We start from the raw sequence: 57671 nt of genomic DNA on the forward strand, positions 1-57671 counted from the left end.
TTCGATGTTAATCGTGACCGTTTAGGGTGGGAGTCATGGAAAACGGCAGTCTTTTTCCAACATGTCGAGTCGATCCTATCGATTTATTAATAAGCAGAGCCTTACGACGCAGTTTATGGATATTATTGCAAATATTTTTTTGAAAAACCTTGTCCTTACAATTATATGATATGGAGGTCGAAAAGATGAAAATGAAAGCCCCACGTGGCACAGTTGACTTGTTGCCAGAACAGACAAGAAAATGGCAATATATAGAAATGGTATTACGGGATATATGTAAGTCATTTAATTACGAAGAAGTTCGAACACCTGTATTTGAACATACAGAAGTGTTCCAACGTGGTGTTGGAGAAACAACAGACATCGTTCAAAAAGAGATGTATACATTTAAAGACAGAGGTGGCCGAAGTATAACTTTACGACCAGAAGGCACGGCAGGAATTGTGAGAGCATACGTCGAACACAAAATGTATGGATCACCGATTCAGCCAACAAAATTATTCTACTTTTACCAATTGTTTCGGTATGAACGTCCCCAACACGGCAGAATGAGACAACTGAATCAGTTTGGTGTAGAAGTGCTAGGTAGTGCTGATCCAAGTGTTGACGCTGAAGTTATTGCTCTAGCAATGACTGCCTATAAAAAATTGGGTCTTCGTTCAATTAAACTTATTATTAATAGTCTAGGCGATACAGAAAGTAGAAAAGCACATCGTCAGGCACTAATCAAGCACTTTACTCCTCATATTGATGAGCTTTGTTCAGACTGTAAAAGCCGTTTAATGAAAAACCCGTTACGGATCTTGGATTGTAAAGCTGATCATGAACATCCATCAATGAAAAATGCCCCATCTGTGATGGATTACTTGAATGATGAATCAAAAGAATATTTTAATAAAGTAAAGACTTATTTGGACATTATGGAGATACCTTATGAAGTTGATCCAACGCTTGTCAGGGGGCTGGATTATTATAACCATACTGCTTTTGAAATTATGAGTGAGGCAGAAGGATTCGGAGCAATTACTACTTTATTAGGAGGCGGCCGATATAATGGACTTGTTGAACAACTAGGCGGACCAAGTACCCCAGGCATAGGTTTCGGCATGGGATTAGAACGATTGCTTCTAGCACTTGAGGCAGAAAGAGTTACATTACCTATTGAAAATGAATTAGATATTTTCTTTATTTCTATTGGAGAAAAAGTTCAAGAACAAACAGCACGCTTGCTTCAAGAATTAAGGCTGGCAGGACTTACAGTAGATAAAGATTATCAAGGCAGAAAAATAAAAGCTCAGTTTAAAGCTGCGGATCGTTTACATGCGAAACATGTCATTATTTTAGGAGAAGAAGAACTGGATAACAATGTTGTTAAAGTTAGAGAAATGGATACTGGAGAAGAATTAGAAGTGTCTATTGAGAACTTAGTAGAAATGATGAAAGAAAAATGTGGAGGTAACAAATAAATGAAGGATCGAATAAAAGTAGGAACATTACGAACTGATCATGTAGGTGAAACTGTCACTTTAAAAGGTTGGGTACACCGCAGACGAGATCTTGGAGAACTAATCTTTATTGATTTACGTGATCAATCAGGAATTGTCCAGATCGTTTTTAACCCAGATTATTCTAAACAAGCTTTACAAATAGCGGAAACGTTAAGAAGTGAATTTGTTATTGAGGTAAAAGGAAAAGTAATTAAGCGAGATTCGGAAACGGTTAATCCTAATTTAAAAACTGGGGAAATTGAAGTGACAGTTTCTGAAGTTTCCATTTTAAATAAGTCAAAAAACTTACCATTTTTGATTCATGAAGCGCAAGATGTTTCAGAAGATCTGCGGTTAAAATATCGATATATAGATTTAAGAAGAGAAGATATGCAACGGACATTTAAGATTCGTCATCAAATAACACAATCCGTTCGTAATTTTTTAAATGAAAATGAATTTTTAGAAATGGAAACACCGATTTTAACAAAAAGTACCCCAGAAGGTGCACGTGATTATTTGGTACCAAGCCGTGTACATCCTGGTGAGTTTTATGCACTGCCACAATCCCCACAATTATTTAAACAACTTCTTATGATGAGTGGGTTTGAGCGGTACTATCAAATTGCCCGTTGCTTCCGTGATGAAGATTTACGAGCAGATAGACAACCTGAGTTTACACAAATCGATATAGAAACAGCTTTTTCAACAAGCGAAGATATTATTCGATTAATCGAAGAAATGATGAAGCGATTAATGAAAGATGTGTTAGATAAAGATATTACGACACCATTTGAGCGGATAAGCTATGAAGATGCCTTGGCTCGTTTTGGTTCCGATAAACCTGATACTAGATTTGGCATGGAGTTAGTCCATGTTACAGACATAGTAGAAAAAAGTGATTTTAAAGTGTTTAGTGGGCCGGCAAATAGTGGTGGAAAAGTTTGTTTATTAAACGTAAAAGGTGCCTCAAATCAGTTTACACGAAAAGATATTGACAGTGGCTTAACTGAATTTGTGAAGACATATGGTGCTAAAGGATTAGCATGGGTAAAAGTTGCCGATGGAGAGATGACGGGTCCGATTGCGAAGTTTTTCTCTAAAGAAGAAAAAACACAGATTTTCGAACGTGCGAATGTTGAAGATGGAGATTTATTATTATTTGGTGCAGATAAGGCAAAGATTGTTTACGATAGCTTGGGTGCTCTCCGCTTAAAACTAGGAAAAGATTTAAACTTGATTGATGATTCATTGTTTAATTTCTTGTGGGTAGTTGACTGGCCATTGCTTGAATATGATGAGGATGCAAAACGATATGTTGCGGCACATCATCCCTTTACATCTCCTGTAGCTGAAGACATTGATAAATTAAAGACAGAACCAGAAAATGTTCGAGCTAACGCCTATGATATAGTGTTGAATGGATATGAATTAGGTGGTGGATCAATCCGAATTAATCAAAGCGAGATGCAAGATACGATGTTCGAAGTGCTTGGATTCACACAAGAGTCCGCACGTGAGCAATTTGGTTTCTTACTCGATGCTTTAGAATATGGCGCACCTCCGCATGGTGGAGTGGCTCTTGGTTTAGACCGAATGGTTATGCTCTTAGCAAACAAAACAAGTATTAGAGATACAATTCTGTTTCCAAAAACAGCATCGGCTTCTGATCTGTTAACAGATGCACCAGGAGAAATTAGTGAAGCTCAATTAGCAGAATTAAATATTAAAGTAATGAAAGAGGAAGAGTAAATTACTTGTGCAAGGTGTTCACGTATCATCCTACTTTAGGGAAATGGGAGTGAGAAGAGCTCTGTGGCAGCTCTTCAACACCCCTGTTAAAAGTAAAAAGTTCCTTTCGATTATCAAGTAAGAACCTCTAAGAACAGGGCTATTCTAATTTATTTACCGCTAAATCGAAGGAACGTTCTAATTTATTATCCATTTTAATATAACTATTTGTTGATTAAAACGCTTTCATATGATAGGATATAATTAGATTAAACATTAGTCCTAATATGTTCGTTGGATAAATCATTTTGACCTAACAGACGGATACAGGGAGTTTGATTGTTTCTATATGGTTGTTAGCATCCTTCGAATCTGAAAAATGATTTGCTCGTGATGATAATAAGTATAGAATAGAACACCCACCTGCATTTAGCGGGATCAAAATCGATGTTGGACGGCATCATTGGGATTAATGTTGTAAATTTAAAATTAAAGTGTTTAGTAAAAAAATTATCTTCTCCATCTATGGAGAAGATAATTTAATTTGAAGATCCTTGGGCAAATTGTTCAAGGTTCCCGTTTTTGTCCATTTTAAAAGCAGGAGACTTTATTGAGCCTTGATCATCTAAAACAGCCATTTTTCGAGCCCGATCCATAATCTGAATAAATGTCTTATAGTCTTCTTCTACAGTGGTCAATTTTTTCTTTGTAATCGATAGTTCTCTTTCTAATGAAGCTATTTCTTCGTGTAGATCAGCATTCTCTTTTTGCAAATGCTCCGCTTTTTTCAATGATTGATTCGAAGCATAATAGTCTTGTTGCATAGATTGTAAAAAATGAATCACGTGATCTAATGTTAGTTCTGACGTTTCAGGTGGTTCCATTACTAATGAAGTTCTTGGTTCTACATGCTTTGTATAAGTGTGTTGCCGGTCTTTTTTCAAGTGAGCAGCTTGGGCACGTTTTCTCTCTTTTCGTTGTCTTTTTGCAAGTTCAATAGCATCAATGTATTTATTCCGTACCTCCGCATTCCAGCGAAATCCACATGCTGCAGAAGTCCGATTAAGCTCATCACCAACTTCTTCAAACGCATTTAATTGTGTACTACCTTCTCTAATATGGCGTAAAACAGTTTCAGCTAACAGCAAATCGTCCTCATGGGACCATGCATCTTGTCTGACTTTTGCCATCTTTTTCATCTCCTTTTAATAAACAGTCCTATATTATTATCTAAATCTAATAATATTGCTATATGTAAATTAGATAGTGTCGGTTTCTATCTGAACTTACATCAGTTTAAAAGCTCCACTGTAAGTAGCTTTTTATCAACTTATCTTTATTATGACCTTTAGAAAAAGGAAATATACTTATTCAATATTTTTTATTTATTAGGAAATTATATTTTAGCATGACTGTGGGTATGTTACTTGTTTGAAAGTATTTGCGTCTAGCCCCAGCGCTAAAGCGTAGTGCAACTTCCCTCACTTCACGACGCGATAAAGAAGATTTGCCAATTGCTTAAGACATGAGGCTAAGTACTCACTTATACCGTTGTGGTAAAAGTCAACATCACCTCAACTATACGACTAAAACTAGGCTTTATGCCCAACTAACGTCTCCCCCTATGAAGGCGTGTTTCCTTTAGCCCCTACGTAAGGAATGTTCGATTAAGTTCTGCACTTTGTATGTTTTCATCGATCTACCCATGTTGCTTGGACTAAAGGAAGTACGTCACTATGATGCACAGGACGTTCTAGTGTAAATCTTGATTGTGGGTTGAACATTTAGCGCAGTCCTAGGCGTTGCAATAAATCTTTACGGTTGGCGAACGAAAAGTGAAGTCCTAGGACGTTGTACTCTTATTTTGTAAGGGCGCTTCCGTCTATGTCCTGAATTGTTAACTGATTTTAACGTTTTTTTTGTATGTTTTCATAAACTGTTTTTAGCGCTCGTTCAAATTTACTATTATCATTTGGCTTAAAGTATTCTTTATCTTTTATCTCATTAGGTAAGTATTGTTGTGAAATCCAGTTTCCATCATAGTTGTGAGGGTATTTGTAATCAATGCCTCTTCCCAATTTTGCTGCACCTTTATAATGGGAATCTTTAAGGTGGATAGGCACCTCACCAGTTGGACGAGTTCTTATATCAGCTAAAGCTTCATCCAACGCTTTATAAGCAGTATTTGATTTTGGTGATAAAGCTAACTCGGAAACGGCTACACTGAGTGGAATGCGTGCTTCGGGAAAGCCCAATCTCTCGGCGGCCTCTACTGCAGCTACAGCTCTTGGACCAGCCTGAGGATTTGCTAGACCAATATCTTCATAGGCAATAACAATTAATCTTCTTGCGATACTATCTAAGTCACCAGCTTCGATTAGTCGACCTAAATAATGTAGGGAAGCATTCACATCACTTCCTCGAATTGATTTTTGAAAAGCGGATAATACATCATAATGAGCATCTCCACCTTTATCGTGTGAAAAGCTTTTCTTTTGCATACATTCTTCTGCGATGTTTAAATCAATATAAATAATTCCATTATTATCTTCAGGGGTGGAACTTATTGCTAATTCAAGTCCGTTTAAAACAGCACGTAAATCTCCGTTTGAACTTTTTGCAAAATGGTTTAAAGCATCATCAGTTATCGAAATATTTTCTGCCCCGTAACCATTTTCATGATCTTTTAATGTATGTTTAATTGCAACCATTACTTGGTCAATTGTTAAAGGGTGTAATTCAAATAGATGACAACGGCTACGGATAGCTGGGTTAATAGAATGATACGGGTTACTAGTTGTACATCCAATCATTGTGATTAAATTGACTTCTAAATGAGGTAATAAAAAATCTTGCTTTGCTTTATCTAAACGATGAACTTCATCTAGAATTAATACGATTCGTCCTGACATTTTAGCTTCTTCAACAACAATCTCCATATCTTTCTTTTTGTCTACTACGGCATTTAATTTTCTAACTGGAAGGGACAAACTTTGAGCGATTGCATATGCCATAGAGGTTTTTCCAGTTCCTGGAGGGCCAAATAATATCATGGAAGCAATACTGTTGGCCTCTACCATTCTCCGGATTACTTTCCCATCTCCAACTAAGTGTTCTTGTCCGATTATTTTATCAATATGATTTGGTCTCATTCTAACTGCTAATGGTTTTTTATTCATCATAATTCGTCCTTTATAAATAGATTAGTTTTTATAATTGTTTATTCATCATCTTTGTATTTAAGAGGTTGTTCAAAAAGTCCGGTGAAAATGACACTTCGCATTTCTTCGTTGGCTTGCTTTTCCGCTCCTTGAAAAGGGAAAGCACTTTTTCTGCGTGCTAGATGCGTTTCCTTGGAAAAGAAGATCACTTTTCCTGCGTGCCAGTTCTTTGCTCACGTATTAACTGCATACGTTCCGTTGCCGGGAGCTACGCCGCCTCGAACTGCTCGATCTTTTCCATTCTCCTTTTTGAACACGCACTTTAAGCGTATGCATAAAAGCGATAAAATGCAAGAACAACATTTTTCATGGTATAATTGTTCCAGTATGGTTAATTAAAATTAATGAATGTAATAATAACTGAAAATAATAATTGTATTAAATGTAAAAAATGAGGTGCTATAATTGAAAATATCAACGAAAGGTCGTTACGGTTTAACCGTTATGATTGAATTAGCGAGAAAGTATGGAGAAGGTCCAATTTCTTTAAAGTCGATTGCTGACGATAAAAATTTATCAGCACATTATTTAGAACAACTTGCAGCTCCGTTAAGAAATGCAGGATTGATTCGTAGTGTTAGAGGAGCATATGGTGGTTATATACTTGCAAAGGAACCAGAAAATATTACTGCTGGAGATGTTATTCGTGTTTTAGAAGGACCGATTACTCCGGTTGAAGGAATTGAAGAAGAGGAGCCCGCCCAACAGGCGCTATGGATGCGTATTCGAGATGTTGTGAAAGACGTATTAGACACAACGACGCTAAAAGATTTAATCGTACATGATGATACAAAACCACAAAAAGAGTATATGTTTTATATTTAAGATGGAAGGAAGATGGAATTGATCTATCTCGATCATGCGGCAACTACTCCAGTTCATCCTAAAGTGTTAGAACAAATGTATGAATTAGAGAAAGAAGTTTTTGGTAACCCTTCTAGCATTCATGCATTTGGACGGAAAGCCAAATATTATTTGGATGAATCACGGAGATATTTGGCAGATAGCATTTGTGCAAATGATAAAGAAATTATTTTTACAAGTGGAGGAACTGAAGCTAATAATTTAGCGGTCATTGGTACTGCACTTGAAAATGAATATAATGGGAATCATATTATCACTACAGCACAAGAACACCATGCCATTATTCATATTATGCAATATCTACAAAAACTAGGTTTCCATGTAACTTATCTACCGGTGAATGAGCGTGGGCAAGTTAGTGTGGCAGATGTTGAACGTTCATTAACAGATCAAACGATTTTAGTTTCAGTAATGACAGCCAATAATGAAACTGGCATTATCCAGCCCATTGATGAAATAGCTGCTTTACTAAAGGAGCATCAAGCTTATTTCCATACAGATGCAGTACAAGCATACAGCATGTTAGATATTGATGTGAAAAAATCGGGAATTGATTTATTAACAACATCAGGACATAAATTAAATGGACCAAAAGGAATTGGTTTTCTATATGTTGCCGATCATGTTCCATTAAAACAACTTCAATATGGTGGATTGCAAGAAAAAACAAAACGGCCAGGAACAGAAAATTTAATCGGAGCGGTCGGTTACTACACCGCGGCAAAACTAGCAATGGAAAACAAACAAAATAATTTTGACAAATATCGTTCTTATAAACGTATTTTTTTAGATACTTTAAGAGAAGCTGAGATAGAATTTGAAGTAAACGGAGATACTGACATAGCACTACCAACGATTGTAAATGTCAGCTTTCCCGGAACAAAAGTAGATGTACTTTTAACAAACTTTGATTTAGAAGGGATAGCGGCATCGAGTGGTAGTGCTTGTACAGCTGGTTCCCTTGAGCCTTCTCATGTTTTAAAAGCAATGTTCGGTAGCCGAAGTGACCGTATGTATAATTCAGTTCGTTTTAGTTTTGGATCGGCAAATACAATGGAAAATGTAAAAGAAGCGGCAATTAATATCGCAAAAGTAGTAAGAAGACTAACTGAATAGGGAAAGAGGATTAGTATGACAGAAAAAACACGGGTTGTCATTGGAATGAGTGGTGGAGTTGATTCTTCTGTAGCAGCCCTTTTATTAAAAGAACAAGGATATGAAGTGATCGGTGTATTTATGAAAAATTGGGATGACACTGATGAATTTGGTGTATGTACTGCGACACAAGATTATGAAGACGTGATTAGAGTTTGTAACCAGATTGATATCCCTTATTACTCTGTGAATTTCGAAAAAGAATATTGGGATAAAGTATTTACCTATTTTCTTGATGAATACCGTTCTGGAAGAACTCCAAATCCGGATGTGATGTGCAACAAGGAAATAAAATTTAAAGCGTTTATGGACTATGCACTTTCTATTGGAGCAGATTACGTAGCTACTGGTCATTACGCTCGAGTACGGACAGTGAATGGAAAGATTGAATTATTACGTGGTGTAGACACAAATAAAGACCAAACGTACTTTCTAAATCAATTATCAGCAGATGTTTTAGCAAAAGTGTTATTCCCACTCGGTCATTTAGAGAAAAAAGCAGTAAGAAAAATTGCCGAAAAACATAATCTCGCGACTGCAACGAAAAAAGACAGTACAGGTATTTGTTTTATTGGAGAACGTAATTTCAAAGAATTTTTAAGTGAATATTTACCTGCACAACCTGGAGAAATGAAAACATTACGTGGTGAAGTAAAAGGAAAACATGACGGCTTGATGTACTATACAATTGGTCAACGCCACGGACTTGGTATTGGTGGAGAAGGTGAACCTTGGTTTGTAGTTGGTAAAAATATAAAGGAAAATATTTTATATGTTGAACAAGGCGATTCTAATGAATATTTATATTCGGATGCGCTTATTGCTTCAGACGTAAATTGGATTAATGAGGTAGAAAGCTCATTTTCTTGTACTGCTAAATTTAGATATCGACAAAAAGACAGTCAAGTTTATGTTACAATACTTGAAAAAGACCGTGCACTTGTTGAGTTTGAACATGATGAAAGAGCTGTTACACCGGGGCAAGCTGTTGTGTTTTATCAAGATGAAGTATGTCTAGGTGGCGGTACGATTGAGCAAGTTTTTAAAAATGAAAAACAATTACAGTATGTTGGCTAAAGACTATGTTAAGGCTTCGCTTAAGATAGTCTTTTAGCATATAAGAGTCAGGAGTATAGATGTTGAATAAACAAAAGCAAGCAATTAACTTAATGAAAGAAAATAAATTGGAGGAAGCAGCTAAATTATTTATTCAAATAATTGACGAAAATCCAGAAGATCCAATTGGTTATATCAATTTTGGTAACGTCTTAGAATTAATGCAACAACTTGATAAGGCAGAAAGATTTTATTTAAAAGCAATCGAACTAGACGAAAAGTCCGCAACTGCATTTGTCTGTCTTGGTAAGCTTTATTATGATCTAAATATGTTAACTGAATCGGAAAAAATGTTCCAACATTCTTTAAGGCTTGGAATCGAGGATAGTGAAGTTTTTTATTTACTTGGTATGATTCATGTAAAGAGAAAAGATTTAATACTCGCCACGCCTTTTTTACAAAGAGCTGCCGAATTAAGTACAGATGCAGAAATTAAATTTCAATATGGCTTAGTCTTAGCGCAAACGAATTATCTTAAGGAAGCTAAAACAATCTTAGATGAAGTAATTACATTAGATAACACACATGCGGACGCTTTATACAACTTAGGAATCATTGCAGTACAACAAAACGAACATGACGTTGCTTTATCGTATATGAATAAAGCGTTAGATTTGGAGCCAAATCACTTACTTGCAATGAAGGCAAAGCGAACTCTTTTGGAAAAGACAGATAGATAGCGGGGTCTTAGTGAATGGAAACAGATCAAATGAATGAGCGCGGCTATATAAAAGGAGAAATTATGTTTACAATTTTCGAAAATCCAGAAGAACATTTCTCCATTGCAAAGATAAAAATCCACGATACAAACGAAACGTATACCGAAAAAGACATTGTTGGTAAAGGATACTTTAGTAATTTGCAACCAGGAGTTGTATATCAGTTTTTCGGGAAGCTTGATACACATCCGAAGTTTGGGGTGCAATATAATATTACTGCATATCAGACCTTCGTTCCAGAAACGAAAGAAGCTGTTGTCGCTTATTTGTCTAGCGATTTATTTTACGGGATAGGGAAACGAACCGCAGAATCCATTGTAGAAAAATTAGGGGAGAATGCCATACAAAAAATATTAGAAGACCCGAATGTATTATCATCTATTCCAAATATGAAAAAGAAGACGATAGAAACGGTAATAAGTACACTGCAAGATAATCAAGGGTTTGAGCAAATTGCCGTACAGTTAACTCGATATGGTATCAGTCTTAAAATGTCGCAAACATTATACAAAATGTATAAAGAAGAAACGCTTGAATTACTAAAAGAAAATCCGTATCAATTTGTCTTTGATATTGAAGGGTTCGGCTTTATTACGGCTGATAAAATTGCAAGCATAAATGGAATTTCTAAGAAAGATGAAAATAGAATTCGTGCGAGTTGTATCTATGCTCTTCAAATGAGTATCTTGGATGGACATGTATATTTGCCTATAAAAGAATGCGTAAAGAGTATGCAAAATATATTAAAAGTCAATGAATTGACAGATGAAAAGTTGTTGCAATTACTTGATGTTCTTGAAACAGAGAAAAAAATTATTATGAAAGATAATCAGGTTTACTTACCTAGCCTTTTTTATGCTGAGGAACAATTTAGTTCACATATTAAAAGGATTATGGAAAAAGAGATTGAAATGAAAACGACGGACGCTGAACTGATGAAGTTGATCGGTGAAATAGAAGAAGAGGAGTCTTTAAGTTACGGAGAAGAACAATTTTCGGCAATAAAACAAGCCATTCATTCGAAGTTAATGATCTTAACTGGTGGACCAGGTACAGGTAAAACAACTGTTATTAAAGGAATTTTAAAAGTGTATGCTGATATCTATGATTTATCTTTAAATCGTCATGATTATGATAAATCTGCAGACTATCCTTTTATTTTAACTGCCCCTACCGGTCGGGCTGCTAAACGACTAGAGGAATCTACTGGAATAAAAGCATTGACGATCCACCGGCTTTTAGGTTGGGATGGGCATAATAATTTTGAAAAAAATGAATATGAAAAATTAACGGGGAAATTTTTGATCATTGATGAATTTTCGATGGTAGATACTTGGCTTTCCAATCATTTATTTAAAGCTATTCCCGATGATATGCAAGTGTTATTAGTTGGCGATGAAGATCAGCTGCCATCTGTAGGACCTGGACAAGTATTGGCTGATCTGTTAAGCAGTGAACGAATACCATTAATTAAACTAAATGAAGTCTACCGTCAAAAGGAAGGGTCAAAAATTATTCAGTTGGCACATTTAATTAAGAACGATAATTGTACACCAGCGGATTTAGTAAAAGACAAAGATTTTAGTTTTATTCCATGTAGAATGCATCAAATAATCGAGGTTGTTACAAAAGTATTTAAACGTGCTATTGATAAAGGGATATCTGTAAACGATATTCAAATTCTTGCACCAATGTATCGTACGGAAGCGGGAATCGATGCGATTAATAAACAAATTCAGTCGTTAGTGAATCCAAAATCGAAGAATAAAAGAGAACGATTCATTAATGATGCAACGTACCGAGTTGGTGATCGAGTAATTCAGTTAGTAAATCAGCCGGAAGAAGGGGTATATAACGGAGATATTGGTGAAATTAAGCAAATATTTACTGCGAAAGAAAATGCAGAAAAGCAAGAGCAAATTTTAATTGCCTTTGAAGACAATGAAGTGTTATATACACGTGCGAATTATTTAAATTTTATGCACGCTTATTGTATTTCAATACATAAATCGCAAGGAAGTGAATTTCCTATCGTCATTTTGCCGGTTGTTTCTACGTATCGTAGAATGCTTCGGAAAAACTTGCTTTATACTGCAATTACTAGAAGTAAGCAATCTTTAATAATGTGTGGCGAAATAAATGCATTTATCCAAGGTATTGAAACATTAGATACCAATAAACGCTACACAACATTGAAAGAGCAATTGCAGCAAAAATTGGCCGGTTTTTCTGAAAGTGAACAAGAAAAAACACTGTCAGATACAGAAGAAACTGATAGTTTATCTCCTTATGATTTTATGTAATTGCTGTATATAACCTCCCTCGTTACAAACAATAAAGAAGTACGAGGGAGGAAGGGCAATGAATTTGAAGAAAATAATCTACATTTGCGTTTCCATCATATTGATTGTTTTGGTAATTTATCTTCTAATAAAACTCTATCCTGTTTATAAAACTCTTTTTGTTGTTATAGGTAAAATTTTAACACCATTTATTATCGCTGCATTTATAAGTTATTTACTACATCCTGTTGTCTTAAAATTAAATCAATTTAATATTAGTAAAGGATTTGCTGTTATTATTATTTATTTACTTTTCTTTTCATTAATGACCATCCTTTTTTATAAAAGCTTTCCTGTTTTCGTGCAGCAATTACAAGATTTAAGTGAGCAGCTTCCGGATTCAATGATTTTATATGAAAATATTATTTATTCGATTTATGATTCGACCTCTTTTTTGCCAGAAATCGTTCATGATAAAATGGATGAACTAATTTCCCGAATCGAATTATCTGTTGAAAAACAAATAGAAAATATATTAGATCGTGCAGCAAATCTGTTTGATTTTATCATTACGATAACGATTATTCCTGTCCTTGTGTTTTATTTTTTGAAAGATTTTACTCAAATGAAAAATTCCCTGTATAATTTTGTACAGGAAAAACATTACCAAAGATTTGAGACGATTTTAAAAGCAATGGATGAAAGTTTAGGAGGGTATATCCGAGGGCAATTAATCATTTCTTCGGCAATAATGTTCGTCACATATGTAATTTATCATACGTTTCAATTGAAATATGCGCTGGTTCTTGCGGTGATTATGGGATTAATGAATGTGATTCCATATTTTGGTCCGATAATCGGTACCGTCCCTGCAGTTGCAGTTGCGATGACATCTTCTTGGAAGCTTGTTATCGTAGTTCTTGTCACTACTTTAATCGTTCAAACATTGGAAAACAGTTTTTTATCACCTTATATAATGGGAAAAAGTGTCCAAATTCACCCTGTTTTCATTATTTTAACATTACTAATAGGAGCAGAAATTGGTGGAATCATTGGAATGATTGTCGCAGTACCTTTAATAACAATGGGAAAAGCGATAATTGTACAAATTTATATAAATAAACAACATTGCAATTGACATTTGTGCACCAGTTTCTTATACTAGTTTTTAACTTACATATGATTCTTTAAATAATAATAAAATGTTGAAGGTAAAGAGTACATGATCTCTCATGTTAAAGAGAGGAATTTAATTTGCTGAAATAAATTCCAACATGATATTATGGAAAGCTAGACTGGAGTGCGGCTAATCCCCGTCGGTATCAAACCGTTAACATGATCAAGCGATGAATTGTTTTTAATTCATAATTAGGGTGGTACCGCGAATGTAATCTCGTCCCTGCATATGCAGAGAGGAGTTTTTTTATTGTTTAGCTTACTATTATAAACAACACTCATTAGTTGAGGGTAATTTAGCGTTTCCATAAACTGCGACGTAAAAGTCTATATGAACAACTCCGTATCTCAGGAAAAGGCATATAATGCGAAACGACTCCTCATGTTCTGAATCGACTCGACATCTTGGAAAATGACTCGACATGTTTGCAATCGACTCGACGTCTTGGAAAACGACTCGACATGTTCGCAATCGACTCGACGTCTTGGAAAACGACTCGACATGTTCGCAATCGACTCGACATCTTGGAAAATGACTCGACATGTTTGCAATCGACTCGACATCTTGGAGATCGAGTCATTCTTTTCTAGTGGTGATTAAATAGTAACGTCGCAGTTTACTTCAACTGTTTAAGTGTTCTTTTTTATATTTTAGTTTAAAGAAATGATATTGAAAATGGAGGTATAATAATATGAAGAAATTATCTTCATCAGAAGTTAGACAATTATTTTTACAATTTTTTAAAGAAAAAGGACATCAGATTGAAAAAAGTGTTTCACTTGTTCCAAAGGATGATCCAAGTTTATTATGGATCAATAGTGGAGTTGCAACATTAAAAAAATATTTCGATGGTTCAATTACCCCTGAAAATCCAAAAATTGCTAATGTACAAAAGGCAATACGGACTAACGATATTGAAAATGTTGGTTTTACAGCAAGACACCATACATTTTTTGAAATGTTAGGTAATTTTTCGATCGGTGATTATTTTAAAAAAGAAGCCATTATTTGGGCGTGGGAATTTTTAACAAGCGATAAATGGATTGGTTTCGATGGGGAATTATTATCTGTAACTGTTCACCCTGAAGATGATGAGGCGTATAATATTTGGGTAAATGAAATAAAATTACCTGAATCGCAGATCATTCGCTTAGAGGAAAATTTTTGGGATATTGGAGAAGGGCCATGTGGCCCTAACTCCGAAATATTTTTTGATCGGGGAGAAAGTTATGGGAATGATCCAAATGACCCTGAACTGTACCCTGGGGGAGAAAATGAACGTTATTTAGAAGTTTGGAATCTTGTATTTTCACAATTTAATCATAATCCAGATGACACATATACACCACTTCCTAACAAAAATATTGATACCGGAATGGGACTAGAACGGTTAGTGTCCATTTTACAAAATGCTAAAACTAACTTTGATACAGACCTGTTTATTCCAATCATCAAAAAAACGGAAGAGTTTACCTCAGTAAAATATGGTGAAAATGAAGAACTAGATACTGCTTTTAAAATCATTGCAGATCATATTCGTACCGTAACTTTTGCGGTTGGCGATCATGCACTTCCTTCAAATGAAGGAAGAGGATATATTTTACGTCGATTAATTAGACGTGCGGTTCGTTATGCAAAAAATTTAGGGATAGAAAAACCATTTATGTATAAACTAGTCCCCACGGTCGGACGAATAATGAATTCTTATTATCCAGAAGTGGCAGAACAACAGGAATATATTGCAAATATTATTCAAATTGAAGAAGAAAGATTCAATGAAACGCTTCACGAGGGGATTGAACGTTTACATGAAATCATTGAAAAAGAAAAATCTCAGGGTAAACAAGTCATTCCTGGTGAAGAAGTTTTTAAACTTTATGACACATACGGATTTCCAAAAGAGCTTACAGAAGAATATGTAGAGGAATATGGCTTTACAATTGATAACGAGGGCTTTGATCAACAGATGGAGAAACAACGGACAAGAGCAAGAGAAGCGAGAGACCAAACAGCTTCTATGCATGTTCAAGATGATTTATTAACACAAATTAAAGCAGAAAGCACCTTTATCGGTTATGACAAACAAAAGGTATCGACTGAGGTTATTTATATTATTGGTAAAAATGATATAATAGAACGAGCAAAAGAAGGGGATAATGTTTCGCTTATTTTAAAGGAAACGCCATTTTATGCTGAGAGCGGTGGCCAAATTGCAGATACTGGTTGGATTTATACAGATTCAGCAAAAGCGAAAGTAACGGATGTTCAAAAAGCGCCAAATGGGCAACATATTCATTATGTCGAAATAATCGAAGGAACACTTGAAAATAAGGAAACAGTGACAGCTATAATTGATGAAGCTTTACGAAAACAAATTATTAAAAACCATACTGCTACTCATTTAGTCCATCAAGCTTTACGTGATGTTTTGGGAGAACATATTCACCAGGCAGGTTCGTTGGTAACTCCAGATCGGTTACGTTTTGACTACACCCATTTTGAAGCAACTAAAAAATCTGACTTAAAGAAAATTGAAAAAATTGTTAACGAAAAGGTTTGGTCAGGTCTACCTGTAATCATTGAGAATACTGAAATCAACAAAGCAAAAGAAATGGGTGCCATGGCGCTATTTGGTGAAAAATATGGTGATATCGTACGAGTTGTTAAAATTGGTGATTATAGTACAGAATTATGTGGAGGGTGCCATGTAAGTAATAGTGCTGAGATTGGTCTATTTAAGATTGTTTCTGAAAGTGGAATAGGTGCAGGTGTGAGAAGAATTGAAGCAATCACGAGTGAGCAAGCATTTAATTGGATGGAAAACAAACTTCATACATTAAATGATGCAGCAGCATTGTTAAAAACTAACGAAGATAAACTTATTCCTAAAATTGAATTTGTCCTGGAAGAATTAAAAACGATTCAAAAAGAGAATGAATCTTTACAAACAAAAATGTCTAACCAAGAAACAGAGGAGTTATTAACAAAAGTTAAATCAATCAAGGGTATTAAAGTTTTAACAGAAAAAGTGTCAGTAAAAGATATGAATCAACTTAGAAGCATGCTGGATTTTCTAAAACAAAAGATAAAATCAGGTGTAATTTTGTTAGCGGCTGAAAATAACGGAAAAGTGCTTTTAATATCTGGTGTAACAAATGATTTAATTAGTAGAAATATGCATGCAGGTAAATTAATTAGCCAAGCTGCAGCTGTATGTGGAGGCGGTGGAGGTGGTCGTCCAGATATGGCACAAGCTGGCGGTAAAGATGTAACTAAAATTCCAGAAGCGTTCGATACAGTTTATTGCTATATTGAGGAACAACTCAATTAAATTCATTTCTAAACAAAAGTATTATGCTTCCTTACAATAAAAAATGGAAAAAGGTATTAGAAATGAATTAAACATGGTAAAATGTAGACAAGCTATTATGGGATGGGGTGCAAGTAATGAGTTCAATTGATAAAACCATGAAATTTAACTTTCCTGAAGAGTCATTTGATAAAGATATTAAAGAAACATTATTAACGATTCATGAAGCTTTAAAAGAAAAAGGGTATAATCCAATTAATCAAATCGTTGGTTATTTAATCTCTGGTGATCCCGCCTATATACCGAGATATAAAGACGCAAGAAACTTGATCCGAAAAATTGAACGGGATGAAGTAATTGAAGAATTGGTTAAATTCTATTTAAATGAATTAAAAAAGGAAAATAAATGAGGGTATTAGGTTTAGACGTTGGTTCCAAGACAATAGGCATTGCGGTTAGTGATGCATTGAAACTAACGGCCCAAGGGGTAAAAACGATTAGCTGGACTGAACATGATATGTCATCTGCCGATCAAGAACTTGCTTCCATTATAGCAGAATATGACATTCATGAAATTGTGATTGGATTGCCCAAACATATGAATGGTACGATTGGAGAGCGGGGAGAGTTTTCAAAAACATATGGAAAACGTTTGGAACGAAAATTCCAGCTACCAGTTCATTTTGTTGATGAAAGACTTACAACTGTAGCTGCTGAACGAGCATTGCTAGAAGCAGATGTAAGCAGAAAAAAAAGAAGTAAAGTAATCGATAAAATGGCTGCTGTTATAATTTTACAAAGTTTTTTAAATCAGCATCAATAGGAGGAGATCTCATGAGTAAAGAAGAACAAGAAAGAATTATTATTCCCGATGAAAATGGAGAAGAGCATCTTTTTGAAGTATTGTTTAAATTTGATGTTGATGAAACAGGATATTCTTATATTACGCTCACTCCAGTCGAACAAGCTGATGAGGAAGAAGTGGAAGTATATGCATTTCGTTATGAAGAGGATGAGGAGGAGACTGAAGAAAGTGATTTCAAACTCTTTCCGATTGAATCTGATGAAGAATGGGATATTGTTGAAGAAATGCTTTATACGCTAACAGAAGAAAACGATAATTAATACGTTATTTTATCTGTATAACAAACAGATAAAGGAGACATCCGTTATGACAAAAGATAAAGAGCCAACTGATCATGGATCTGCACTTGAAGTAAAAGCGAATGATGCAAAAATAGTCCGAAAAATTGTGTTGATAACATTAAGTTCTTTCACACTTATATTCACTATCGGAATAATTTCAGGATACTTTTATATTAAATCAGCTTTGGAACCTGTGGATCCTGGGAGTAAGGAGAAAGTAGAAATAGAAATTCCATTAGGATCGTCGACAACTGAAATCGCAGGCATATTGGAAAAAAATGGGGTAATTAAAAATAGTGGGATTTTTCGTTTTTACATTAAATTTAAAAACTATTCAGACTTTCAAGCTGGCGAATATACATTAACACCTTCTTTGACGTTAAAAGAAATTGTAACTGAGCTTCAAAGTGGAAAAATTATGGAAGAGCCACTTTACCGCATTACAATCCCTGAAGGTAAAACAATTGAGCAAATTGCTGGGATTTTTGCTAAAAAGCTCTCATTTTCCGAAGAAGATTTTATTGAAGTCGCTAATGATGAAACATTTATTAAAGAACTAATGGAAAAATACCCAAGTCTACTCTCCGAAGAAATATTAGATAAAGAGCTTTACATGCCTTTGGAAGGATATTTATTTGCGGGTACGTATGATATTTTTGAAGAAGAACCATCCCCTCGTCAGCTCATTGAAACAATGGTTGAACGGACAGATGAAATTTTAAAATCTAGACACGAACAGGTGGCGGCGAGTGGACTAACAATTCATGAAATTTTAACGTTAGCTTCTGTTATTGAAAGGGAGTCCAAGTTTTCTGAAGATCGTCCAAAAGTGGCACAAGTGTATTTTAATCGAATCGATAATAATATGAAACTACAAAGTGATATTACCGCATTTTACGGATTAAAAAATCTTAAACATAAAGCAGTAGTTACATATGATGACATAGAAGTTGATACACCTTATAATACTTACGTTGTAGATGGATTACCAATAGGGCCGATTGACTCCCCAGGCGAGGAAGCAATTGATGGTGTACTCGATCCAGAAGGAGAGGACTTTACGAAACTTTATTATTTTTCTAGACCGAATGGTGAAACTTTTTACTCAGATACAATAGAAGAACATAATCGGATCAAGGAAGAATATCGTCATGAATGGTATGATTTAGAAAACGAAGAAAGTGATTCTGATAAATGATAATATATTATGGAGATTGAACATATGGATAGTGTAACAGATTACTTACGACAAACTGTACCCAAGCATAAAAAGTGGATGGCTGAATTGGAATCTTATGCACACGAACATCAAATTCCAGTCATGGAGCCTGTTAGCTTACATTTTTTAACTCAGATAGTTCGTATGAAAAAACCGAAGACGATTTTAGAGATTGGTACTGCAATTGGATATTCAGCACTTTGTATGCATAATGCGTATCCGACATCCAAAATAACAACAATTGAAAAGAATGAATCAATGTATCAACTTGCTCTTAAGAATATAAAGAAACAAGAAAAAGAATCTAAAATTGACATTATTTTTGGCGATGCTTTAGAAGAAGTTAATGTACTAGCATTAAATAATATAGCATTTGACATAATTTTTATTGATGCTGCAAAAGGGCAATACAAACGATTTTTTGAGCTTGTACAACCATTACTGAAAAAGGATGGAATAATCATTTGTGATAATATATTATTTAGAGGATATGTAGTGAATGACTCGACAGTGAATAATAAACGGCTACAAAACTTAGCAAAAAAAATTCGTGATTTCAACGAATGGCTAACAAGAAATGAAGATTATCATACATCAATTATCCCTATAGGGGATGGGGTATCTGTTAGTATTAAAAAAAATAATATTTGAATTACAGAAAGACGTACTCATATTTTGGAGAGTGTGTCATTTTTATATGAATTTACATTGTTTAAGGAGTGTTTAAGATGACAGAAGAAAAAAGTTATTATATGACAGAAGAAGGTAAAGAAAAATTAGAACAAGAGCTACACGTGTTGAAAACTGAAAAAAGAAAAGAAGTAGTTGAAAGAATTAAAATTGCTCGCGATTTTGGAGATTTATCTGAGAACTCTGAGTATGATTCCGCTAAAGAAGAGCAAGCATTTGTTGAAACGAGAATTGCTCAATTAGAAAAGATGATCCGTAATGCTGTTATTATTGAAAATGATGAAAATAATGTTGACGTTGTAAGTTTAGGTAAAAAGGTAACATTCATTGAATTGCCAGATGGGGAGGAAGAAACATATACCATTGTTGGTAGTGCAGAAGCCGATCCTTTTGAAGGGAAAATATCGAATGACTCTCCAATGGCAAAAAGCTTATTAGGTCAACAAAAAGGAACAGAAGTAATGGTGCCAACACCAGGCGGAGAAATTAAAGTGAAAATAGTTGACGTACATTAATATCAGATAAAGAAATGAGTGTATACTCGTTTCTTTTTTAAGCGAATCCATATAATTATCTAGCAGTCAATTAGTTAAAGGGTTAGGCGTTTTATGAATAAAGCTTTGTAAGAGTGAGCCAAGTTATTAAAACAAATAGTTTATTACATTAACCGTACTGAGGAGGGAAACAACTTGATTAAAAATAGAACGTTATCTCGTACAACCAGACACCAAAAACGCCGTAACAATAAGCGTAAGTTAATATTTTTTTCATTGCTAGGGATTGTCTTTATTATTGTGCTGTTTTCATTAATTGTCTTTGGAAATAAGGATCAAAATGAAAGTGATATAGCTAAAGAAATTCAGGAGGAAACAGCGGAAAAACCTCTTAATAACGATGAAAATGATGGAAAAAATGAAGATGACTCAGAAGGTATCGATGAAGATTACGATTTAGAAAGTGATATAGATGTTCAAGAAGTTGACTCCACGGACGATAATGTAATTGTTGCATATACTGGGAATTGGGATCCAATCGGGACGACGCAAACAGGGACTACTCATTCAACAGACTATAGCGATGGATCTGCCGATAGAGTTGAAATAAAACGAGCTGTTTCTGCGGTAACAGGAATAAGTGAAGATGATATGACTGAACATTGGGTAGGCAATGATGGGGAACAGAAAGTTATTGCTACTGTTTCTAGCAAATCCGGTGAAGAAATTTATCGAGTATACTTATCTTGGATAGATAATGAAGGTTGGCAAGTAACGAAAGTCGAACGAATTAAAAATCTTGAGGAACAATAGGGCTCGGAGGTTGAATCATGAAGCTTGGAATAATTGGTGCAATGGATGAAGAAATAGAACTATTAAAGGAAAAAATGACTGATAAACAGAAATTCGAGATTGCTTCCGTACTTTTTGTGGAAGGAAAAATAAATGGCAATGACATTGTTTTATTAAAATCAGGTATAGGAAAAGTAAATGCAGCGATGGCGACAACTATTCTCTTGGAAAGATTCCAACCAACCCATGTTATAAATACAGGGTCTGCTGGTGGATTTTCAAATAAATTAAAGGTTGGAGATGTCGTAATAGGAAAAGAAGTAGTTCATCATGACGTTGATGCTACTGCTTTTAACTACAAATATGGTCAAGTTCCTAAAATGCCAGCAACCTTCCAAGCTGATAAAGCCTTAATCGATAAAACAAAACAGGTTTTGGATGAATTATCAATAGCAAGTGAAATAGGTTTAATTGCAACTGGTGATTCATTTATGAGTGATCCAGAACGGGTAAAATTGGTAAAAGAAAAGTTTCCCAACATGTTAGCAGCGGAGATGGAAGGTGCATCCATTGCTCAAGTATGTTATCAATATCAAACCCCGTTTGTTATCATACGGGCTTTATCTGATATTGCTGGTGAGGAATCTTCTGCTACTTTCAATGAGTTTCTAGAGCTTGCCGCTCATAATGCAGCGAAAATTATTACCCAAATTACAAAAAGTAAGGAAGAAGTTTAAATTAAATTAATAAGAGCTGGCTATTTAAAGAGAGTGATCCAGCTCTTGTTTTTTTTAAGATTATTTATCAAATCCATTTTTTTGCAGTACTTGTTTGTTAATTAAATGAGGTGTTTTGCTTTTCTTTATTATAATATGCACGGAAAACTTTCATTAAGGCCCGTTTCTCTATCCTTGAGACGTAACTGCGTGATATGTTTAATAATTTAGCAATTTCTTTTTGAGTCAATTCTTTATTATTACTTAAACCGTAACGGTATATTAAAACGGTTTTTTCCCTTTCATCCAAGACCTCAAAATGTTCTTTTAACTTACTTATCTCCATATTTAATTGAATATATTCTAAAATATTTTCTGACTCGGCTTCGATTACATCTAGCAAACTAATCTCATTGCCTTCTTGATCTTGACCGATTGGACTATGTAATGATACATCTTTACGGGATTTTTTTAATGTTCTTAAATACATTAATATTTCATTTTCAATACATCTTGCAGCATATGTCGCTAATTTTGTACCTTTTCCAACTTTAAAACTCTCTACTCCTTTAATTAACCCGATTGTTCCGATTGAAATAAGATCCTCCGTATATTCCCCAGTGTTATCAAATTTTTTTACGATATGTGCTACAAGACGTAAGTTATGCTCAATTAGTTTATTTCTAGCATCCTGGTCTCCCTCTTGCATTAGTGTGAGGAATTTTTCTTCTTCTTCTTTGGAAAGAGGTTGTGGGAAAGTATTATTTTTTACATAAGAAACAAAAAATAACGTTTCCTTAATAAGTAACGTTAAAATTGATAAAAACGTTGACACGTTTTTCACCTCCATGCTCCATGCATTATTAGCTATATATCATTCTTATGAAGTATTGGAGTAAAACGTGTCTGTCCCTAGTAATTATTTACCTTTATATTTACCAAAATTAAAAGACAAACTGTGAAGTATGAACTTACACAGCTTGTCTTTTATAACATCATTACTTATCCAAGTCTATGGTGTTTAGCAGGTCTATATTTACACCATTCATCATATCGTGAAAGCTACAATGACAAAAAAGATAGCCATTGTGACTAAGCCTACTGGAACTGCGAAACGAGCATATTCCAAGCTAGTAATTTTAAGTTTCCCGGCAGCTATAATATTTGGGATATTTCCCGGGATTAACATTCCACCACTAATACAAAGACCAAGTAAAATGGCTTCAATTGTCGTACTATCCATTTGTGGACTAATCTCCGCAGCAGCTAAGGTCGCATTATCTAAAATAGCTGAAATAATATTAATCCAATAAAGTACTAATGGATGTAAATCAAGTAAAAATCTTTCGATAAACGGTTGAAATCCTGCTCCTAGAAAAGTTAAAGCCATTACAAATAGGTATATTTTTAAACTACGAATGATGATTTCACCATATGACTCTTTCTCAGATACTGTTTCATTATTTTGCTTTAATTTATTTTGTTTTTCCGTTCTCGGTGAAATCATAAATGCAGACAGGATTCCAAAAGCAATTACTCCCGGAATGATATATAATCCAAGTAATTTTAATAAGTAAAAGAAGTCCTCATTTAATTTACTAATAACAATTGTAGAAAGCGGTTCCCCTAAAGGTGTTAAAACTGCACCTAACCCAATCGCATAACATGCTAGAATTACGAGGCGAACTTCTGATTTTCTATCCATTCGTAATACGGATATAACAGCAACTAAAATAATTGCAGCCACAATTGCTGTAATTATACTGGAGACAAGTCCAAGAATAATTACGAATATTGCGATAAACACTCGATAAGGGATAGCGTAACTTAAACTAAGTATTCCCGTTTCAATAGGCTTTTGGAACCAACGGAACAAAAGGCCGGCAGCAAAGACTGCTAAAGTAATATTGATTGGAGAGATCAACGCTTCTTTAATAAGATCCCATTCCCATACCTGACTAACAAATACAGAAGCAACTCCCATAATAAATAAAAATACTTCTAAATTTCTTTCCACAAGTTTTGTGAAAGGTAAAAAAAGAACAAGTAATAAAATGATAATCAAACCAACAATCATAAATCTAGCCACTCCTTTTGAATTTAATTAAGTATGTCCTCTTTAATGGGGGATTTGACCTGCATGGAATCGCTACCACATTAAAGAAAATGAATCCTTATGTATTAACACATAACCACAATAAATACAAAAGGTCTGTCATAAAAGGGCATACTTATCCCTTAGTGACAGACTCCTCCAAAAAATTAAAGCTATTTAGAATAATAAGCGCCTCTTGCTATATAATGTATTCTAACATATATGAACAAAGATATACAAGACTTATCTAAAGATTTTTTCGATTATAGTTTGAATCATGAAATATGTGTCGTTGGCAATCATTCTAGATATATACTTTAATCGTAAACAAGTCATCGTAAAGCCGGTCTATCATGGATAAAATTGATATGTAAAAAAGTATAAGGTAAGGTTTTAGATATGTGTATTCGCTACCAAAATATGTAGAAAGTTTTAGATAAATTGTTATAGTTAAAAAATAAAACGTTGATGCCTTTTATTTTCATCTATTAATCGATGGTGATGTGATATACTCATTGGGGCTAAACACGCAAGGTCATTACCGGAAGATCTATTTTTAAAATTAATTTATTAGTAAATAAGTATAAAACTAGTCCATAAAAAAAGAATTAATGTTTTTTATTATAGGATAGCTCTGCTCTACGCTCTATTTCTTCTTTTATCATCTTAATAAAGTCTTTATTTAAATTTAACTCTATCGCTTTTTGATAAGCTTCCAATAATAATGAATCTGATAAACACTCCATAAAAATACTCCTTTTCTGATAATATAAGCTTAATTTACCATGAAATGAAGGGTCGAACAAGGTATAACTTATTCACAAAAGGTTGTAGGTAACTTGTTAGTTACTTGAATTTTTTCATAAATAACATTGATTAATCAACATCTACCATGTTGGTAACGTTATCCACAGGCGTGAGGAAAGTTGAAATTTGTCGAACGCTTTATACTTTATACACATAATAGACATAGATATACAAATTATGAGAATATATTATAATAGATAACAATGGAAGTTGTAGTAATTTAGTTATTATAGAGGTGAGCTTTTGTTAAATTTATTTTTGCCCAAGAAACATGTAGAAAGTGTTTTTGACATCGAACCAGAATTTTTACTAGCTCAAGGCAAAAAAGGAATCATTATTGACCTTGATAATACGCTTGTTCCATGGAATGTTGGCCATGCAACTGATAAGGTTATAAAGTGGTTAAAAAAAATGGGGGATGCGAATATTAAAGTTACGATATTCTCTAATAACAATAAAGAAAGAGTGACTGTATTTGCTGAACCGTTAGGCACTCCTTTTATTTATAAAGCCCGAAAACCACTACAAAAAGCTTTTAAACGGGCTAAAGATCAAATGCAGCTAAGAAAAGATGAAATAGTCGTCATTGGGGATCAATTATTAACTGATATTCTTGGAGGAAATCGTGCCGGATTTTATACGATTTTAGTCGTTCCAATCGTTCAGTCTGATGCTCCAATTACAAAATTCAACCGAAATCTAGAAAGATGGATCTTAAATTATTTTTATCGCAAAGGTAAATTAACGAGGAGAATGACAGATGGACAATAACGTAATATGCGAAGGTTGTGGATCTATTCTTCAAACGGAAGATGAAAAAGAAATTGGTTATATTCCAAAATCCTCCCTTCAAAAAAAGAACTTACTTTGCAAACGATGTTTTCAATTGCGACATTATAATAAGCATGAAACTGTCTCACTAGATAGTGACGACTTTTTAGATCTAGTAAGTACAATTCGGGATACAGATAGCTTAATTATTCATTTAATTGATATTTTTGATGTGGATGGAACATTATTAAAAAGTTTACCAAGAATTGTTGGCACGAACCCGATTATTTTGGTTGGAAATAAGGTTGACCTATTACCAAAGTCAACGAATCAAAGAAAAGTACGAAATTGGCTTTTCAATCAGGCAAAAGAAGCGGGAATGAACGTTTTAGATGTTTTTTTAATATCTTCTATGAAGTCTTACAATATCGAAGAATTAGCAATGGAAATGGAAACTAGACGTGAAAATAAAGATATTTATGTAGTTGGCGTCACAAATGTTGGAAAATCAACATTTATTAATCATTTTATTAAACGATCTACTGGAATTAAAGAGGCGATTACTACATCTTACTTTCCTGGAACAACACTCGGTTTTATCGAAATACCGTTAGATCGAAATAGTGCACTTATTGATACCCCAGGGATTGTGAACCGACACCAGATGGCTCATTATGTGTCAAAAAATGATTTAAAAATAATTACACCTAAAAAAGAGATTAAACCAAGAAATTATCAGTTACATCGAGGTCAGACCTTATTTATTGGGGGACTAGCGCGCCTTGATTTTATTAAAGGTGCAAAACAAACCTTTGTCTGTTTTTTTTCTAATGAAGTGCCAATTCATCGAACAAAATTAGAAAATGCAGATGCTTTATACGAAAGACAAGTGAGTGAACTACTTAGTCCACCAGATCAAGAGACATTGAGTATTCTACCTCCTCTAGTTAAGCGTGCATATCGTCTTAACGAACCGTATACAGATGTTGTATTTCCGGGACTTGGTTGGGTTACGATTTTGGACAGTGATGTTACTGTTGAAGCATACAGTCCAAAAGGGGTTAACATATCAATTCGTAAATCATTTAATTAGAAAGTGGGGGTATAAATGAGTTATACGTTAGGATTAATTGGTTATCCAATTAAACATTCTCTTTCACCATGGATCCATACACAATTTTTTGAACGTACAAATATTGACGGATCTTATTCGATTATGGAGATACGTACTGAAAAAAACTTTTTGGAAGAAATTAAAAAATTAAAAGCACAGGAATTGAATGGATTTAACGTAACAGTTCCTTATAAGGAAAAAATTCTAGCATATTTAGATGAACTTGATGACCAAGCAAAAAAAATTGGAGCAGTAAATACTGTTTTATGTAAAAGTGGTAAGTGGATTGGTTATAATACGGATGGTATTGGCTATTTAAGATCACTTCTTAGTAAGTTTCCAGAACTAGCAAATGATAAAGAAAAAAGAATATTAATCTTAGGTGCAGGTGGTGCAGCAAAAGGGATTTATCATGCACTTATCCATCATGGATTTCATGATATTATGATTGCAAACAGATCAATAGAAAAAGCCAAAAATATATTGAATACAAATGAACGTATTATGACATTACAAGAAGCAGAAGGTCAATTAGAAGCATTTGATGTAATTATCCAAACCACTTCAGTTGGAATGAAGCCTAATCACGATAAATCGATTATTTCACTTCATCGTTTGAAAGAAAAAGCAGTTGTTAGTGACATTGTCTATCAGCCGCTTATGACTTCATTTTTACAGCAAGCAAAATCATTACATAGATCCATTCACTTTGGCCATACAATGTTACTATATCAAGCGCAATATGCCTTCGAAATATGGACAGGTGAACAACCAAATATGAAAAATATGGATGAGGCATTACAAAAAATTTTGGAAGGTTGAGTTATGATGTTATCTGGCAAACAAAAGAGATTTTTACGAGCAAAAGCTCATCATTTGAAAGCCATTTTTCAAGTAGGAAAAAGTGGAGTAACGAATAATATGATTGAGCAATTAAAAGATGTTTTAGAAAAAAGAGAATTAATTAAGATAAGTATTTTACAAAACTGTTTGGAAGACAAAGAGGTTGTTGCAGAACAAATTGCAACAGATGCCGATGCAGAAATTGTGCAAATCATCGGTAATAATATTATTTTATATAAAGAATCTGAAGAAAATAAAATGATTGTTTTACCTGAATAGGTTAAGGAGTAAATATGAAACAAATAGGTATTTTAGGTGGAACTTTTGATCCTCCACATATCGGGCACTTTATTATTGCAGATGAAGTAAAACATCAGTTGCAGCTTGATGAAATTTGGTTTATTCCTACGAATGAACCTCCACATAAAAAGAAGGCAATGATGGCTAAGCATCATCGGGTTAATATGCTAAATGCTGTAATTGAAAAAATTAACTATTTTAAGGTAAATACTATTGAATGTAATCGAATCGGTAAATCGTATACTATTGATACAATCAATACATTGAAAGAAATACATCGTGATGTGAATTTTTATTTTATTATTGGTGCTGATATGGTCGAGTATTTACCATATTGGAAAGATATCGAGAAATTAGAAAAAAAGATTCAATTTGTCGGCGTTAAACGTCCTGGGTTTAAAATGGATACTGCTTATTCTGTAATGGAGGTTAAGGTTCCATTGATTGATATTTCTTCGACAGAGGTGAAACATCGAATAGAAAAAGGTTTACCGGTCCAATTTTTTTTACCAAATGCAGTACTAACATACATAAAGGAGCATCGATTGTATGAATCTGAATGAAGCTCAGAATGTGGTGAAACAAAGATTAACAAAATCAAGATATGAACATACTTTGAGAGTCGCAAAAACAGCGGAACAATTAGCGAGAAAATATAATGAATCGATTGAACGAACTAAATTGGCAGCACTTTTGCATGATTATGCAAAATGTGATCAAGAGGAAGAGTTGAAAAGGCAAATAATACAGTATAACCTTCCAAGAGAGTTACTAAATTATAATAAGGAATTATGGCATGGACCGGTTGGTGCGAAGGTAGCTAAGGAAAAGTTCGAAATTTTGGATGAAGACGTATTGCATGCAATTTATTATCATACAACTGCTAGAGCAAATATGACCAAGTTAGAAATGATTATATTTGTTGCAGATTATATTGAACCTGGAAGGAATTTTCCAGGTGTGGAAGAAGTCAGAAATTTAGTGAAAGTAGATTTAGAGAAAGCAGCTTTAAAAGTATTAGGGAATACCATTATGCATTTAGTAAGAAAAGGGATAACCATTTTTCCTGATACATTTTATGCTTATAATCAGTTAACAAAAAAATGGGAGGGGTAATAATAGGATGAACGTAAAACAAATTCTACAAACTGTTATAGAAGCATGTGAAGATAGAAAGGCCGAAAACTGTATAGCATTAAATATGGAGAATCTAACACCTGTTGCCGATTATTTCGTTATCTGCCACGGAAATAATGAAAGGCAAGTTCAGGCAATTGCTCATTTCATCAAAGAATCTTTAGAAGAAAAAGGGCTTCATGTTAAAAGAATAGAAGGCTTTGAACATGCTAGGTGGATTTTGATTGATGTTGGTGATATAATTTGCCATATATTCCACAGAGATGAACGTGCTTACTATAATTTAGAACGCTTATGGGGAGATGCTGTAGAGGTATCCTTGGGAGAGCAAAAAGACTAATATGACGACTTACAACCGTTTTGCCTACGTATATGATAAATTAATGGAACATGCTCCTTATAAAGCATGGACGAATTTTACATTACAACAAATAAGTATTCATAATAAAGAAGTCCAAAATATTGTTGATCTCGGTTGTGGAACTGGAGTAATCACTGTTAATTTAGCAAAGTTAGGATTTGATGTAATAGGAATTGACTTTTCATCCGACATGTTAACGGCTGCTGCCGATAGAGCGTTGAAAGCAAATGTTGATGTAAGCTGGATTCATCAAGATATACGGAATATGGAAGGATTTACTAAAGTCGATTTATTTGTTAGTTATTGTGATGTCATGAATTACATTGTTAAAAAAGAAGAATTAATATCTGTATTTAATCGAGTATATAATAGTTTATTACCTGAAGGAATGTTTATATTTGATGTACACAGTATGAATTATGCCAATAATTATTTAAGGGATGAAACTTTTTCAGAAGTGACGGAGGAACTTGTTTACATTTGGGATTGTGAACAAGGGGAATTACCTGGTGAAATGTTTCATTATTTAACATTTTTTCAAAAAGAAGATGAGAAGTATATTCGCTTTGATGAAATGCATCATCAGCAGACATATGAACTTAATGTGTATACACAATTATTAAAAAGAAGTGGATTTAGTAAAATTCATTTTTATGCAGACTTTAATATTGAAAATGATTTTTCCGAAAAAAATAGTGAACGGATTTTTATTGTTGCTGAAAAATAGTTGAGAAATATTTACTTTCTCAACTTTTTTTATTTTTTTGGCAATTTTACAAAAGGTAAAATACTACTTATAATGTATTTGATTCTGAAGAAGAGGAGGGGAGTGTCTCTAATTGATTCGATTAATTAAAAAATATAAAATTATTATATCTATTGTTTTCGCTATTGTAATAGGAATTTTATTGATGCGTAATCAAGAGACAAATGAACTTGATAATCTTGACAGTGAAGAAGATCAACAACCTATTGAACATTTAGAACAAGAAAGTGATGAATTAATTGAATCTACAATTATGGTCGATATAAAAGGAGAGGTTGAAAAACCGGGGGTCTATGAAATTGAACAAGGTACACGAGTCATTGACAGCATAGATGCCGCCGGCGGTTTTACAAAGGAAGCTGATCAAAATCAAATTAATTTAGCTGAAAAGGTACATGATGAAATGGTCTTAATTGTACCGAAGCTAGGAGAAGAAAGTACAAACCCTTCACCTGTAGTTAGTCACCAAGACAATGAACAAAAAATAAGATTAAATCAGGCAACAAAAGAAGAAATTGAACAATTAAATGGAATAGGTCCGGCAAAAGCACAAGCCATTATCGATTTTCGAGAAGAAAATGGAATGTTTCAACAAGTAGATGATCTTCTGCAAGTTAATGGAATTGGTGAAAAAACATTAGAAAATGTAAAGGAATTTATTATTATACCTTGATAAACGGAGTGAATAAAAGTGGGAAGAATTTCTTGGGATCAATATTTCATGGGACAAGCTCGACTCGTTGCCTTGCGTAGTACATGTACGAGATTAATGGTAGGAGCGGTAATCGTAAGAGAAAATCGAATTATCGCCAGTGGTTATAATGGCAGTGTAGCCGATGGAGACCATTGTATTGATAATGGGTGCTATATTGTAGATGGTCATTGTGTTAGAACTGTCCATGCTGAAGCAAATGCTCTCTTACAATGTGCTAAATTTGGGGTAGCAACAAATGATACGGATCTATACGTGACACATTTTCCTTGTCTGCAATGTTGTAAACAAATTATTCAGTCAGGAATAAAACGAGTCTATTATGAAGCGGATTATCGAAATCACGAATTGGCAATTAAATTATTTGAAGAAGCAAATGTAAGCATTCATCAAATAGAGTTAACAGATATTTCTGTCACACGGATAGACGAATAGACAATAATACATTACAAAAGAATGTTGAGGTGATAACTACCCTATTTTGGGTTACGGAAGTAATGCTAAAAAACTACTGGTATATTATTGCTTTTAGTGGGGTAATAAGTATTATTATCATCATGTCTTCAAATAAATATTTATACATCCCCTTTGTACTTTGGTTGCTTTATTTATTAATTTATAAAAAGTTACCTGTTCTTGTATTTATTGTGTCGATCTTTTCATTATTATTTTTCTATAATTACATACCCCATCCAAATACGTCGCATCTGCAGTTAAACGAGGAAAAAATTGATTTTCACAAAGGAAAAATAGTTGGCCCGATTGACCATTCAGAAAATAAAATGGAATTTTTATTCCGAGAAGAAAACTTGGATGAAAAAATAGTAGTAATTTATTTTACCAATCAAAATGATGATAATGAAGATCCTACACGATTAAATCAGTTTCAAAGTGGTGCTAATTGTACGTTAGAGGGAACCTTAACTATTCCGGAAGGTGCACGAAATCCTTATCAATTTGATTATCAAAAGTATTTATCTAATCAAGGACTCAACTATCAATTAATGCTTACTTCGCTAGAGAACTCTGTTTGTGATAAGCACTCTTACTTAGAGTATATTTATTCCTTACGATCTACTTTATTAAATAAATCGATAGAAAAATTACATCCGACAACGGCTGCGTGGATGCAGGCATTGGTTCTTGGCAAAGATGAACTTATTGATCAAGAAATTATTGAGTTGTTTCAGCGCTGGAGTCTATCACATATTTTAGCAATCTCAGGTTTGCATATTGGTATTATTGTTGGTATTTTGTATTTTGTCATCGTTCGTCTTGGGATAACGACAAAAGAGAATGCACAGAGTTTCATTATGATATTTTTACCTCTTTACGCCATTTTGGCAGGAGGGGAACCTTCTGTGTGGCGTGCCAGTCTGATGGTTCTATTTGTTATCTGGATACAAAAAAGTAAGTTTGCATATAGTTACACAGATATTATTAGTATTATTTTTCTACTTCTTATTTTGATAAATAAATTTATCGTTTTTCACATTGGTTTTCAATTTTCTTTTGCAGTTACGTTTGGTTTAATTATTTCTAGTAATTATTTAAAGCAGACGAAAACAAATACAGAACGCATTTTACAAATTAGCTTTATTTCGCAAATGATTATTCTCCCTTTACAAATTCATTATTTCTCTATTTTTCAGCCTGCATCTATTCTACTAAATTTAATTGTCGTTCCTTATTTTTCTTTATTTGTAATCCCCTTAATGTTTTCCTTTTTTATTTTACTTTTTTTCCCATCATTTATATTACAGTTTATCGAAAACTATTTTTTATTTATTCATAATTTGGTACTTAAATTTATTCAGTTCATCGACACATATGCAAATACCCCTCTAATTATAGGGGATTTTCCGATTTATTATGCATGTATTTATTATTTTCTATTTTTCTATATGATGATGAACTTGGAAAAAAAGAATGTATTAAAATCTTTTCAACATGGTTTTTGTTTAGCATTGCTTTTAATTTTTTTAACGTTACGACCATATTTTTCACCGATTGGAACAATAACTATGCTCGATATCGGACAAGGGGATGCTTATATAATTGAACTACCATATCGTAAAGGAGTATTTATTGTGGATGCTGGTGCTTCATTATCATTTCCAGACTTTTCACCAACTGACAAAGTATATAGACATATTATTAAACCTTATTTACATGGTAGAGGAATACACAAAATTGACACGATTTTTTTAAGTCATCGAGATTTAGATCACACTGGCAGTATAGAGTACTTAATTGAAGATACAAAAGTAGATGAGATTATTATTAGCGAGTTCCATGAATCACCAGAAGAAGAAATTAAACTTTGGAAGAACAAGGGGATAGAAGTATATACTGCTTTATTCAATGAAGTAGTATCAAGAAAAGGTCAATTATTTCATGTATTGTCACCAAAACAAAATAAACAATCAGATAATGAAAATTCACTTGTTTTATATACAGAGCTAGGAGGGAAAAGCTGGATATTTACAGGGGATGCTGGTGTAGAAATAGAGCGTCAAATTCTTCAAGATTTTCCTAGATTATCTGTAGGGTGTTAAAAGTTGGACACCACGGAAGTAATACATCGACTGATCAAGATTTTATAAAGGAAATCAATGCAAAATATGCACTCATATCTGCTGGTAAAGATAATCGGTACGGACATCCGACCACAGAAGTGATAGAGACACTTGAATCTGAAAATTTGGTTATATACCGGACAGATCAAGAAGGAGCGGTTCAATATATTTTTAAGGACAATTCCGGCATCTTTCAATCTTTTTTAGGACATGATCAATAGGAGAGTCATTAACTAAACTTTATCAAACGAAAGAGATTATAAGGTTTTGATGATTAAATCGCAGTTGAAGGAAGCTGTGCAGTAAATTTGGAAAGTAATTTTCCCACCGCTGCGGAAATACATTCCGCTTTCCGCAGGCGGCTGATGAGCCTTCCTTGTGCTACGCGACTTTAGTTGTCTCACCTAGGCCTTTCCTCCTGCTGGAGTCTCCATGTATTTCTTCCGCTGGGACAGATTTATTGGACAAAAGGCAATTCTTTAATTTAGAATTCATACTAGCGTAGGCAGAATACGAAGACTCCTACGGAAAGAGCACGTGTCTGAAGACCCCGCAGAGGTGGTCTTTCTGTGAGGCAGGTTAAGTGCGCGACGTCGTGTCGCAATACCTGGGACTGCGCCAAATGCTCGCCCCACCGTAAAGATTTGCACTTGCACGTCCTGTGCTTCGGAGGCTGAAGGCCGTGCCCGTGGAAAGCGTAGTTTTCTGCCGAAGCGGTATTTTACCGATAAATTGGGTAAAAATTAAGGCAAGTTTTTATTATATTTCAGTAGCGCCAGGCTCAAAAGTTTATGGAAAAATGAGAACAAATTTATATGAGCGAGTAAAAGAAAAATCCGAACTAATTTAATTTTAGTTCGGATTTTTATGACAAAACATTTTGTCTCAGCCTCTATTTTGCTTCTATGTATTAATTAATAAAACTAATTGTAGTCCCAATTGCAAAAATCAAAACAAAAAATACAAAAGAACTTATAAAACCAGCTACTGCATGAGGAACATCATTGGTTTTTTCCTGTGGGTCTTTTTCAAATTCATTCATGTTTTTCGCCTCCTATGTCTGCTCATAGTATAAAATAAAATAAGAGATAAATCTAGTATCACCATAAATTCATATTTAAATTATGATTCAATTTTAGTATGTGCATAAATTATATCAATAACCAATGAATTTTGCTATTATTAACATAGACACAATAAAGGAATGATAAATTATGTCATCTCTAAACAAAACTCTACAAGAAATAAAAAAAGGAAAAATTAGTCCGATTTACGTTTTGTGTGGAACAGAACGTTATTTTATTGAACAATTTAAAACAACATTGATTCGTAAAATTGCAAGTGAGATAAGTGATGATATAACTACATATGACTTAAAAGAAACTTCTATCCAAGAAGTGTTGACAGACGTTGAAACATTACCCTTTTTTAATGAAAAAAAAATAATAATCGCTACAGATCCTGTCTTTTTAAAAACGAAAGCCGATAGTCTGCCATTTACTCATGATGTACAAAAAATGGAAGAATATGTTGAAAATCCGGTACCCTATTCTATACTTGTGTTGATTGCTCCCTATGAAAAAATTGATGCACGAAAAAAAGTAACAAAAATGTTAAAAAAACAAACTGAATTTATAGATTGTAATCCAATTAAAGAAAATGAATTACGGAAATGGATTAACTATATGGCACAAAACCATCAACTAACTATGACTGAAGACGCACTTTATTTATTAGAATCTGAATTTGAAAATAATTTATACTTACTACAACAAGAAATGGAAAAATTATCTCTTTATGTGGGAGAGAAGGGTGAGGTTACACAAGAAATAGCAAAAGAAATTATTTCTGCATCGCTCTCTTTTAGCGCATTTGAACTAATTGATGCAGTCTTAAAGAAGGATTTGTATGCTGCAATTAAAATATATAAAGATTTAGAAAGAAAAGGAGAAAACCCTATTGGACTCATCGCATTCCTTGCTTATCAATTTCGAATTATCTATCAAGTGAAATTGTTAAAGCAAAAAGGACATTCTTATCAACAAATTCCAAAAACAATCAATGTACATCCATATGTAGTTCAATTGGCGTCTAAAAGAAGCAGTTCATTTAATAACGAAAGACTTTCCGAAATTATTAATGAATTAACGAACACAGACGCAGCGATCAAACGAGGGAAGATGGATAAAGGAATGGCATTTGAGATGTTGTTATATAAAATAATTGCGTATTAAAAAACGATCCTAATAATTAGGATCGTTTTTTTATAATAGTTACATCTAAATAAAGCAACGATGAGTTACGCAGTTACTTTATTTAATTTTTTTGCTAAACGTACTTTATGACGGTTACCGTTATTTTTATGGATAACACCTTTTTGTACTGCTTTATCAATTACTCTAGCTGTTGATTGAAATGCAGTTTTTGCATTTTCCACATCATTTGCTTCAATTAATTTTTCAACTTGTTTTATATGTGTACGCATATCAGATTTAACAGCTTGATTACGTGCTCTTTTTTTATTATTCGTATTTACTCTTTTAATCGCAGATTTTAAATTAGCCATGAGGTCACCTCCTGTTACCACTTAACTGTACCATTCAGAATTTAAATTAAGTATCTGATTAAAGTACTCAATGTCGGAATAAAACTGATATCAATATATTAGACAAAAGGTATTTTATCAGATTTAGCCTTCCATTTCAATATTTGTACATTAATTATTTAAAAAAGGTAATACTATAAGTCCTATAATTATGCAAAAAAGGGACGTGAACATGATGGGAAAAAATGAAGAAAATAAACCAAAACAATATGGTGTTCGTACAGACTTAGCTGTTGAAGCTAGAGATATGTATGTGGAAAAGGAAAAGCCGGCGGAAGAAGTACCGGGTGTAACGGTAAAGGATGACACATACAATAATGTAAAGGTAAGTCATATTGAGATTTCTGAACAAGGGGAAAAATCATTAAACAAAAAACCTGGTTCGTATATTACTATTTTTGCAGATGGAGTGAAAAAACAAGATACGAAAATGCAATCAAATGCTGCTAAAGTATTAGCTACACAAATTGTAAAAATGATGAGAAAAAATAAAATTGAACAAGGAAGTAAAGGCTTGATTGTAGGTTTAGGTAACTGGAATGTGACGCCTGATGCACTCGGACCGATGACAGTAGAAAAAGTGATGGTTACAAACCATCTTTTTGAATTGAACTTTGAAAATGTAGCTAGTGGATACCGTCCTGTAGCAGCTTTATCACCAGGAGTGATGGGTGTTACCGGAATGGAAACAAGTGATATTATATTGAGTATCATTGAAAAATTTAAACCAGATTTTGTGATTGTTATTGATGCACTAGCATCAAGGTCGATTGAAAGAATAAATGAAACAATTCAGATAACGGATACAGGTATTCATCCAGGGTCTGGTGTTGGGAACAAACGTAAGGAACTTAGTCGAGAAACGCTTGGAATTCCAGTTATTGCAGTTGGTGTTCCGACAGTAGTAGATGCTGTAACGATCGCTAGTGATACATTGGATTACTTATTGAAGCATATGGGACGTGAATTAAAAGAAAAAGATACACCAAGGAGTTCTTTGATACCATCTAGCATGTCAATTAAACATGAAAATTTAACAAATGAAGATTTGCCAGACGAAGAAAATCGAAGTAAGTTTTTAGGATTAGTTGGTAATTTAAGTGATCAAGAAAAACGATCCTTACTAGAGGAAGTTCTTTCGCCAACTGGGAAAAATTTAATTGTAACTCCTAAAGAAATTGATGGATATATGGTGGATATGGCACATTTAATTGCCCAAGGTATAAACGCAGCCTTACATGAAAAAGTGATTGTTGAAGAAGGTGCTCAATATACTAGGTAAAAAACGAACCAGAATGAGAACTACATTGTTTTGGTTCCAAATCCATAAACTGTTGAATAACTTGAAATTTTATTTTTGAGCATATTACCCGCTATGGAAATACACTGCGATTTCCATGTATTTCCATAGCGGGGATGGTTTTAGTTATAGTACTATACAGCTTAACTTAATTCACCCGCACCTCTATTTCTGATAAAAAGTGTAGAAGAACACCGCGGCGGACTCCCACGCCTTTGTTCTCGGTAAAAAAGAGCAAGATGAACACTGCTGCGGATTTCACTATTACTATAGTTGATTGAATTGGAAGGCGACTTCCGAGGACGAACTGCACTGTGTTTACAAACACTCATTACTAACAGTTTCCCTCAACTATAATGCAAAAGTAAATTAAATCTATGGAAAGATACGAATCATTTTGTTAACTCGCTCTTAAAAAAAGCGGGTTATTATTATTGGTTTGAAATGGAATTATATCAATTAAAAGTTCTATTTAGACATAAGACATCATAGTTTAATATAGTAATCCAATTCAAAAAAGGTAGTTGATATATGTATGTTCCATCAATTAAACAATAGCTTCGTAATGTTTATGAAATCATTTTATAAACAGATTATCATTTTGTTTTTCGTGATTATTCTTTTATTTACGACAATTGGGATTATCACTACTTCTAAGCCGTCTTCTCGTCTCTCATCCTCTATATTTTCATCCTGGACGAGCAATGTCGATCAATCTGTTTTCTCATTATTATTTAGTGTGGAAAATAGGGGCTTTGATCTTATGCATGGTGTGACACCAGAACGACCAGTTACTGAAGTGTTATTTAATTTAGTGACTAGCATTCAATTAAATAATTTGACGAGCATCTTAGGCCAAGAAATACCCGGATTTTCAACTTATGAAAATAAAGTTATTGTAGCAGGGGAAGGGTTAAATGAGCTAAGTGGACTGGCACATGAGTCTGGTCCACCGCTTGAGGAAATTTTAAAAGAGCGAAAAGCGATTGATGACTCCGTTGAAGAAGAAAAGGATCCTGTAGAACAACCATTTACGACAGAAGGAAGGAAAGTAGTTTTTCTTTATAATAGCCATAATAGAGAGTCTTTTTTACCGCATCTACCTGATGAAACGAATTCCAATGCTGCACATCATAAAGAAGTTAATATTACGAAAGTAAGTGATAAACTAGCAAGTGCACTGGAATCATATGGGATAGGTTCTTATGTGGATGATACGGATATTATGAATGTTTTAAATGAAAAAGGTTGGAAGTATGGAAGATCATATGAAGCTTCCAGACCCGTTGTGCAAGAAGCAATCAGTCAAAATAAAGATCTGCAATATATATTAGACATTCACCGTGATGCTCTACCTCGAAAAGAAACTACAAAAGAAATAAATGGTAAGGATTATGCGCAAATTTTGTTTATTATAGGTGCAGAAAATAAAAATTATGAGAAAAATTTAAAGTTAGCAACAGAAATCCATTATTTAATAGAAGAGAAATACCCTGGCTTAAGTAAAGGGATCATTACAAAAGAAGGGTCACAAGGAAATGGAGTTTATAATCAAGACTTACACGATAAGGTATTATTGTTAGAAATTGGAGGTTATGATAATACGTTAGAAGAAATGTATCGGACGGCCGATGTATTTGCTGAAGTATTCAGCGAAATATATTGGGAAGCTGAGAAAGTTAATAATTAGGAGGAGTTAAAAATGTCACGTTTTATAACGATCTCATTACTCTTGTTAGTGTTTTTCTTTGGAGGAATGTCCTATGGTTCATTTGAAAAAGACCGAATAACAGTTCATCCAAATAAGGAAGAACCAATTATTGAACAGCAAGAAATTATGGAGTCTACCCCAGTATCATCTGAAACGTATAGTGCACAAAACGGAGAAAATTTAATTCATAAAACAGCATCTTTCTTTGAAAAAATTGTAACGACTGCTTATGAAATTGTTATTAATATTTTATATGCTATTGCAAACTTATTCTTTGACTGAAAAAGAGTATAAAGATCTATCGCATAAATATTATACTGATTGAATGATTATATTGAAACAAAAGCATCCTATTGATATAATTCTCGATAGGAAAGTATGTATATAATTGGGTAGAAGTGTAGGAGTGAGCACGAACAAATGAATAATAGACAAAAAAATGTACGCAACTTTTCGATAATTGCTCATATTGATCACGGAAAATCAACTCTAGCAGATCGAATATTAGAAAATACACAAGCTTTAACGGAAAGAGAAATGAAGGAACAATTTTTAGATGCGATGGATTTAGAACGGGAACGTGGGATAACGATTAAGTTAAATGCGGTTCATCTGCAATATAAAAGTAAAAATGGGGAAAATTATACTTTCCATTTAATTGATACGCCAGGACACGTCGACTTTACCTATGAAGTATCTAGAAGTCTTGCGGCATGTGAAGGAGCCATCTTAGTAGTTGATGCAGCTCAAGGTATCGAAGCTCAGACGCTCGCAAATGTTTATTTAGCTTTAGATAATAATTTAGAAATTATTCCAGTAATCAATAAGATCGACTTACCAAATGCGGATCCTGAACGAGTAACACAGGAGTTAGTAGATATTGTCGGCATTGATCCAGACGATGTTATTTTAGCATCTGCGAAAGAGAATATTGGAATTGAAGCAATATTAGAGCGGATCGTCGAACGTGTTCCGGCACCTGAAGGTAAAGAAGAAGATCCATTAAGGGCATTAATTTTTGATTCCTTATATGATTCGTATCGTGGTGTTATTGCCTCTATATGTGTGAAAGAAGGACAAGTAAAAGTAGGCGATAAAATTAAAATGATGGCAAGTGAGAAAGAATATGAAGTGTTAGAACTTGGAGTATTGACGCCAAAAGCTGTTAGTAAAGAGGTACTTACTGTTGGAGATGTTGGGTATTTAACAGCTGCAATAAAAGAAGTGAAGGACACACGGGTAGGTGATACAATTACGACTGCAGAAAATGGTGCATCAACTCCACTTCCAGGGTATCGGAAACTGAATCCAATGGTTTTCTGTGGGTTATATCCAGTAAATTCGGATGATTATAATCCGCTTAGAGAAGCACTTGAACGGTTAGAATTGAATGATTCATCCCTTCAATATGAACCAGAAACGTCACAAGCATTAGGATTTGGTTTCAGAAGTGGATTTCTCGGTTTACTTCATATGGAAATCATTCAGGAACGTATTGAAAGAGAATTTAATATTGACTTGATTACTACAGCACCTAGTGTAATCTATGAAGTGCGTAAAACAGATGGGGAAGTTATAAAAGTTGATAATCCGTCTTTAATGCCAGACCCACAATCGATTGAGGAAATTTTAGAACCTTATGTAAAAGCATCCATTATGGTGCCGAATGATTTTGTTGGTGCTGTAATGGAGTTATGCCAACGAAAACGCGGACAATTTATTGATATGCAATATTTGGACGATATTCGTGTAAATGTTATTTATGAATTGCCATTATCAGAGATAGTATTTGATTTCTTTGATCAATTAAAATCAAACACGAAGGGGTATGCATCCTTAGACTATGATTTTATTAGTAATCGTCCATCTGACTTAGTTAAAATGGACATTTTATTACACGGGGAACCTATAGATGCGCTATCGGTAATCGTTCACAAAGACTTTAGTTATAACCGAGGAAAACAAATTGTTGAAAAACTAAAAGATTTGATACCGAGACAACAATTTGAAGTGCCTGTTCAAGCGGCGATAGGTAATCATATTGTAGCACGCTCAAATATAAAAGCAGTTCGTAAAGATGTAACTGCAAAACTATACGGTGGAGATGTAACTCGTAAACGTAAGCTACTGGAGAAACAAAAAGAAGGTAAAAAGCGAATGAAGATGGTTGGCTCTGTAGAAATCCCACAAGAAGCGTTCATGGCAGTTTTACAATTAAATGATGAAAAATAGTTATACTTGAAAACGGAGGCAATTAAAAAGGCCATCCGTTTTTTAAGGCTCTTTTCTCGTATCTTATGATTTAGCCATTACCTATCCGCAACACCATTGAGTTGCGCTGTGGATAGTTGTTTTTTGCGGTCATTGCATCAAAATTTTACTTAGCAGTTTTGTTGTGGAATGATAAACTTTTGAAAATTACACGTTCACTGGTAATAAATCCATTCGAAGTAAGGGAAAATAAGAAAAAAACATCTCTCTAAAGGAGACGTCTTAATTGACAAAAAAAATAGGATTTGATAATTTATTAATAGCATTAGCACTCGGAAGATGTGAGTGCTAACAGAGGTGGATCCATGTTAACTAAAAGACAATTACTTATATTACAATCGATCATTGATGATTTTATTGAGACGGCACATCCAATAGGATCTCGTGCTATTTCAAAAAAAGCTAAAATTAATTTAAGTGCTGCAACGATTCGAAACGTAATGGCAGATCTAGAAGATATGGAGCTATTAGAAAAGACGCATTCTTCTTCAGGACGGATACCTTCTGAAAAAGGATACCGTTATTATGTAGATCATGTGATAGCACCGACTATTAGAGACAAAGAAATAGCTATTATTAAAAATATCATTCAAGATAATATGATTGAATTAGAACATGTTGTTCAATTATCAGCCGAAGTATTGTCACAATTAACCAACTATACTGCGATCATTCTTGGTCCCAATGAGGTTGATGCGACGTTAAAGCAGATACAAATAATAAATTTGACCCCTCAGACAGCTGTTGCTATTTTAGTAACGAGCACAGGACATGTTGAGCATAAATCCTTTTCGATACCAAAAGGATTCAATGTTTCAGACTTTGAAAAAGTTGTTAATATACTTAATGATCGTCTTGTAGGTGTACCAATTGTGAAATTACCATACACTTTACAAACAGAAGTATATGAATTATTGAAACAACATATTACAGAGCATGAACTAATGTATGAATATATTCAGTCAATTGTTCGTTATGATGATACTGCAAAGCTATATGTTGGTGGTCAATCGAATATTTTAATGCAGCCTGAATTTAAAGATGTCGAAAAAATTTATGAGTTTTATACTATGTTGGAAGATGAAGACGAAATTATTAAATTGCTCGCAGAACAGCATGATGGGTTAAAAGTGACAATTGGTAATGAAAATAAGAATGAAGCGATCAAAAACTTCAGTTTAATAACGACAACATATAAATTAGGTGTAAACCAATTAGGAACCATTGCTTTATTTGGTCCTACTAGAATGGAATACCGTAAAGTAATCACTCTATTAAAATCTCTTTCCAATGAGATGACAGATTTATTTTATGTAACATTTAATAAGTGAATTGTTTATGGTTTATTTTGTAAGTAATTCATGTTATGGTTTATCGTGGCAATTAATATTGGAGGTGCCGGACATTGAATGAACAAGAAAAAGAAACTGTAATAACTGAAGAAGATGCAGAAGCAGATATTCAAGAAAATGAATCAAAATTAGAAGCCGAAGAGGACGAAAATTCTGACCAACCTCAAGAAGAAGAGGAGACTGTCTCAAAAACGTTACAATTTGAAAACGAGAAATTAACAGCAGAGGTAGAGCAATTAAACGATCGATTACTGCGAAATCAAGCAGAATTTGAAAATTATAAAAGAAGAACACAAAAAGAAAAGACTGCTGAACGTAAATACAAATCAGAAGAATTAGCGCTTGAACTTTTGCCAATTCTAGATAATTTCGAAAGAGCGCTACAGACAGAAGTATCAGAAGAAAATAAAGGTTTTGTAGAAGGAATGCAAATGGTGTATAACCAATTGGTAACAGCATTACAATCACAAGGTATTGAACAAATTGAAACAGTTGAAAAGGAGTTTGACCCAAACTATCATCATGCTGTTATGCAAATAGAAGATGAGGAATTTGCTTCAAATATTATTGTAGAAGAGCTACAAAAAGGGTATATGCTAAAAGACAAAGTAATTCGACCAGCAATGGTAAAAGTAAATAAATAGAAGTGTAACAAAGGAGAGTTTTGAAAATGAGTAAAATTATCGGTATTGACTTAGGTACTACGAATTCTTGTGTAACTGTAATGGAGGGCGGCGAACCGGTTGTTATTGCAAACCCGGAAGGAAACCGAACAACACCATCTGTAGTTTCTTTTAAAAACGGCGAAAGACAGGTTGGAGAGGTCGCAAAACGCCAAGCGATTACGAACCCGGATACAATTCAATCCATTAAACGCTATATGGGAACTGATCATAAAGTAAATGTTGAAGGTAAAGATTATACTCCACAAGAAATTTCAGCAATTATTTTACAACATTTAAAAAGCTATGCAGAAGACTATATTGGTGAAAAAGTAAGTAAAGCAGTTATTACTGTACCAGCTTATTTTAATGATGCGGAAAGACAGGCGACAAGAGATGCTGGTATTATTGCAGGACTTGAAGTGGAAAGAATTATTAATGAGCCGACTGCCGCTGCACTTGCATACGGAATTGATAAAGAAAATGAAGACCAAACAATTCTTGTATATGACCTTGGTGGAGGTACATTTGATGTCTCGATTTTGGATATTGGTGATGGAACGTTTGAAGTAATCTCTACTGCTGGGGATAATCGTCTTGGTGGAGACGATTTCGATGAAAAAATTATCGAATATATGGTACAAGAATTCCGTAAAGAAAATGGAATCGACTTATCACAAGATAAAATGGCGACACAACGTTTAAAAGATGCTGCTGAAAAAGCGAAAAAAGATTTATCTGGCGTAACTCAAACACAAATTTCTTTACCATTTATTACGGCTGGAGAAGCGGGTCCACTACATTTAGAGCTTACACTAACAAGAGCAAAGTTCGATGAGTTAACAAATGGTCTTGTGGAAAGAACGATGAATCCAGTTCGAACAGCACTATCTGATGCTGGCTTGTCTCCTAATGAAATTGATAAAGTGTTATTAGTTGGTGGTTCTACCCGAATTCCCGCAGTTGTAGAGGCAATCAAAAATGAAATTGGTAAAGAACCTTCTAAAGGAGTTAACCCTGATGAAGTTGTAGCACTTGGTGCAGCAATTCAAGGTGGAGTTTTACAAGGTGATGTAAAAGATGTTCTATTACTTGATGTTACACCACTGTCACTCGGAATTGAAACGATGGGTGCTGTAACAACGAAATTAATTGAGCGAAACACTACGATTCCTACAAGTGAATCACAAATCTTCTCAACAGCTGCAGATAACCAAACAGCAGTTGATATTCACGTGTTACAAGGGGAACGTGAAATGGCTGCTGATAACAAGACATTAGGTCGTTTCCAATTAACGGATATTCCACCAGCACCTAGAGGGGTTCCTCAAATCGAGGTTACTTTTGATATTGATGCAAACGGAATTGTAAATGTACGTGCAAAGGATTTGGGGACAAACAAAGAACAGTCGATTACTATTCAATCATCTTCAGGATTATCAGATGAAGAAATTGATAAAATGGTTAAAGACGCAGAAGAAAATGCAGAAGCTGATAAGAAACGTCGGGAAGAAATTGATTTACGTAACGAGGCAGATCAGCTTGTCTTTACGACAGACAAAACAATTAAAGATTTAGGGGATAAAGTTTCAGAAGAAGAAAAACAAAAAGCAGAAGCGGCAAAAGAAGAGCTTAAAAAAGCGTTAGAAGGTACTGATATTGAAGAAATTAAAGCGAAAAAGACTGCTTTAGAGGAACAAGTACAACAATTATCCGTTAAATTATATGAACAGATGGCCCAAGAACAACAAGCCGGGCAAGGGACAGAAACGGACAATAAAAGCGATGAAGTAGTAGACGCTGATTATGAAGAAGTTGATGACGAAAAGGATAAAGCAGAGAAGAATTAAAATGTAGTATGAAAGTCAAAGTCAGGTTTTCTTGACTTTGACTTTTTTTAAGATGATTTTTTAGCAGATAAGAAAGTATAAAACTTGCCTACTGCTCACTGGCTACAAGCGCGATGTCCTGTCGCAACGCCAGTACTAGCACGTCCTGTGCGTCGTAAGTGCAACCAAGGCTTGGCGATAAGCCAAGTTTTCTAATGAAATTTGCTTAAAAGAACAAAAAAATGCTATGATTAAATGTATTGAAATTGCGGGTTTTAGGAGAGTGAATTAGTTTGAGTAAACGAGATTATTATGAGATTCTTGGACTTGAACGCGATGCGTCTAAGGATGATATAAAGAAAGCATATCGTAAGCTAGCTCGTAAATACCATCCGGATGTTAACAAGTCTCCGGAGGCAGAAGAAAAATTTAAGGAAGTAAAAGAAGCATATGAAATATTAAATAACGACCAGAAAAGAGCACAGTATGACCAATTCGGCCACGCTGGCACAGGAAGCCAAGGTTTTGGAGGAGGAGCAGGAGACTTTTCTGGATTCGGTGATATCTTTGATATGTTTTTTGGTGGAGGGGCACGGAGAGACCCGAATGCACCACAGCAAGGTGCAGACTTACAATATACAATGACTTTAACATTTGAGGAAGCGATTTTTGGTAAGGAAACTGAAATATCAATCCCGAAAGAAGAATCTTGTGAAACTTGTCATGGCTCAGGAGCTAAACCAGGAACGAAACCAAAAACATGTAATCATTGCCATGGTTCTGGACAATTAAACACAGAACAAAATACTCCATTCGGTAGAGTAGTCAACCGAAGAGCATGCCATTACTGTCAAGGAACAGGTAAAATTATCCCTGATAAATGTACGACATGTGGTGGTACAGGACGAGTGAAAAAACATGCAAAAATTAAAGTTTCCATTCCAGCTGGTATTAACGAAGGACAACAAATTCGAGTTTCCGGAAAAGGAGAAGCAGGTGTCAATGGTGGACCACCAGGAGATTTATTCGTTGTCGTTTCAGTTAAAGACCATGAGTTTTTCACTAGAGAAGGCGATCATATTTTTCTTGAATTACCGATAACATTTGCGCAAGCAGCACTTGGAGATGAAATAGAGGTACCAACCGTTCATGGAAAAGTTATGTTTAAAATCCCACCTGGTACACAAACAGGGAAAACCTTTAGATTAAGAGGAAAAGGTGCACCGAATGTTCGAGGTTACGGACAAGGAGATCAACATGTCAAAGTAAGAGTAGTAACGCCTACTAAATTAACAAGTCGACAAAAAGAGATTTTAAAAGAATTTAATGAAATTGCGGATAATGATCCATTATCAACAGAAGAAGATTCTTTTTTTAAACGATTTAAAAAGGCATTTAAAGGTGAATAAAAATATGCTGCAACAATTGAAGTGAGTGATAATTTTGAATTGGATTGAGTTGTCCATCCATACTACAAATGACGCTTTAGAACCAGTTACAAATATATTGAATGAAATAGGCACAAATGGAGTAGTTATTGAAGATCCAGCTGATTTATCGAGGGAAAAAAGGGATGTATTTGGAGAAGTATATGAGCTTGATAAGACAAAATATCCTAACGAAGGTTTAATCATTAAGTCATATTTTTTACAGAATGATAGATGGGCTGAAACGCTAGAAGTTATTCGATTAAGAATAAATAACTTGAAACAATATAAAATAAATCTTGGAAAAAATAAAATGACAACAGACATAGTAAAAGAGGAAGACTGGGAAAACGAGTGGAAAAAATATTTTAAGCCAATGAAAGTAACGAATCGAATTACAATTGTTCCATCTTGGGAACAATATAAGAAGACTTCCCAAGATGAATTAATTATAACGATAGACCCAGGAATGGCTTTTGGAACGGGAACTCATCCGACAACGATTTTAAGTTTACAAGCGCTGGAAAAAGTAATTCAACCTAATGATCTTGTTATGGACGTTGGAATAGGTTCAGGTATTTTAAGCATCGCCGCTGTTTTATTAGGTGCAAAACACGTTTATGGCTATGATCTTGATGAGGTCGCAGTAAGTAGTTCTAAGCAAAACAGAGATAGCAATCATCTTGAAAATGAGATTACAATTAAACAAAATGACTTATTAAAAAATGTCGATAAAAGAGTTAATATTATTGTTTCAAATATTTTAGCAGATATATTACTTCGTTTAGTAGATGATGCATGGAATAACTTGGAAGATGCCGGTTACTTTATTACTTCAGGAATTATTGAAGCAAAACAACAATTTCTAATTGATAAACTTTTAAATACTGGATTTGAAGTGATTGAGACAAATCAATATGAAAATTGGGTAAGCATTATAGCACAAAAAAAGATAAATAGTAGGTGACATTGTGCAACGATATTTTATTCCTAAAGCAAATTGGAGTAATGAGTTTATCGATATAACGGATGACGATGCACATCATATTAATAGAGTTATGCGTTTTAAACAAGGTGATAAAATCATTTGTGCACATCCTGATGGTAAAGCAGCAATTTGCCAAATTATTTACCTTGAAAAAAACAAAGTGAAAGTAGAAATAAAGGAATGGCTTGATACAAATTCGGAACTACCTGTGCATGTAGCAATTGCCCAAGGTTTGACCAAAGGCAATAAACTTGAACTCATTTTTCAAAAAGGTACAGAGTTAGGTGCTCAGAAATTCTGCTTGTTTGAGGCAGATCGATCGATAGTAAAATGGGATAAGAAAAAATCCGAGCAAAAATTAAAAAGATATCGTAAAATAATAAAGGAAGCTAGCGAGCAGTGTCACAGGAACCAAAGCCCAATTTTGGAAGAGCCAAATTCATTACTAGAGATTGTTGAAAAAAGCACGAATTATGACGTGAAATTGTTTGCCTATGAAGAAGAGGCGAAAGTAGATAACTATTCATCTTTCGGTGCTGTACTATCTCAAGTGAAAGAAAATGAAAAGTTGTTAATTTTTATTGGGCCTGAAGGTGGATTTTCGATTGAAGAAGCTATGTTTTTAAAGGATAATAATTTTGTCCCTATCCGATTAGGGAAAAGAATTTTAAGAACAGAAACAGCTTCACTATATGCATTAGCTAGTATTTCGTATCATTTTGAAGAATTGAGGTGTCATTAAATGCCTACCGTTGCATTTCATACTTTAGGCTGTAAAGTAAATCATTACGAAACAGAAGGCATCTGGAATATGTTCAAAGATCACGGCTATGAAAGAGTTGATTTTGAACGTATGGCAGATGTTTATGTCATAAATACATGTACAGTAACGAATACAGGTGATAAAAAAAGTAGACAGATAATTCGACGTGCTGTTAGAAAAAACCCGGAAGCGATCGTTTGTGTAACAGGTTGTTATGCTCAAACTTCCCCTGGAGAAGTAATGGAAATTCCTGGGGTCGATGTTGTTGTTGGGACACAAAATAGAAAGAAAATGATTGGATTAATTGAAGAACATCAGCAAACACGTCTTCCGATCAATGGGGTTTCCGCTATTATGCAAAATCGTGTGTTTGAAGAAATGGATGTACCGGAATTCTCAGATCGTACGAGAGCATCTTTAAAAATTCAAGAAGGGTGTAATAACTTCTGTACGTTTTGTATCATCCCTTGGTCTAGAGGGCTGTTACGTTCAAGAGATCCAGAAAATGTATTAGAACAAGCACAGAAACTTACTGATGCGGGGTATAAAGAGATTGTATTAACAGGTATTCATACAGCAGGTTATGGTGAAGATATGCCAGACTATAATTTTGCAAGACTGTTAAGGGATCTTGAAATGAAAGTAAACGGGTTAAAAAGAATCCGCATATCTTCTATTGAAGCAAGTCAAATTACAGATGAAGTAATAGATGTTCTGGATAAATCGAATAAAATCGTAAGACATTTGCACATACCATTACAGTCTGGATCAAATACGGTACTTGCAAGAATGCGCCGTAAATATTCTGCTGACTTTTATGAAGAAAAAGTGAAAAAAATTAAAAAAGCACTTCCAGGACTCGCAATTACATCTGATGTAATCGTTGGATTTCCAGGAGAAACGGAAGAAGAATTTATGGAGACATATGAATTTATAAAGAAAATCGGTTATGCAGAACTGCATGTTTTTCCGTATTCAAGAAGAACAGGTACACCAGCTGCACGCATGGAGAATCAAGTTCCAACCGAAATAAAAGAAGCTAGAGTAGAGAAAATGATTTCTTTATCCAATCAATTAGCTGAGCAATATGCAGCTCACTATGATGGTGCTGTATTAGAAGTTATTCCAGAAGAAAAAAGTTCAAAAAATGGCTACTTAGTTGGACATTCAGATAATTATTTAAAAGTTCAATTTGAAGCACCACAGGAATTGATTGGTTCGATTGTATGCGTAAAACTAACGCAAACAGGCTATCCTTTAAATAAAGGAGTTTTTGTTAAAGTGGCCGATCAATTAAAATCGAGTTAATTACTCTTCAACAGAATGAATAAAGCAGAAAACGAACAAAAATCATGTTTCATAAAGATTTTATGGTAAGCTAAGTTTTCTAATAATATGAAGGTAAAAATATTAGCTGTTGACCCATCCGAATCCTTATAATATAATTGTAACAGGCATATTTAATGAACACGTATGTCTATCCATTATTGTCTTATACTCCGGAGGGAGGGAAATTAGTATGCCGAATACAACTCGAATTCGTAAGAACGAATCCATTGAAGATGCACTTCGAAGATTTAAACGTAGTGTCTCAAAAAATGGTACACTATCTGAATATCGTAAACGAGAATATTATGAGAAACCTAGCGTACGTCGTAAGAAAAAATCTGAAGCAGCAAGAGCTCGTAAGCGTAAATACTAAAGAGGTGCACGTAAATGTCTTTAATGGACAGATTAAACGAAGATATGAAACAAGCCATGAAGGCTAAAGATAAAGAAAAACTTAGTGTAATCCGTATGGTGAAAGCTTCTCTGCAAAACGAAGCGATTCAACTCGGGATAGACACATTACAAGAAGAAAATGAACGCTCCATTTTATCAAGAGAATTAAAACAACGAAACGACTCCCTTAAGGAATTTAAGAATGCTGGTCGTGAAGATCTTGTAGAAAAGCTAGAAAAAGAGATTGAAATTTTAACAGTGTATTTACCTAAACAACTTACAGAAGAGGAACTGGAGGAGATCGTGAAAGAAACGATTTCTGAAGTTAAAGCAACGTCTAAAAAAGAGTTCGGTAAAGTAATGGGTAAAATTATGCCCAAAGTGAAGGGTAAAGCTGATGGCGCAGTTGTTCAAAAACTCGTACAACAATATTTACAATAAAATTTTCTAAAATTTTATAAACGAAGTTAATAAATGAAACAAAAAGATCCTTCTTCATTTTAAATGGAAGGATCTTTTTAATTAGTAGAAAATTTTACTAACAGAAGACGGTAAAAATTTTTGATGGTATCGGAGTACAAACAGCAGCGCGTCAGTAATTAACTGAGGATATATGGGGGTTTTAACATGCAGATTACAACGGAACGATTACTTATACGGCAGTTCAAGCAAGAAGATTTTCCCTTCGTTTATGCGTATGTCTCAGATGAGGAAACGATGCACTATCTACCAGAGGGTACCTTCACTAAGGACGAAACAAAAAAGTTTATTGAAAAACATAGTCGTGACAATCCCGAAGCTTTTTCTGTCGTTCTCCTAGAAACAAATGAAGTTATTGGTCATATGATCTTCGAGAAATACTTTGGCGAGCATACGTATGAGATTGGATGGGTTTTTAATAACATGTTTCATGGCAATGGTTATGCTACAGAAGCTGCGAGAGCAATTATCGCTTATGCATTTGAAACATTAAACTTACACCGTGTTGTCGCTACCTGTCAACCTGAAAACACAGCCTCTTATTGTGTCATGGAGAAGATTGGTATGCGCCGTGAAGGATTCTTTAAACAATGTATTCCCTATAAAGATACGTGGTGGGATGAATACAGCTATGCGATTTTACAACCTGAGTATAATGACACAAAAGTAAAAAAAGATGGTTGATGTGCGTTCGGAAGTCATCTACTTAAATGGGGGATAGCTATTGTTATAAAAACACCCTTTAGATTACCATATCCAAAGGGGTAAAACGGTTCAACTATTTTTATAGACGGTCCGACCATTTTTAAAATCTACATTTGGTTATCTTTTTCAACATTACTGCCCTGGTCGCTACTACTACACCCCCTTTGATTAAGTTAAGTATCATCCCAAACTACTACTACAATTTCATGAGGAAAAAGAAGAGGAAGAACAAGGTGATGACAAAGAGATAAATAACTAGTGTCTTTATTAGAGGATGTTCAAAAAGTCCGGTAAAAATGACACTACGAATTTCGCACGAATGCTTGTTTCTCCGCTACTCATGTATCTAAATGCATACATTCCGCTGACGGGAGCTGCACCGTCTCGAACTTCTTGATCCTTTTTATCCTTTTTGAACACGCACTATTATTAATTTTTCAATAGGCGTATTTGCTGTTCAAGAAACAGGCACTTGCTGAACATCATGTTAATTTAAAAATAAGTGCGATAATTTGTAAAAAAGATTGATAATTTAAAACAAAGCCTGCTAAAAACGTTTTACTAAGTAACATGGTGGAATGTATGGTGGGTTATTGACCTCTTGTTTATTCGGAGGGACAGAGGAAGAGAAACAGACAGACAGGTTTCAATTTAATGTAAAAATATTCCTGCCCATCTACCCTGTTGGCTGCCCCTTAATCTTCCCTTTTTCCAGCTATCCCATAAAAGAATAGCTTGGTAAGCTCCTCTGCTACCGGAAGTGCCATTTGGGCAATGTCCTCACGCTGTAAGTATTCTTGAAACATCTTTAAATAAAATAAAATCGCTTCATCTGATACCTCAGAATCAATATATCCTTGTTCTCTTCCTTCATTAAAAAATTTAATAAACAGTGGAAGTGCTTCCTTTTCATATACTTCTTCTACATAACTTTGCCCACTGGCATAATCCTTCATAAAATCTTGAAAAAACCGTTCACTTATTTGATTAGTAGCTGTTCCTTTTTCAAATATAATCTTTTTTATTTTCTCATTAAATGGCAGGGCGCTTTCTAGGAACTGCTTCTGTTCCCCCCATACTTGATCGACATAAAACTTAAAAACGTACTGGGCTAAATTATCTTTACTTTCAAAGTAATTATAGATCGTAACTTGAGATACATTTGCTTTTTTAGCTATCTCCGTAATGGATACCTTTTGTATTCCATATTCCATGAATAAGGTTAATGCAGCTGTCAAAATGTCCTTTTTCTTTTGTTTCCTACGTTTTTCAAAACCATCCATTTCATTCACCTCATTGTTAGTTTAATAAAATTTATGTAATAAAACAACAAAAAAAGTTCATAAACTATTGTAAAGAAGATTAATTTTATGTATTGTGAACTATATCAGTTAAAATATTTCATAACTAAAAAGGAGAATGAAATATGCCTATTATAGAAGCAAGCCATTTAACGAAAAGATTTGGTAAGTTTACAGCATTAGATGGTGTGGATTTGGAAGTGAATGAAGGGGAAGTGTACGGTTTCATTGGTCCGAATGGGGCGGGGAAATCAACGACCATCCGAATCTTACTTGGGATGATAAAGGCTACAGAGGGAAAGGCAAGGATTTTCGGTAAAGATGTTTGGGCAGATGCAGTTGACATTCATAAACGTATTGCCTATGTACCTGGAGATGTGAATCTGTGGCCAAATCTAACGGGTGGGGAAGTTATCGATCTTTTTATGACAATGAATGGAAGTACAAATCAAGCAAAAAGAGAGGAGTTAATAAAGAAATTCAATTTTGATCCAACGAAAAAGAGCAGGACGTATTCGAAAGGGAATCGACAAAAGGTTGCATTAATAGCTGCATTTGCCTTCGATGCAGATTTATATATTTTAGATGAGCCGACATCGGGACTTGATCCGTTGATGGAAAATATCTTCCAAGAATGTGTACTTGATGCGAAAAGAGCAGGTAAAAGTGTTTTGCTTTCCAGTCATATTTTATCAGAGGTTGAAAAATTATGTGATCGGGTCGGGATTATCCGTCATGGGAAGATTATTGAAACGGGTACATTAGATGAATTACGTCACTTAACCCGTACTCATTTAACGATTAAAACAAAAGAACAATTAACTTCTTTAAACAAACTAAAAGGGATTCATAATTTAGAGGAAAAAGATTCGGAGCTAACATTCCAAGTGGATACAGAGGAAATGGATACAGTTATTCGGTATATAGCTGAGTTTGGTATTTTGAAATTAGAAAGTGCCCCACCAACATTAGAGGATTTATTTATGCGTCATTATCTAGGAACAGAGAACTCTAAGGAGGAGGGGGCGTTGTGATGGTTACAAGAGATTTTAAAGGAACAAAGAAATTAACAGCGTTTATTTTTAGACAACAACGATTTAAAATTCTCGTTTGGTTAATTGGTTTGATAGGAATCACCTTGTCTGTTGCTACTGCCTACCCAAGTATTTATAAAGAGGAACAATCGAGGCAAGCCGCCTCACTAACGATGGAAAATCCGGCTATGGTGGCGATGCTTGGACCGGGCTATGAAATGGAGGATTATGTATATTCTGTCGGTGCCATGTTTGCCAACGAAATGTTGCTTTTTACGGCAATTGCAGTAGCTGTCATGAGCATTTTACTTGTAGGGCGGGCTACTCGAGGGGATGAAGAAGATGGTCGCATTGAAATGATTCGAGCCCTTTCTGTTGGTCGCCTGTCCTATGCGAGTGCAGTAATGATTGTTATCGTAATAACAAATATTTTACTAGCTATTTTAACAGGGATTGGTTTGGCTTCTCTAGGAATAGAAGGTATAGATTTGGAAGGGGCTTTCTTATATGGTTTCATTTTAGGTGTAACTGGGCTTTTATTCGGTAGCTTAACAGCTGTTTTTGCCCAACTGACAGAAACGTCAAGAGGAACTACGATGTTTTCTTTTATGGTTTTAATCATAGCATATTTTATTCGAGCAATTGGCGATGTAAGTAGTGAGGCACTATCATGGGTATCACCACTTGGCTGGACTGTCAGAACGGGAGTATTTATAGATAATGATTGGTGGTCGGTTGTAATATTATTGGTTGTTGCTATTTTGTTTGGTCTTATTGCTTTTTATTTACATTTCATTCGTGATTTAGGGTCTGGATTTATAGCGGCAAAAAAAGGTAAAACGCATGCTTCTCCATTTTTACAAACATCATTCGGTCTTGCTCTAAGATTACAGCGTACGAATATAATTGCATGGATTATTGGACTCTTTATTTTAAGTAGCTCTTTTGGAGCAATTTTAGGAGATTTAGAGATATATTTTGCTGATGTTGAGCTTATGCAAGCATTTATAGAAGTGGAGTCGGAATATACGTTGACGGAGCAATTTATTACATTGCTAATGGCTATCATGTCATTAATTAGCCTTGTTCCAGCAGTGATGGTAGTATTAAAAGTAAAAGGTGAAGAAACGAAGAATCTTACAGAAAACTATTACAGTCGTGCAATATCACGAACTCGTATACTAGGCAGTCATTTCTTTTTAGCAGTCGTTGTAAGCTTTATCATGCAATCATTTGTTGCTTTAGGGTTATGGTCAGTAGGCGAGGCGGTGATGGATGAGGCCATATCGTTTGGTACAACTTTTACTTCGGCTTATGTTTATTTACCAGCGATTTGGGTGGTAGTTGGCCTTGTTATAGGATTGGTCGGGATGATTCCAAAATTTACTGGACTTATTTGGCTTTACATTGTCTATTGTTTTATTGTCGTCTATCTTGGCGATTTGCTTGACTTCCCACAGTGGATGAATAGTTTATCCGTTTTTGAATATATCCCACAAATCCCGGTAGATGACATGAATATCATGGCATTGGTGGTTTTAACACTGATTGCAATAGTATTAACTGTAATTGGATTTGTTGGTTATAATAAGCGGGATATTGCTGGGTGATTTTTTTGAGTCGCCTAATGGGTATCCATTCATTGTATTTTTCGATGAGTTATCGGAAGGACGTTGTGAAAACTGTCAAGGATTAGGCTACGTAACAACGAATATGCTTTTCTTTCCAGTTGTTTTTCCAGTATGCCATGGTAAACGATTTCAGAAAGAAGTATTGTCCGTAAAATATAATGGGCATTCTGTTAATGATATACTTGAAAGCTCTATTCTAGACTGTTTAGGTATCTTTAAAGAGGAGAAAAAAGTCAAAGAAGTTTTCGAATTACTTGTTGAGATAGGTTTAGGCTATGTAAAGATGGGACAATCATTAACGACACTTTCAGGTGGGGAAGGGTAGCGGCTAAAACTAGCAAAGGAACTATTAAAACAAGGGAATAAGCATTCACTCTATTTGTTGGATGAACCAACAACTGGATTACATCCAAATGATGTTACCCAATTATTAAAGCTATTGAATCGACTCGTAGATGCTGGAAATACTGTTATTATGGTGGAGCATAATAGCCAAATGATTAAAGGTGCTGAATGGATTGTCGATTTAGGTCCAGAAGGTGGAGATAAAGGCGGTCAAATGATTGCCGAAGGAACACCTGATTCAATTGTAAAAAGTTCAGAATCTTATACAGGTCAGTATTTATGATGAACATTTTGATAAAAGAGGGCCATACAAATACTGAAAAAATAGTAATAATTAATGCTAGCTGAACTAATCTATGATACGATAAGGTTGCTATAATATATCTTTTTCAAATTCGGACAAATAGGTGGTGATAAACGTTGTCCAATTATGCAAAGTATCCAGCTATATTTTTAATCTTCTTTTTATTCTTTACTTTCACTTTTGACCCTTCGTCAGAGAAAGGTAATGCAGAGGGAGAAGATAAATTAGTTTATGTTATTCCAATTGAAAAAGAAGTAGAAAGAGGGCTGGAAGCTTTTTTAAACAGGTCTACGAAAGAAGCGATAGAAGCAGGTGCCAACCATATCATTTTTGAAATTGATACACCCGGTGGTAGAGTCGATTCAGCAGGTCAAATTGGAAAACTACTACAAAGCCTTGAAATACCAACAACCGCCTATATTGTAAATGAAGCATTATCTGCTGGTTCATATATTGCTTTAAATTCTGATACAATTTACATGAACCCTAATGCTACAATGGGTGCTAGTGGTGTCATTACGGGGGATGGAAATGCTGCAGATGAAAAAGCCCAATCAGCTTGGATTGCAGCTATGAAAAGCGCTGCAGAGTCTAAGGGGAGAGATCCGACGTATGCAATTGCTATGGCCGATCCGGAGGTTGATCTTCCTGAATTGGGAGCACCTAAAGGATCATTTTTAACATTAACTCCTTCTGACGCTGTTGAAATCGGCTATGCGGAAGGCATTGTACAAAATAGAGTTGAATTACTTCACGATCTGGATTTATCAGGTGCTACTATTGAAGAAACTGAAACAACATTTGCTGAAGAAATAGCACGATTTGTAACGAATCCTATCGTTATACCTATTTTATTATCAGTTGCTAGTCTCGGACTTATCGTTGAACTATATTCACCAGGATTTGGTATTCCAGGGACGATGGGATTAATTGCACTACTATTATTTTTTTATGGACATATTATAGCAGGTCTTGCTGGTATGGAAGCAATAATATTACTCATTTTAGGAATATTGTTAATTATTTTAGAGTTTTTTGTCTCTGGAGGAATTTTAGGACTAATTGGGGTTGGAGCAGTACTTGGCTCCCTCTTCTTAGCCGGTTATGATTTAGGTCATATGGCTTTAAGTGTTTTGATTGCGTTTATTGTCGCAATAGTAGCTTTCGTTATTCTATTCAAATGGATAGGATTAGAACGTGGAATTTTCAAAAAAATTATTTTACGTGATCGAACAACGACAGAACTAGGCTATGTTTCTGTGACTGAACGTCCTGAATTAATCGGTCAGGAAGGAATAGCTGTAACGCCACTAAGGCCATCAGGAATAGCACGATTTGGTGAAGAGAGAATTGACGTAGTTTCTGAAGGAGGTTTTGTAGAAAAGGATAAACGTGTTATGATTGTTGAAGTAGAAGGAATTAAGGTTGTCGTTCGAAAATTAAATTAAAATTGGAGGAAGAATAATGGATCTAGGTCTTTCACAAATTGCACCAATTATTATTATTGCGCTTATTTTAATTGCGCTCGTTATTTTGTTTACTTTTGTACCTGTTGCACTATGGATTAGCGCACTAGCAGCGGGAGTAAAAGTCGGTTTGTTTACATTGGTTGGGATGCGATTACGTCGTGTCGTTCC

General features: G+C 34.4%; 57 protein-coding genes, 1 other RNA gene, 1 pseudogene and 1 other annotated feature (1 of these 60 running past the window's edge). Of the genes and pseudogenes, 51 read left to right on the forward strand and 8 right to left on the reverse strand.

What is annotated here, in order from left to right:
* Positions 1-185 precede the first annotated feature (185 nt).
* The 3 genes from hisS (at position 186) to ssrS (ending at position 3692) form a co-directional block, all read left to right on the forward strand.
* A complete protein-coding gene (gene hisS, locus SPD89_RS13410; protein WP_336262458.1) occupies positions 186-1466 on the forward strand; it encodes a histidine--tRNA ligase in 1281 nt (426 codons plus the stop codon).
* Positions 1467-3239 (forward strand): aspartate--tRNA ligase, encoded by a 1773-nt coding sequence (gene aspS / locus SPD89_RS13415; RefSeq protein ID WP_336262459.1) that lies wholly within the window; start codon positions 1467-1469, stop codon positions 3237-3239.
* A 255-nt stretch (positions 3240-3494) separates the two neighbouring features.
* Positions 3495-3692: non-coding RNA, 6S RNA (gene ssrS, locus SPD89_RS13420), on the forward strand.
* Positions 3693-3757: 65 nt separating this feature from the next.
* On the opposite strand, the gene SPD89_RS13425 is transcribed toward ssrS, so the two are convergent.
* Together SPD89_RS13425 and SPD89_RS13430 are read right to left on the reverse strand one after the other, a co-directional pair.
* Positions 3758-4408 (reverse strand): RsfA family transcriptional regulator, encoded by a 651-nt coding sequence (locus SPD89_RS13425; RefSeq protein ID WP_336262460.1) that lies wholly within the window; start codon positions 4406-4408, stop codon positions 3758-3760.
* Positions 4409-5125: 717 nt separating this feature from the next.
* The gene (locus SPD89_RS13430; RefSeq protein ID WP_336262461.1) at positions 5126-6397 is read right to left on the reverse strand and encodes a replication-associated recombination protein A; all 1272 of its coding nucleotides are present in this window, start codon (positions 6395-6397) and stop codon (positions 5126-5128) included.
* Between the two features lie 447 nt (positions 6398-6844).
* Here SPD89_RS13430 and cymR point away from each other — a divergent pair, with 447 nt between their 5' ends.
* From cymR to SPD89_RS13505, 15 genes are all read left to right on the forward strand, one after another.
* Entirely contained in the window at positions 6845-7264 is a 420-nt protein-coding gene (gene cymR, locus SPD89_RS13435) for a cysteine metabolism transcriptional regulator CymR (protein WP_336262462.1), read from the forward strand.
* Positions 7265-7276: 12 nt separating this feature from the next.
* On the forward strand, positions 7277-8419 hold the full coding sequence (locus tag SPD89_RS13440) for a cysteine desulfurase family protein (RefSeq protein ID WP_336262463.1): 1143 nt from the start codon (positions 7277-7279) through the stop codon (positions 8417-8419).
* Between the two features lie 15 nt (positions 8420-8434).
* Positions 8435-9535, forward strand: coding sequence for a tRNA 2-thiouridine(34) synthase MnmA (gene mnmA, locus SPD89_RS13445; RefSeq protein ID WP_336262464.1), 1101 nt, complete (start codon positions 8435-8437; stop codon positions 9533-9535).
* Positions 9536-9597: 62 nt separating this feature from the next.
* A complete protein-coding gene (locus SPD89_RS13450; protein ID WP_336262465.1) occupies positions 9598-10254 on the forward strand; it encodes a tetratricopeptide repeat protein in 657 nt (218 codons plus the stop codon).
* Between the two features lie 14 nt (positions 10255-10268).
* Positions 10269-12596 (forward strand): SF1B family DNA helicase RecD2, encoded by a 2328-nt coding sequence (gene recD2 / locus SPD89_RS13455; RefSeq protein ID WP_336262466.1) that lies wholly within the window; start codon positions 10269-10271, stop codon positions 12594-12596.
* Between the two features lie 58 nt (positions 12597-12654).
* Positions 12655-13713: an AI-2E family transporter gene (locus SPD89_RS13460; RefSeq protein ID WP_336262467.1), complete on the forward strand. Its 1059-nt coding sequence runs from the start codon at positions 12655-12657 to the stop codon at positions 13711-13713.
* Between the two features lie 58 nt (positions 13714-13771).
* Positions 13772-13979, forward strand: a binding site (T-box leader).
* 464 nt (positions 13980-14443) lie between these two features.
* The gene (gene alaS / locus SPD89_RS13465; protein WP_336262468.1) at positions 14444-17083 is read left to right on the forward strand and encodes an alanine--tRNA ligase; all 2640 of its coding nucleotides are present in this window, start codon (positions 14444-14446) and stop codon (positions 17081-17083) included.
* Between the two features lie 116 nt (positions 17084-17199).
* Positions 17200-17472, forward strand: coding sequence for an IreB family regulatory phosphoprotein (locus tag SPD89_RS13470; protein WP_336262469.1), 273 nt, complete (start codon positions 17200-17202; stop codon positions 17470-17472).
* The gene (ruvX, locus tag SPD89_RS13475; protein WP_336262470.1) at positions 17469-17885 is read left to right on the forward strand and encodes a Holliday junction resolvase RuvX; all 417 of its coding nucleotides are present in this window, start codon (positions 17469-17471) and stop codon (positions 17883-17885) included. Before SPD89_RS13470 ends, ruvX begins: the two co-directional genes overlap by 4 nt.
* 11 nt (positions 17886-17896) lie before the next feature.
* Positions 17897-18187: a DUF1292 domain-containing protein gene (locus SPD89_RS13480; RefSeq protein WP_336262471.1), complete on the forward strand. Its 291-nt coding sequence runs from the start codon at positions 17897-17899 to the stop codon at positions 18185-18187.
* A 46-nt stretch (positions 18188-18233) separates the two neighbouring features.
* On the forward strand, positions 18234-19406 hold the full coding sequence (gene mltG / locus SPD89_RS13485) for an endolytic transglycosylase MltG (RefSeq protein ID WP_336262472.1): 1173 nt from the start codon (positions 18234-18236) through the stop codon (positions 19404-19406).
* 24 nt (positions 19407-19430) lie between these two features.
* A complete protein-coding gene (locus tag SPD89_RS13490) occupies positions 19431-20078 on the forward strand; it encodes an O-methyltransferase (protein ID WP_336262473.1) in 648 nt (215 codons plus the stop codon).
* Between the two features lie 77 nt (positions 20079-20155).
* Complete coding sequence (gene greA / locus SPD89_RS13495) at positions 20156-20632, forward strand: transcription elongation factor GreA (RefSeq protein ID WP_336262474.1); 477 nt, start codon at positions 20156-20158, stop codon at positions 20630-20632.
* Between the two features lie 174 nt (positions 20633-20806).
* A complete protein-coding gene (locus SPD89_RS13500; RefSeq protein WP_336262475.1) occupies positions 20807-21424 on the forward strand; it encodes a YrrS family protein in 618 nt (205 codons plus the stop codon).
* Positions 21425-21441: 17 nt separating this feature from the next.
* Positions 21442-22140: a 5'-methylthioadenosine/adenosylhomocysteine nucleosidase gene (locus tag SPD89_RS13505; protein ID WP_336262476.1), complete on the forward strand. Its 699-nt coding sequence runs from the start codon at positions 21442-21444 to the stop codon at positions 22138-22140.
* Positions 22141-22237: 97 nt separating this feature from the next.
* Here the strand turns inward: SPD89_RS13505 and sigK are convergent, their stop codons facing one another.
* The 3 genes from sigK to SPD89_RS13520 form a co-directional block, all read right to left on the reverse strand.
* Positions 22238-22954: an RNA polymerase sporulation sigma factor SigK gene (gene sigK / locus SPD89_RS13510; protein ID WP_336262477.1), complete on the reverse strand. Its 717-nt coding sequence runs from the start codon at positions 22952-22954 to the stop codon at positions 22238-22240.
* Between the two features lie 213 nt (positions 22955-23167).
* On the reverse strand, positions 23168-24196 hold the full coding sequence (locus tag SPD89_RS13515; protein ID WP_336262478.1) for a DUF1646 family protein: 1029 nt from the start codon (positions 24194-24196) through the stop codon (positions 23168-23170).
* A 626-nt stretch (positions 24197-24822) separates the two neighbouring features.
* On the reverse strand, positions 24823-24960 hold the full coding sequence (locus SPD89_RS13520) for a sporulation histidine kinase inhibitor Sda (protein WP_336262479.1): 138 nt from the start codon (positions 24958-24960) through the stop codon (positions 24823-24825).
* 304 nt (positions 24961-25264) lie between these two features.
* Between SPD89_RS13520 and SPD89_RS13525 the strand changes: the two genes are divergently transcribed.
* The 12 genes and pseudogenes from SPD89_RS13525 to SPD89_RS13580 all read left to right on the forward strand — a co-directional run bounded on the left by SPD89_RS13525 (position 25265) and on the right by SPD89_RS13580 (position 33825).
* On the forward strand, positions 25265-25792 hold the full coding sequence (locus tag SPD89_RS13525; protein ID WP_336262480.1) for a YqeG family HAD IIIA-type phosphatase: 528 nt from the start codon (positions 25265-25267) through the stop codon (positions 25790-25792).
* Positions 25782-26885, forward strand: coding sequence for a ribosome biogenesis GTPase YqeH (gene yqeH, locus SPD89_RS13530; protein ID WP_336262481.1), 1104 nt, complete (start codon positions 25782-25784; stop codon positions 26883-26885). Before SPD89_RS13525 ends, yqeH begins: the two co-directional genes overlap by 11 nt.
* A 15-nt stretch (positions 26886-26900) precedes the next feature.
* Positions 26901-27728 (forward strand): shikimate dehydrogenase, encoded by an 828-nt coding sequence (gene aroE, locus SPD89_RS13535; protein ID WP_336262482.1) that lies wholly within the window; start codon positions 26901-26903, stop codon positions 27726-27728.
* A gap of 6 nt (positions 27729-27734) precedes the next feature.
* The gene (gene yhbY, locus SPD89_RS13540; RefSeq protein ID WP_336262514.1) at positions 27735-28028 is read left to right on the forward strand and encodes a ribosome assembly RNA-binding protein YhbY; all 294 of its coding nucleotides are present in this window, start codon (positions 27735-27737) and stop codon (positions 28026-28028) included.
* A 14-nt stretch (positions 28029-28042) separates the two neighbouring features.
* The gene (locus SPD89_RS13545) at positions 28043-28612 is read left to right on the forward strand and encodes a nicotinate-nucleotide adenylyltransferase (RefSeq protein WP_336262483.1); all 570 of its coding nucleotides are present in this window, start codon (positions 28043-28045) and stop codon (positions 28610-28612) included.
* Positions 28599-29165: a bis(5'-nucleosyl)-tetraphosphatase (symmetrical) YqeK gene (yqeK, locus tag SPD89_RS13550; RefSeq protein WP_336262484.1), complete on the forward strand. Its 567-nt coding sequence runs from the start codon at positions 28599-28601 to the stop codon at positions 29163-29165. The genes SPD89_RS13545 and yqeK overlap by 14 nt, the downstream gene beginning before the upstream one ends.
* A gap of 7 nt (positions 29166-29172) precedes the next feature.
* Complete coding sequence (gene rsfS / locus SPD89_RS13555; RefSeq protein WP_336262485.1) at positions 29173-29526, forward strand: ribosome silencing factor; 354 nt, start codon at positions 29173-29175, stop codon at positions 29524-29526.
* A 1-nt stretch (position 29527) separates the two neighbouring features.
* Positions 29528-30274, forward strand: a complete 747-nt coding sequence (locus SPD89_RS13560; protein WP_336262486.1) for a class I SAM-dependent DNA methyltransferase — start codon at positions 29528-29530, stop codon at positions 30272-30274.
* 112 nt (positions 30275-30386) lie between these two features.
* Entirely contained in the window at positions 30387-30986 is a 600-nt protein-coding gene (locus SPD89_RS13565) for a helix-hairpin-helix domain-containing protein (protein WP_336262487.1), read from the forward strand.
* Between the two features lie 18 nt (positions 30987-31004).
* A pseudogene (locus tag SPD89_RS13570) lies at positions 31005-31442 on the forward strand (ComE operon protein 2); the annotation flags it as partial.
* 80 nt (positions 31443-31522) lie between these two features.
* A complete protein-coding gene (locus SPD89_RS13575; protein ID WP_336262488.1) occupies positions 31523-33583 on the forward strand; it encodes a DNA internalization-related competence protein ComEC/Rec2 in 2061 nt (686 codons plus the stop codon).
* A complete protein-coding gene (locus SPD89_RS13580; RefSeq protein ID WP_336262489.1) occupies positions 33577-33825 on the forward strand; it encodes a ComEC/Rec2 family competence protein in 249 nt (82 codons plus the stop codon). The genes SPD89_RS13575 and SPD89_RS13580 overlap by 7 nt, the downstream gene beginning before the upstream one ends.
* A gap of 689 nt (positions 33826-34514) precedes the next feature.
* Here SPD89_RS13580 and SPD89_RS13585 read toward each other — a convergent pair.
* Positions 34515-34646: a YqzM family protein gene (locus tag SPD89_RS13585; RefSeq protein ID WP_336262490.1), complete on the reverse strand. Its 132-nt coding sequence runs from the start codon at positions 34644-34646 to the stop codon at positions 34515-34517.
* A 172-nt stretch (positions 34647-34818) separates the two neighbouring features.
* Between SPD89_RS13585 and holA the strand changes: the two genes are divergently transcribed.
* Positions 34819-35838 (forward strand): DNA polymerase III subunit delta, encoded by a 1020-nt coding sequence (gene holA / locus SPD89_RS13590; protein WP_336262491.1) that lies wholly within the window; start codon positions 34819-34821, stop codon positions 35836-35838.
* 65 nt (positions 35839-35903) lie between these two features.
* On the opposite strand, the gene rpsT is transcribed toward holA, so the two are convergent.
* Entirely contained in the window at positions 35904-36170 is a 267-nt protein-coding gene (gene rpsT, locus SPD89_RS13595; RefSeq protein WP_336262492.1) for a 30S ribosomal protein S20, read from the reverse strand.
* A 214-nt stretch (positions 36171-36384) separates the two neighbouring features.
* Here rpsT and gpr point away from each other — a divergent pair, with 214 nt between their 5' ends.
* The 14 genes from gpr (at position 36385) to SPD89_RS13665 (ending at position 51398) form a co-directional block, all read left to right on the forward strand.
* Positions 36385-37491 (forward strand): GPR endopeptidase, encoded by a 1107-nt coding sequence (gpr, locus tag SPD89_RS13600; RefSeq protein ID WP_336262493.1) that lies wholly within the window; start codon positions 36385-36387, stop codon positions 37489-37491.
* A gap of 781 nt (positions 37492-38272) precedes the next feature.
* Positions 38273-39199 carry a stage II sporulation protein P gene (spoIIP, locus tag SPD89_RS13605; RefSeq protein WP_336262494.1) on the forward strand — a complete coding sequence of 309 codons (927 nt, stop codon included), beginning with the start codon at positions 38273-38275 and terminating at the stop codon, positions 39197-39199.
* Between the two features lie 12 nt (positions 39200-39211).
* Complete coding sequence (locus tag SPD89_RS13610) at positions 39212-39502, forward strand: hypothetical protein (protein ID WP_336262495.1); 291 nt, start codon at positions 39212-39214, stop codon at positions 39500-39502.
* Between the two features lie 138 nt (positions 39503-39640).
* Entirely contained in the window at positions 39641-41452 is a 1812-nt protein-coding gene (gene lepA, locus SPD89_RS13615; protein ID WP_336262496.1) for a translation elongation factor 4, read from the forward strand.
* A gap of 344 nt (positions 41453-41796) precedes the next feature.
* On the forward strand, positions 41797-42822 hold the full coding sequence (hrcA, locus tag SPD89_RS13620) for a heat-inducible transcriptional repressor HrcA (RefSeq protein WP_336262497.1): 1026 nt from the start codon (positions 41797-41799) through the stop codon (positions 42820-42822).
* 74 nt (positions 42823-42896) lie between these two features.
* Positions 42897-43487, forward strand: coding sequence for a nucleotide exchange factor GrpE (grpE, locus tag SPD89_RS13625; RefSeq protein ID WP_336262498.1), 591 nt, complete (start codon positions 42897-42899; stop codon positions 43485-43487).
* A gap of 26 nt (positions 43488-43513) precedes the next feature.
* Positions 43514-45355, forward strand: a complete 1842-nt coding sequence (dnaK, locus tag SPD89_RS13630) for a molecular chaperone DnaK (RefSeq protein WP_336262499.1) — start codon at positions 43514-43516, stop codon at positions 45353-45355.
* A 272-nt stretch (positions 45356-45627) separates the two neighbouring features.
* On the forward strand, positions 45628-46743 hold the full coding sequence (gene dnaJ, locus SPD89_RS13635; RefSeq protein ID WP_336262500.1) for a molecular chaperone DnaJ: 1116 nt from the start codon (positions 45628-45630) through the stop codon (positions 46741-46743).
* Between the two features lie 25 nt (positions 46744-46768).
* Positions 46769-47728: a 50S ribosomal protein L11 methyltransferase gene (prmA, locus tag SPD89_RS13640; RefSeq protein WP_336262501.1), complete on the forward strand. Its 960-nt coding sequence runs from the start codon at positions 46769-46771 to the stop codon at positions 47726-47728.
* A 4-nt stretch (positions 47729-47732) separates the two neighbouring features.
* Positions 47733-48491 carry a 16S rRNA (uracil(1498)-N(3))-methyltransferase gene (locus tag SPD89_RS13645; protein ID WP_336262502.1) on the forward strand — a complete coding sequence of 253 codons (759 nt, stop codon included), beginning with the start codon at positions 47733-47735 and terminating at the stop codon, positions 48489-48491.
* Entirely contained in the window at positions 48492-49820 is a 1329-nt protein-coding gene (gene mtaB / locus SPD89_RS13650) for a tRNA (N(6)-L-threonylcarbamoyladenosine(37)-C(2))-methylthiotransferase MtaB (protein ID WP_336262503.1), read from the forward strand.
* A 211-nt stretch (positions 49821-50031) separates the two neighbouring features.
* Positions 50032-50214, forward strand: a complete 183-nt coding sequence (rpsU, locus tag SPD89_RS13655; protein ID WP_336262504.1) for a 30S ribosomal protein S21 — start codon at positions 50032-50034, stop codon at positions 50212-50214.
* Positions 50215-50228: 14 nt separating this feature from the next.
* Positions 50229-50675, forward strand: coding sequence for a GatB/YqeY domain-containing protein (locus SPD89_RS13660; protein WP_336262505.1), 447 nt, complete (start codon positions 50229-50231; stop codon positions 50673-50675).
* A 186-nt stretch (positions 50676-50861) separates the two neighbouring features.
* Entirely contained in the window at positions 50862-51398 is a 537-nt protein-coding gene (locus tag SPD89_RS13665; protein WP_336262506.1) for a GNAT family N-acetyltransferase, read from the forward strand.
* Positions 51399-52114: 716 nt separating this feature from the next.
* On the opposite strand, the gene SPD89_RS13670 is transcribed toward SPD89_RS13665, so the two are convergent.
* Positions 52115-52702 (reverse strand): TetR/AcrR family transcriptional regulator, encoded by a 588-nt coding sequence (locus SPD89_RS13670; RefSeq protein WP_336262507.1) that lies wholly within the window; start codon positions 52700-52702, stop codon positions 52115-52117.
* A gap of 143 nt (positions 52703-52845) precedes the next feature.
* Here SPD89_RS13670 and SPD89_RS13675 point away from each other — a divergent pair, with 143 nt between their 5' ends.
* From SPD89_RS13675 to floA, 6 genes are all read left to right on the forward strand, one after another.
* Entirely contained in the window at positions 52846-53754 is a 909-nt protein-coding gene (locus tag SPD89_RS13675) for an ABC transporter ATP-binding protein (RefSeq protein WP_336262508.1), read from the forward strand.
* Positions 53754-55364 carry an ABC transporter permease gene (locus SPD89_RS13680; protein ID WP_336262509.1) on the forward strand — a complete coding sequence of 537 codons (1611 nt, stop codon included), beginning with the start codon at positions 53754-53756 and terminating at the stop codon, positions 55362-55364. Before SPD89_RS13675 ends, SPD89_RS13680 begins: the two co-directional genes overlap by 1 nt.
* Positions 55354-55710: a hypothetical protein gene (locus SPD89_RS13685; RefSeq protein WP_336262510.1), complete on the forward strand. Its 357-nt coding sequence runs from the start codon at positions 55354-55356 to the stop codon at positions 55708-55710. The genes SPD89_RS13680 and SPD89_RS13685 overlap by 11 nt, the downstream gene beginning before the upstream one ends.
* A gap of 57 nt (positions 55711-55767) precedes the next feature.
* Positions 55768-56013 (forward strand): hypothetical protein, encoded by a 246-nt coding sequence (locus SPD89_RS13690; protein ID WP_336262511.1) that lies wholly within the window; start codon positions 55768-55770, stop codon positions 56011-56013.
* A 137-nt stretch (positions 56014-56150) separates the two neighbouring features.
* Complete coding sequence (locus SPD89_RS13695) at positions 56151-57482, forward strand: NfeD family protein (RefSeq protein ID WP_442961164.1); 1332 nt, start codon at positions 56151-56153, stop codon at positions 57480-57482.
* 16 nt (positions 57483-57498) lie between these two features.
* A protein-coding gene (floA, locus tag SPD89_RS13700) for a flotillin-like protein FloA (protein ID WP_336262512.1) crosses the window boundary here: on the forward strand, positions 57499-57671 show its start. Its footprint extends 838 nt past the window's final position; only the first 173 of its 1011 coding nucleotides appear in the window; it begins with the start codon at positions 57499-57501; its stop codon lies off the right edge, out of view.

The organism is Pseudogracilibacillus sp. SO30301A (assembly GCF_037072025.1).
Classification (GTDB): domain Bacteria; phylum Bacillota; class Bacilli; order Bacillales; family Amphibacillaceae; genus Pseudogracilibacillus.

Coding starts and splice junctions, on each gene's coding strand:
- mtaB (WP_336262503.1), top strand. CDS start 48,492: ATGCCTACCGTTGCATTTCATACTTTAGGCTGTAAAGTAAATCATTAC.
- SPD89_RS13425 (WP_336262460.1), bottom strand. CDS start 4,408: ATGGCAAAAGTCAGACAAGATGCATGGTCCCATGAGGACGATTTGCTG.
- hrcA (WP_336262497.1), top strand. CDS start 41,797: ATGTTAACTAAAAGACAATTACTTATATTACAATCGATCATTGATGAT.
- alaS (WP_336262468.1), top strand. CDS start 14,444: ATGAAGAAATTATCTTCATCAGAAGTTAGACAATTATTTTTACAATTT.
- dnaK (WP_336262499.1), top strand. CDS start 43,514: ATGAGTAAAATTATCGGTATTGACTTAGGTACTACGAATTCTTGTGTA.
- SPD89_RS13545 (WP_336262483.1), top strand. CDS start 28,043: ATGAAACAAATAGGTATTTTAGGTGGAACTTTTGATCCTCCACATATC.
- aroE (WP_336262482.1), top strand. CDS start 26,901: ATGAGTTATACGTTAGGATTAATTGGTTATCCAATTAAACATTCTCTT.
- SPD89_RS13520 (WP_336262479.1), bottom strand. CDS start 24,960: ATGGAGTGTTTATCAGATTCATTATTATTGGAAGCTTATCAAAAAGCG.
- rpsU (WP_336262504.1), top strand. CDS start 50,032: ATGCCGAATACAACTCGAATTCGTAAGAACGAATCCATTGAAGATGCA.
- SPD89_RS13610 (WP_336262495.1), top strand. CDS start 39,212: ATGTCACGTTTTATAACGATCTCATTACTCTTGTTAGTGTTTTTCTTT.
- SPD89_RS13470 (WP_336262469.1), top strand. CDS start 17,200: ATGAGTTCAATTGATAAAACCATGAAATTTAACTTTCCTGAAGAGTCA.
- greA (WP_336262474.1), top strand. CDS start 20,156: ATGACAGAAGAAAAAAGTTATTATATGACAGAAGAAGGTAAAGAAAAA.
- hisS (WP_336262458.1), top strand. CDS start 186: ATGAAAATGAAAGCCCCACGTGGCACAGTTGACTTGTTGCCAGAACAG.
- SPD89_RS13480 (WP_336262471.1), top strand. CDS start 17,897: ATGAGTAAAGAAGAACAAGAAAGAATTATTATTCCCGATGAAAATGGA.
- SPD89_RS13660 (WP_336262505.1), top strand. CDS start 50,229: ATGTCTTTAATGGACAGATTAAACGAAGATATGAAACAAGCCATGAAG.
- SPD89_RS13490 (WP_336262473.1), top strand. CDS start 19,431: ATGGATAGTGTAACAGATTACTTACGACAAACTGTACCCAAGCATAAA.
- SPD89_RS13670 (WP_336262507.1), bottom strand. CDS start 52,702: ATGGATGGTTTTGAAAAACGTAGGAAACAAAAGAAAAAGGACATTTTG.
- SPD89_RS13585 (WP_336262490.1), bottom strand. CDS start 34,646: ATGAATGAATTTGAAAAAGACCCACAGGAAAAAACCAATGATGTTCCT.
- mnmA (WP_336262464.1), top strand. CDS start 8,435: ATGACAGAAAAAACACGGGTTGTCATTGGAATGAGTGGTGGAGTTGAT.
- aspS (WP_336262459.1), top strand. CDS start 1,467: ATGAAGGATCGAATAAAAGTAGGAACATTACGAACTGATCATGTAGGT.
- spoIIP (WP_336262494.1), top strand. CDS start 38,273: ATGCATGGTGTGACACCAGAACGACCAGTTACTGAAGTGTTATTTAAT.
- SPD89_RS13665 (WP_336262506.1), top strand. CDS start 50,862: ATGCAGATTACAACGGAACGATTACTTATACGGCAGTTCAAGCAAGAA.
- SPD89_RS13680 (WP_336262509.1), top strand. CDS start 53,754: ATGGTTACAAGAGATTTTAAAGGAACAAAGAAATTAACAGCGTTTATT.
- SPD89_RS13505 (WP_336262476.1), top strand. CDS start 21,442: ATGAAGCTTGGAATAATTGGTGCAATGGATGAAGAAATAGAACTATTA.
- yhbY (WP_336262514.1), top strand. CDS start 27,735: ATGTTATCTGGCAAACAAAAGAGATTTTTACGAGCAAAAGCTCATCAT.
- holA (WP_336262491.1), top strand. CDS start 34,819: ATGTCATCTCTAAACAAAACTCTACAAGAAATAAAAAAAGGAAAAATT.
- SPD89_RS13515 (WP_336262478.1), bottom strand. CDS start 24,196: ATGATTGTTGGTTTGATTATCATTTTATTACTTGTTCTTTTTTTACCT.
- SPD89_RS13675 (WP_336262508.1), top strand. CDS start 52,846: ATGCCTATTATAGAAGCAAGCCATTTAACGAAAAGATTTGGTAAGTTT.
- SPD89_RS13430 (WP_336262461.1), bottom strand. CDS start 6,397: ATGAATAAAAAACCATTAGCAGTTAGAATGAGACCAAATCATATTGAT.
- yqeK (WP_336262484.1), top strand. CDS start 28,599: ATGAATCTGAATGAAGCTCAGAATGTGGTGAAACAAAGATTAACAAAA.
- yqeH (WP_336262481.1), top strand. CDS start 25,782: ATGGACAATAACGTAATATGCGAAGGTTGTGGATCTATTCTTCAAACG.
- SPD89_RS13560 (WP_336262486.1), top strand. CDS start 29,528: ATGACGACTTACAACCGTTTTGCCTACGTATATGATAAATTAATGGAA.
- recD2 (WP_336262466.1), top strand. CDS start 10,269: ATGGAAACAGATCAAATGAATGAGCGCGGCTATATAAAAGGAGAAATT.
- ruvX (WP_336262470.1), top strand. CDS start 17,469: ATGAGGGTATTAGGTTTAGACGTTGGTTCCAAGACAATAGGCATTGCG.
- gpr (WP_336262493.1), top strand. CDS start 36,385: ATGGGAAAAAATGAAGAAAATAAACCAAAACAATATGGTGTTCGTACA.
- SPD89_RS13460 (WP_336262467.1), top strand. CDS start 12,655: ATGAATTTGAAGAAAATAATCTACATTTGCGTTTCCATCATATTGATT.
- rsfS (WP_336262485.1), top strand. CDS start 29,173: ATGAACGTAAAACAAATTCTACAAACTGTTATAGAAGCATGTGAAGAT.
- SPD89_RS13440 (WP_336262463.1), top strand. CDS start 7,277: ATGGAATTGATCTATCTCGATCATGCGGCAACTACTCCAGTTCATCCT.
- mltG (WP_336262472.1), top strand. CDS start 18,234: ATGACAAAAGATAAAGAGCCAACTGATCATGGATCTGCACTTGAAGTA.
- rpsT (WP_336262492.1), bottom strand. CDS start 36,170: ATGGCTAATTTAAAATCTGCGATTAAAAGAGTAAATACGAATAATAAA.
- SPD89_RS13575 (WP_336262488.1), top strand. CDS start 31,523: ATGCTAAAAAACTACTGGTATATTATTGCTTTTAGTGGGGTAATAAGT.
- lepA (WP_336262496.1), top strand. CDS start 39,641: ATGAATAATAGACAAAAAAATGTACGCAACTTTTCGATAATTGCTCAT.